General features: G+C 59.6%; 56 protein-coding genes (1 of these 56 running past the window's edge). 25 read left to right on the top strand and 31 right to left on the bottom strand.

Annotated features, from left to right (window positions below; all coding sequences use genetic code 11):
- The 7 genes from ACIPIZ_RS21995 to ACIPIZ_RS22025 form a co-directional block, all read left to right on the top strand.
- Window positions 1–130: c-type cytochrome (locus ACIPIZ_RS21995; RefSeq protein WP_401167462.1), on the top strand; the 130-nt coding region annotated here is incomplete at its 5' end.
- Between the two features lie 43 nt (window positions 131–173).
- Complete coding sequence (locus ACIPIZ_RS22000) at window positions 174–791, top strand: cytochrome c (RefSeq protein ID WP_064389729.1); 618 nt, start codon at window positions 174–176, stop codon at window positions 789–791.
- 210 nt (window positions 792–1,001) lie between these two features.
- Window positions 1,002–1,643 (top strand): thiol:disulfide interchange protein DsbA/DsbL, encoded by a 642-nt coding sequence (locus ACIPIZ_RS22005; protein WP_053125396.1) that lies wholly within the window; start codon window positions 1,002–1,004, stop codon window positions 1,641–1,643.
- 14 nt (window positions 1,644–1,657) lie between these two features.
- Window positions 1,658–2,536 carry an endonuclease/exonuclease/phosphatase family protein gene (locus ACIPIZ_RS22010; RefSeq protein ID WP_064389728.1) on the top strand — a complete coding sequence of 293 codons (879 nt, stop codon included), beginning with the start codon at window positions 1,658–1,660 and terminating at the stop codon, window positions 2,534–2,536.
- Window positions 2,533–4,614: a diguanylate cyclase gene (locus ACIPIZ_RS22015; RefSeq protein WP_401167406.1), complete on the top strand. Its 2,082-nt coding sequence runs from the start codon at window positions 2,533–2,535 to the stop codon at window positions 4,612–4,614. Before ACIPIZ_RS22010 ends, ACIPIZ_RS22015 begins: the two co-directional genes overlap by 4 nt.
- Window positions 4,615–4,715: 101 nt before the next feature.
- Window positions 4,716–5,498, top strand: a complete 783-nt coding sequence (locus tag ACIPIZ_RS22020; RefSeq protein WP_064389726.1) for an N-acetylmuramoyl-L-alanine amidase — start codon at window positions 4,716–4,718, stop codon at window positions 5,496–5,498.
- A gap of 76 nt (window positions 5,499–5,574) precedes the next feature.
- Window positions 5,575–7,188 carry an EAL domain-containing protein gene (locus ACIPIZ_RS22025; RefSeq protein ID WP_236428144.1) on the top strand — a complete coding sequence of 538 codons (1,614 nt, stop codon included), beginning with the start codon at window positions 5,575–5,577 and terminating at the stop codon, window positions 7,186–7,188.
- Here the strand turns inward: ACIPIZ_RS22025 and ACIPIZ_RS22030 are convergent.
- Window positions 7,185–8,975 (bottom strand): KinB sensor domain-containing domain, encoded by a 1,791-nt coding sequence (locus ACIPIZ_RS22030; RefSeq protein ID WP_064389724.1) that lies wholly within the window; start codon window positions 8,973–8,975, stop codon window positions 7,185–7,187. The genes ACIPIZ_RS22025 and ACIPIZ_RS22030 overlap by 4 nt on opposite strands.
- A gap of 10 nt (window positions 8,976–8,985) precedes the next feature.
- On the bottom strand, window positions 8,986–10,332 hold the full coding sequence (algB, locus tag ACIPIZ_RS22035) for a sigma-54-dependent response regulator transcription factor AlgB (RefSeq protein ID WP_064389723.1): 1,347 nt from the start codon (window positions 10,330–10,332) through the stop codon (window positions 8,986–8,988).
- Window positions 10,333–10,759: 427 nt separating this feature from the next.
- Between algB and ACIPIZ_RS22040 the strand changes: the two genes are divergently transcribed.
- From ACIPIZ_RS22040 to ACIPIZ_RS22060, 5 genes are all read left to right on the top strand, one after another.
- Complete coding sequence (locus ACIPIZ_RS22040; RefSeq protein WP_064389722.1) at window positions 10,760–11,044, top strand: hypothetical protein; 285 nt, start codon at window positions 10,760–10,762, stop codon at window positions 11,042–11,044.
- Between the two features lie 73 nt (window positions 11,045–11,117).
- Complete coding sequence (locus ACIPIZ_RS22045) at window positions 11,118–11,282, top strand: DUF1328 domain-containing protein (RefSeq protein ID WP_003177151.1); 165 nt, start codon at window positions 11,118–11,120, stop codon at window positions 11,280–11,282.
- Between the two features lie 2 nt (window positions 11,283–11,284).
- Window positions 11,285–11,749 carry an inhibitor of vertebrate lysozyme family protein gene (locus tag ACIPIZ_RS22050; RefSeq protein ID WP_401167412.1) on the top strand — a complete coding sequence of 155 codons (465 nt, stop codon included), beginning with the start codon at window positions 11,285–11,287 and terminating at the stop codon, window positions 11,747–11,749.
- A gap of 708 nt (window positions 11,750–12,457) precedes the next feature.
- Window positions 12,458–13,789 carry a glutamate/aspartate:proton symporter GltP gene (gene gltP / locus ACIPIZ_RS22055; protein ID WP_064389719.1) on the top strand — a complete coding sequence of 444 codons (1,332 nt, stop codon included), beginning with the start codon at window positions 12,458–12,460 and terminating at the stop codon, window positions 13,787–13,789.
- 200 nt (window positions 13,790–13,989) lie between these two features.
- A complete protein-coding gene (locus ACIPIZ_RS22060; protein WP_007911793.1) occupies window positions 13,990–15,219 on the top strand; it encodes a nucleoside recognition domain-containing protein in 1,230 nt (409 codons plus the stop codon).
- 121 nt (window positions 15,220–15,340) lie between these two features.
- Here ACIPIZ_RS22060 and ACIPIZ_RS22065 read toward each other — a convergent pair whose 3' ends face one another.
- The 12 genes from ACIPIZ_RS22065 to ACIPIZ_RS22120 form a co-directional block, all read right to left on the bottom strand.
- Window positions 15,341–15,967, bottom strand: coding sequence for an ABC-type transport auxiliary lipoprotein family protein (locus ACIPIZ_RS22065; protein ID WP_401167416.1), 627 nt, complete (start codon window positions 15,965–15,967; stop codon window positions 15,341–15,343).
- Window positions 15,964–16,902, bottom strand: a complete 939-nt coding sequence (locus ACIPIZ_RS22070) for an MlaD family protein (protein ID WP_064389717.1) — start codon at window positions 16,900–16,902, stop codon at window positions 15,964–15,966. Before ACIPIZ_RS22070 ends, ACIPIZ_RS22065 begins: the two co-directional genes overlap by 4 nt.
- A 1-nt stretch (window position 16,903) precedes the next feature.
- Complete coding sequence (locus tag ACIPIZ_RS22075; protein ID WP_236428152.1) at window positions 16,904–17,707, bottom strand: ABC transporter ATP-binding protein; 804 nt, start codon at window positions 17,705–17,707, stop codon at window positions 16,904–16,906.
- Window positions 17,704–18,852, bottom strand: a complete 1,149-nt coding sequence (locus tag ACIPIZ_RS22080; RefSeq protein WP_401167420.1) for an MlaE family lipid ABC transporter permease subunit — start codon at window positions 18,850–18,852, stop codon at window positions 17,704–17,706. The genes ACIPIZ_RS22075 and ACIPIZ_RS22080 overlap by 4 nt, the downstream gene beginning before the upstream one ends.
- 54 nt (window positions 18,853–18,906) lie before the next feature.
- Window positions 18,907–19,935, bottom strand: coding sequence for a DUF5924 family protein (locus ACIPIZ_RS22085; protein ID WP_064389715.1), 1,029 nt, complete (start codon window positions 19,933–19,935; stop codon window positions 18,907–18,909).
- A 191-nt stretch (window positions 19,936–20,126) separates the two neighbouring features.
- Window positions 20,127–21,518, bottom strand: coding sequence for a M16 family metallopeptidase (locus ACIPIZ_RS22090; RefSeq protein ID WP_401167423.1), 1,392 nt, complete (start codon window positions 21,516–21,518; stop codon window positions 20,127–20,129).
- A 169-nt stretch (window positions 21,519–21,687) separates the two neighbouring features.
- A complete protein-coding gene (locus tag ACIPIZ_RS22095; protein WP_064389713.1) occupies window positions 21,688–23,346 on the bottom strand; it encodes a Na/Pi cotransporter family protein in 1,659 nt (552 codons plus the stop codon).
- 302 nt (window positions 23,347–23,648) lie between these two features.
- Window positions 23,649–24,290: a hypothetical protein gene (locus ACIPIZ_RS22100; RefSeq protein ID WP_224790800.1), complete on the bottom strand. Its 642-nt coding sequence runs from the start codon at window positions 24,288–24,290 to the stop codon at window positions 23,649–23,651.
- Window positions 24,287–24,988: a hypothetical protein gene (locus ACIPIZ_RS22105; protein WP_401167426.1), complete on the bottom strand. Its 702-nt coding sequence runs from the start codon at window positions 24,986–24,988 to the stop codon at window positions 24,287–24,289. The genes ACIPIZ_RS22100 and ACIPIZ_RS22105 overlap by 4 nt, the downstream gene beginning before the upstream one ends.
- Window positions 24,966–25,592 carry a hypothetical protein gene (locus ACIPIZ_RS22110; RefSeq protein WP_224790802.1) on the bottom strand — a complete coding sequence of 209 codons (627 nt, stop codon included), beginning with the start codon at window positions 25,590–25,592 and terminating at the stop codon, window positions 24,966–24,968. Before ACIPIZ_RS22110 ends, ACIPIZ_RS22105 begins: the two co-directional genes overlap by 23 nt.
- Window positions 25,592–26,749, bottom strand: a complete 1,158-nt coding sequence (locus tag ACIPIZ_RS22115; protein ID WP_401167428.1) for a DUF2515 family protein — start codon at window positions 26,747–26,749, stop codon at window positions 25,592–25,594. The genes ACIPIZ_RS22110 and ACIPIZ_RS22115 overlap by 1 nt, the downstream gene beginning before the upstream one ends.
- 16 nt (window positions 26,750–26,765) lie before the next feature.
- Window positions 26,766–27,263, bottom strand: a complete 498-nt coding sequence (locus ACIPIZ_RS22120) for a PAAR domain-containing protein (RefSeq protein ID WP_253481106.1) — start codon at window positions 27,261–27,263, stop codon at window positions 26,766–26,768.
- 593 nt (window positions 27,264–27,856) lie between these two features.
- Here ACIPIZ_RS22120 and ACIPIZ_RS22125 point away from each other — a divergent pair.
- Window positions 27,857–28,216, top strand: coding sequence for a DUF6124 family protein (locus ACIPIZ_RS22125; protein ID WP_150647687.1), 360 nt, complete (start codon window positions 27,857–27,859; stop codon window positions 28,214–28,216).
- Window positions 28,217–28,349: 133 nt separating this feature from the next.
- Here ACIPIZ_RS22125 and ACIPIZ_RS22130 read toward each other — a convergent pair whose 3' ends face one another.
- Both ACIPIZ_RS22130 and ACIPIZ_RS22135 read right to left on the bottom strand, forming a co-directional pair.
- Window positions 28,350–29,117 (bottom strand): TerC family protein, encoded by a 768-nt coding sequence (locus ACIPIZ_RS22130; protein WP_034152222.1) that lies wholly within the window; start codon window positions 29,115–29,117, stop codon window positions 28,350–28,352.
- 85 nt (window positions 29,118–29,202) lie between these two features.
- Window positions 29,203–30,510, bottom strand: coding sequence for a CitMHS family transporter (locus tag ACIPIZ_RS22135; RefSeq protein ID WP_064389709.1), 1,308 nt, complete (start codon window positions 30,508–30,510; stop codon window positions 29,203–29,205).
- 322 nt (window positions 30,511–30,832) lie between these two features.
- Here ACIPIZ_RS22135 and ACIPIZ_RS22140 point away from each other — a divergent pair, with 322 nt between their 5' ends.
- Window positions 30,833–31,234: a GFA family protein gene (locus tag ACIPIZ_RS22140; RefSeq protein ID WP_401167432.1), complete on the top strand. Its 402-nt coding sequence runs from the start codon at window positions 30,833–30,835 to the stop codon at window positions 31,232–31,234.
- On the opposite strand, the gene ACIPIZ_RS22145 is transcribed toward ACIPIZ_RS22140, so the two are convergent.
- The gene (locus ACIPIZ_RS22145; protein ID WP_064389707.1) at window positions 31,235–31,561 is read right to left on the bottom strand and encodes a DOPA 4,5-dioxygenase family protein; all 327 of its coding nucleotides are present in this window, start codon (window positions 31,559–31,561) and stop codon (window positions 31,235–31,237) included.
- An 83-nt stretch (window positions 31,562–31,644) separates the two neighbouring features.
- On the opposite strand from ACIPIZ_RS22145, the gene ACIPIZ_RS22150 reads away from it, so the two are divergent.
- On the top strand, window positions 31,645–32,310 hold the full coding sequence (locus ACIPIZ_RS22150) for an NAD(P)-dependent oxidoreductase (RefSeq protein ID WP_122855370.1): 666 nt from the start codon (window positions 31,645–31,647) through the stop codon (window positions 32,308–32,310).
- Window positions 32,311–32,381: 71 nt separating this feature from the next.
- Here ACIPIZ_RS22150 and ACIPIZ_RS22155 read toward each other — a convergent pair whose 3' ends face one another.
- Window positions 32,382–33,332: a choline sulfate utilization transcriptional regulator gene (locus ACIPIZ_RS22155; RefSeq protein ID WP_064389705.1), complete on the bottom strand. Its 951-nt coding sequence runs from the start codon at window positions 33,330–33,332 to the stop codon at window positions 32,382–32,384.
- Window positions 33,333–33,446: 114 nt separating this feature from the next.
- On the opposite strand from ACIPIZ_RS22155, the gene betC reads away from it, so the two are divergent.
- From betC to ACIPIZ_RS22170, 3 genes are all read left to right on the top strand, one after another.
- Complete coding sequence (betC, locus tag ACIPIZ_RS22160) at window positions 33,447–34,961, top strand: choline-sulfatase (protein WP_401167437.1); 1,515 nt, start codon at window positions 33,447–33,449, stop codon at window positions 34,959–34,961.
- A gap of 16 nt (window positions 34,962–34,977) precedes the next feature.
- Entirely contained in the window at window positions 34,978–35,898 is a 921-nt protein-coding gene (gene choX / locus ACIPIZ_RS22165) for a choline ABC transporter substrate-binding protein (RefSeq protein WP_401167439.1), read from the top strand.
- Between the two features lie 269 nt (window positions 35,899–36,167).
- Window positions 36,168–37,736, top strand: a complete 1,569-nt coding sequence (locus ACIPIZ_RS22170; protein WP_401167441.1) for a SulP family inorganic anion transporter — start codon at window positions 36,168–36,170, stop codon at window positions 37,734–37,736.
- Window positions 37,737–37,851: 115 nt separating this feature from the next.
- Here ACIPIZ_RS22170 and aroE read toward each other — a convergent pair whose 3' ends face one another.
- Both aroE and hemF read right to left on the bottom strand, forming a co-directional pair.
- Window positions 37,852–38,673: a shikimate dehydrogenase gene (gene aroE, locus ACIPIZ_RS22175; RefSeq protein ID WP_401167443.1), complete on the bottom strand. Its 822-nt coding sequence runs from the start codon at window positions 38,671–38,673 to the stop codon at window positions 37,852–37,854.
- A 9-nt stretch (window positions 38,674–38,682) separates the two neighbouring features.
- Window positions 38,683–39,597: an oxygen-dependent coproporphyrinogen oxidase gene (hemF, locus tag ACIPIZ_RS22180; RefSeq protein WP_064389700.1), complete on the bottom strand. Its 915-nt coding sequence runs from the start codon at window positions 39,595–39,597 to the stop codon at window positions 38,683–38,685.
- A 149-nt stretch (window positions 39,598–39,746) separates the two neighbouring features.
- On the opposite strand from hemF, the gene ACIPIZ_RS22185 reads away from it, so the two are divergent.
- Window positions 39,747–40,724 (top strand): NADPH:quinone reductase, encoded by a 978-nt coding sequence (locus ACIPIZ_RS22185; RefSeq protein WP_253481114.1) that lies wholly within the window; start codon window positions 39,747–39,749, stop codon window positions 40,722–40,724.
- Between the two features lie 35 nt (window positions 40,725–40,759).
- Here the strand turns inward: ACIPIZ_RS22185 and ACIPIZ_RS22190 are convergent, their stop codons facing one another.
- The 8 genes from ACIPIZ_RS22190 to ACIPIZ_RS22225 form a co-directional block, all read right to left on the bottom strand.
- Entirely contained in the window at window positions 40,760–42,082 is a 1,323-nt protein-coding gene (locus tag ACIPIZ_RS22190; protein WP_401167447.1) for a phenylacetate--CoA ligase family protein, read from the bottom strand.
- Window positions 42,072–43,340, bottom strand: a complete 1,269-nt coding sequence (locus tag ACIPIZ_RS22195; RefSeq protein WP_105704760.1) for an aminotransferase class I/II-fold pyridoxal phosphate-dependent enzyme — start codon at window positions 43,338–43,340, stop codon at window positions 42,072–42,074. The genes ACIPIZ_RS22190 and ACIPIZ_RS22195 overlap by 11 nt, the downstream gene beginning before the upstream one ends.
- Window positions 43,337–44,431 carry a DUF3419 family protein gene (locus ACIPIZ_RS22200; RefSeq protein ID WP_163030170.1) on the bottom strand — a complete coding sequence of 365 codons (1,095 nt, stop codon included), beginning with the start codon at window positions 44,429–44,431 and terminating at the stop codon, window positions 43,337–43,339. The genes ACIPIZ_RS22195 and ACIPIZ_RS22200 overlap by 4 nt, the downstream gene beginning before the upstream one ends.
- Before the next feature lie 42 nt (window positions 44,432–44,473).
- Window positions 44,474–45,208 carry an iron-containing redox enzyme family protein gene (locus ACIPIZ_RS22205; protein WP_150647473.1) on the bottom strand — a complete coding sequence of 245 codons (735 nt, stop codon included), beginning with the start codon at window positions 45,206–45,208 and terminating at the stop codon, window positions 44,474–44,476.
- Complete coding sequence (locus ACIPIZ_RS22210; RefSeq protein WP_105704757.1) at window positions 45,186–45,854, bottom strand: hypothetical protein; 669 nt, start codon at window positions 45,852–45,854, stop codon at window positions 45,186–45,188. Before ACIPIZ_RS22210 ends, ACIPIZ_RS22205 begins: the two co-directional genes overlap by 23 nt.
- Window positions 45,855–46,127: 273 nt before the next feature.
- Window positions 46,128–46,685, bottom strand: a complete 558-nt coding sequence (locus tag ACIPIZ_RS22215) for an L-threonylcarbamoyladenylate synthase (protein WP_064389694.1) — start codon at window positions 46,683–46,685, stop codon at window positions 46,128–46,130.
- A 55-nt stretch (window positions 46,686–46,740) separates the two neighbouring features.
- A complete protein-coding gene (gene dprA / locus ACIPIZ_RS22220; protein WP_064389693.1) occupies window positions 46,741–47,841 on the bottom strand; it encodes a DNA-processing protein DprA in 1,101 nt (366 codons plus the stop codon).
- Between the two features lie 80 nt (window positions 47,842–47,921).
- Window positions 47,922–48,947 (bottom strand): LysM peptidoglycan-binding domain-containing protein, encoded by a 1,026-nt coding sequence (locus tag ACIPIZ_RS22225; protein WP_064389692.1) that lies wholly within the window; start codon window positions 48,945–48,947, stop codon window positions 47,922–47,924.
- Between the two features lie 160 nt (window positions 48,948–49,107).
- Here ACIPIZ_RS22225 and def point away from each other — a divergent pair, with 160 nt between their 5' ends.
- From def to ACIPIZ_RS22250, 5 genes are all read left to right on the top strand, one after another.
- On the top strand, window positions 49,108–49,614 hold the full coding sequence (gene def, locus ACIPIZ_RS22230; RefSeq protein WP_038359594.1) for a peptide deformylase: 507 nt from the start codon (window positions 49,108–49,110) through the stop codon (window positions 49,612–49,614).
- A gap of 58 nt (window positions 49,615–49,672) precedes the next feature.
- A complete protein-coding gene (gene fmt / locus ACIPIZ_RS22235) occupies window positions 49,673–50,632 on the top strand; it encodes a methionyl-tRNA formyltransferase (RefSeq protein WP_105704756.1) in 960 nt (319 codons plus the stop codon).
- Window positions 50,629–51,939 carry a 16S rRNA (cytosine(967)-C(5))-methyltransferase RsmB gene (rsmB, locus tag ACIPIZ_RS22240; RefSeq protein WP_105704755.1) on the top strand — a complete coding sequence of 437 codons (1,311 nt, stop codon included), beginning with the start codon at window positions 50,629–50,631 and terminating at the stop codon, window positions 51,937–51,939. The genes fmt and rsmB overlap by 4 nt, the downstream gene beginning before the upstream one ends.
- 22 nt (window positions 51,940–51,961) lie before the next feature.
- Window positions 51,962–53,338 (top strand): Trk system potassium transporter TrkA, encoded by a 1,377-nt coding sequence (gene trkA / locus ACIPIZ_RS22245; protein WP_007911861.1) that lies wholly within the window; start codon window positions 51,962–51,964, stop codon window positions 53,336–53,338.
- A gap of 149 nt (window positions 53,339–53,487) precedes the next feature.
- A complete protein-coding gene (locus ACIPIZ_RS22250; protein ID WP_122855359.1) occupies window positions 53,488–53,802 on the top strand; it encodes a tetratricopeptide repeat protein in 315 nt (104 codons plus the stop codon).
- Between the two features lies 1 nt (window position 53,803).
- Here ACIPIZ_RS22250 and ACIPIZ_RS22255 read toward each other — a convergent pair whose 3' ends face one another.
- The 3 genes from ACIPIZ_RS22255 to ACIPIZ_RS22265 form a co-directional block, all read right to left on the bottom strand.
- On the bottom strand, window positions 53,804–54,043 hold the full coding sequence (locus ACIPIZ_RS22255; protein WP_007911864.1) for a PilZ domain-containing protein: 240 nt from the start codon (window positions 54,041–54,043) through the stop codon (window positions 53,804–53,806).
- A gap of 107 nt (window positions 54,044–54,150) precedes the next feature.
- Window positions 54,151–55,038 carry a lysophospholipid acyltransferase gene (locus tag ACIPIZ_RS22260; RefSeq protein WP_064389687.1) on the bottom strand — a complete coding sequence of 296 codons (888 nt, stop codon included), beginning with the start codon at window positions 55,036–55,038 and terminating at the stop codon, window positions 54,151–54,153.
- 40 nt (window positions 55,039–55,078) lie between these two features.
- Complete coding sequence (locus ACIPIZ_RS22265) at window positions 55,079–55,636, bottom strand: DNA-3-methyladenine glycosylase I (RefSeq protein ID WP_064389686.1); 558 nt, start codon at window positions 55,634–55,636, stop codon at window positions 55,079–55,081.
- 81 nt (window positions 55,637–55,717) lie between these two features.
- On the opposite strand from ACIPIZ_RS22265, the gene glyQ reads away from it, so the two are divergent.
- A protein-coding gene (gene glyQ / locus ACIPIZ_RS22270; protein ID WP_401167457.1) for a glycine--tRNA ligase subunit alpha crosses the window boundary here: on the top strand, window positions 55,718–55,883 show its 5' end (the start). Its footprint extends 788 nt past the window's final position; only the first 166 of its 954 coding nucleotides appear in the window; it begins with the start codon at window positions 55,718–55,720; its stop codon lies beyond the right edge, outside the window.

Raw genomic sequence — 55,883 nt, forward strand, 5'->3', positions numbered from 1 at the left:
GTTGGCGAAAGGTATGGAGACGCTGGTGCAACACGTGACCCAGGGTTTCAAGGCGATGCCGCCGCGTGGTTTGTGCATGGACTGCAGTGCCGAGGATTACCAAGCCATCATCCTTTGGATGAGCGAGTAAACCCGGTCCATAACTTAACCCTTAGCCGTAGTTGGATTAGCTGATGAACAAATTGATCGTGAGTCTGCTGTTGACCGTGGGAATCTCAGGCTTCGCCCATGCTGCCGGTGATGCCGCAGCAGGCCAGGCAAAAGCCGCTGTTTGCGGAGCCTGCCATGGCCCGGACGGCAACAGCATGGCGCCAAATTTTCCGAAACTGGCCGGTCAAGGTGAACGCTACCTGACCAAGCAATTGCACGACATCAAGTCGGGCAAGCGCACTGTTCTGGAAATGACCGGCCTGCTGACCAACCTGAGCGATCAGGACCTGGCCGACATCGCTGCCTATTTCGCCAGCCAGCAAGGCAGCGTCGGCGCCGCCGATCCGAAGATCGTCGCTCGCGGTGAAGCCCTGTTCCGTGGCGGCAACCTGGAAAAAGGCCTGCCAGCCTGCACCGGCTGCCATTCGCCGAATGGCGCTGGCAACGCCGCCGCCGGCTTCCCGCACCTCGGTGGCCAACACGCTCAATACATCGCCAAGCAACTGACCGACTTCCGCAAGGAAGATCCGGCGGCCGGACGCAGCAACGACGGCGACGCGATGACCATGCGCACCATCGCCCGCAAGCTGAGCGACGAAGACATCGCCGCGGTCTCCAGCTACATTCAGGGCCTGCACTAAGGCCAGCGAAGGCCAGCGGATCGAGGTCTGCAGGGGGTGGACATCTCCTGCGATGTTAACGCTCGATTAATCCGTCACAGCAAGTATAAAAAGGGTGGCTTTGGCCGCCCTTTTTTGTGGCCGCTGCCGTTACACTACAGAACTCATGCCCGCCAGGATCTGTCTGAAAACAGGTCGCGCGAGGCGACCCAAATTGTCCAGGAGTAAAGCATGCGTAATCTGATCATCAGCGCCGCCCTCGTCGCTGCCAGCCTGTTCGGCGTGACCGCTCAAGCCGCCGAAGCCCCAGCCGCCCCTTACGTCGAGCTGGCCAACCCGGTACCGGTTGCAGAGCCTGGCAAGATCGAAGTGGTCGAGCTGTTCTGGTACGGCTGCCCGCACTGCTACGCCTTTGAACCGGTGATCAACCCGTGGGTTGAGAAGCTGCCATCCGACGTCAACTTCGTGCGTATCCCGGCGATGTTCGGCGGCCCGTGGGATGCTCACGGTCAAATGTTCCTGACCCTCGAAGCCATGGGTGTCGAGCACAAGGTTCACGCCGCGGTTTTCGAAGCAATCCAGAAACAACACAAGAAGCTGACCGACAAGAACGACATGGCTGACTTCCTCGCCACCCAGGGCGTGGACAAGGACAAGTTCCTTGCCACCTTCGACTCTTTCGCCATCAAAGGTCAGATCGTAAAAGCTCGCGAACTGGCCAAGAAGTATGAAATCACTGGCGTGCCAACCATGATCGTCAACGGCAAATACCGCTTCGACATCGGCTCTGCCGGTGGTGCCGAGCAAGCGCTGCAACTGGCCGACCAACTGGTCGCCAAAGAGCGAGCGGCAACCAAGGCTGCAGCCAACTAAGCGCCGCCACCGCCATGCGCCGCTGGAAGTCCGAACGCATCGTTGGCCTGCATGATCCGCAGGTCAACGAGCATCACCTGGAGTCCACGGGCCTGCCCGCAGACCAGCGACTGCGTCTGCTCAGTTTCAATATCCAGGTCGGCATCAGCACCGAGCGCTATCGGCATTACCTGACCCGTAGCTGGCAGCACCTGCTGCCGCACAACGGCCGCTCAGGCAATCTGCAAAAGATCGGCGACCTGCTCGGCGACTTCGATCTGGTCGCCCTGCAGGAAGCCGATGGCGGCAGCCTGCGTTCAGGCTACGTCAACCAGGTCGAACATCTGGCCCAACTCGGCGCCTTCCCCTACTGGTATCAACAACTCAATCGCAACCTCGGTCGACTGGCCCAGCACAGCAATGGCGTGCTCAGTCGCCTGAAACCGTCGGCGATTGAAGATCATCCGCTGCCCGGCCCGAAAGGTCGCGGCGCGATTCTGCTGCGTTTCGGCGAAGGTCCGGAAGCGCTGGTGGTAGTGATGATGCACCTGGCCCTCGGCGCGCGCACGCGCAGCCTGCAACTGGCCTATATTCGCGAGCTGATCGGTGGCTATAAACACCAAGTGTTGATGGGTGACATGAACACCCACGCCAGCGATCTGCTACAACACTCTCCGTTACGCGATCTCGGCTTGCTGGCTCCGCAGGTGGAAGCGACTTTCCCCAGCTGGCGCCCGCAGCGTTGCCTTGATCATATTCTGCTCAGCCCGACCCTGACCCTGGAAAGAGTTCAAGTGCTGGCACAACCCATTTCCGATCACCTGCCGGTCGCGGTAGAGATTCGTCTGCCGGGTTCGCTCACGGCCGATGCATTGCCCGCGATGAGTCCTGCCCCTCGCGGAACCCTTGAATGAGCGACGAAGCCCAGCGCTGGAAAGAGAAGTACCTCAAAAGCATCGAACAGCAGGACAAACTCGAACGCCGCTGGGCCGCCAGGCTCGACTTGCTTCGACGTGGTCTGGTGCGCAGCACGCTGGCTGCAGAGGGCACCGACAAGGTCGTTGATCAGTGCATGAAAGAGATGCGCGATGTGGTGCGCACCGACGACATGGACGCAGGCCTCGCCGCCCTGCTGCCGCGCCTGGAAAAAGCCGTGCTCGATTCCGAGCAGCGCCGTGAAACCCGCATTGATCAAGTCAGCACCGCGCTGACCTCGCTGGTCACCCAGTTGCAGGCGTTGCCACTGCCGCGTGAAGTCGCCCAGCCGCTGAAGAAATTCGCCAAACAACTGGATGGCCGCGTCGGTTCGGCGCGGGAAATGCCATTGCTGCTGAGTGAGCTCAGCGGCTTGCAAAGCAGGGCATTGAGTCAGCTGGAAACGCCAGCCGAACCGGGACGTCCGGGATTGTTGCAGCGTTTGTTTGGGGCTCGTGACAGTGAAGAAGCGCCAGCTCCGAGCGCAGAAACGCCCGCGCCGGCGCAAGTAACGCGTGAAGTGCCAGTGCCTGCCGCGTCAGAAACCGGGCCAGAACCAGTGCCAGTGCCCGTGCAAGCTGCCGCAGTTTCGGAGCCGGTCATCACCGCTCCCATAATCAAACCACCCGCACCCGCGATCGAGGCCCGCTCGCCGCTCTCGGAGCCGCTGCCAGAAGCTGAAGTGGTTGCATTTGAACCACCTCCCCTGGTCAGCGAAGAAGTGGCTGATACGGCTGTAGCGCCGTCCGTCGAGGCCAAAGCTGAAACCGTCATCGCGCCAAGTGCCGCCCCGACGCCGGCAATGGCCGTCAGCTTCAACCCGGACGAATTGATCCACCCCGGCGACCCGACACCGCTGATCCTCGACAGCCTGCCCCTGCCTGAACCAATGGCGCAGGCCCTCGCAGCTATCGATCCGGAGCATTCCGAGCAAGACATTCTCTTCGCCCTGCCGGACTCCCCAGAGCCGTCGTACAGCTCCGTGGCCAAACACATCGAAGACACCCTGATCGGTCTGCTCGACGACCTGACCCTGCCCGAGCGCCACCGCCCGCAAGCCGAAGCGATGCGTGAGCGCCTCAAGCACGGCTTGAACTGGTATGAACTGATCCCGATCCTCGACGATCTCGCGACGTTGATGCTGGCGATCACCGACAGCGGTCAGCATGAATTCGAAGCCTATTTGCAACAGCTCAACGAACGCCTCGAAGCGTTCCAGAGCAATCTGCAAGCCGCCAGTGAAGGTCACGCCGATAACAGCTCGGCAGCGCGGGCCATGGACACGCAGATCCGCGAGCAGGTCGACGGTTTGCAGACCAGCGTGCAGGAAGCTGCGGATCTGGAAGACCTCAAGCACGTGCTGGAGAACCATCTCGAAGGCCTGCTCGGCACCATGGATCAGCACCAGAAGCAGCGCGACGCCCGCGAGCAGGAAGTCGCCACGCGGCTCAAAAGCCTGTCCGAGCGCGTAGCGCATATGGAACAGGAAGCCCAAGGGTTCCGCGAACATCTTGAAGTTCAAAGACAGAAAGCCTTGATCGATCCGCTCACCGGCCTGCCCAATCGCGCCGCGTGGAGTGAACGCCTCGAGCACGAAATCCAGCAGTGGCAACAACACGGCAACACCCTGAGCCTGGCCATGCTCGACCTCGATCACTTCAAACGGATCAACGACAACTACGGCCATCTGGCCGGCGACAAGGTGCTGAAAATCATCGCTACCGTGCTGCGCAAGCGCCTGCGCGGCTCGGACTTCATCGCCCGTTTTGGCGGGGAGGAATTCGTTCTACTGATGCCAGCCACACCACCTGCAGTTGGCGCCAAACTGCTGGAGACCCTGCGCGCCGCGATCGAAGCGTGCCCGTTCCACTTTAAAGGCGAGCGAGTGACGATTACCCTTTCCATGGGATTAGCGACATTCCGAGCGGGAGAACATAGCGATCTGGTGCTGAAAAGAGCCGATCAGGCGCTATACCGGGCGAAAAACGCCGGACGCAACCGGGTCGAGCTGGGCTGAGCAAATTGTGCCATTTTGTTTAATTGCGCCCGCTGACCGTTGAGACGCAAGGCAGTACGTTACACTGTTGCATTATTGTCTTGCGTGTATTGCCCTCTGCCATGAAATTCTTTGCCCTTCTCGCTTCGCTGCTTGTCCTGGCCGGTTGCGCCAGCGGCCCGCGTTACGACACCAGCCACCCTTCGGCCAACCATGACAGTCGCATTCAGTTTGTGATCGTCCACTACACCTCGACGTCGCTGGAACGCTCGTTGCAACTGCTGACCCACGGCGAAGTCAGCAGCCACTACCTGATCGGCGACGACAAGGGCGGCACCATCTACAAGCTGATGGACGAAAACCAGCGCGCCTGGCACGCCGGTGAAAGCCAATGGCAGGGCCGCACCTGGCTCAACTCCAGTTCGATCGGTATCGAAATCGTCAATCCGGGCTTCAAGGACACGCCGACCGGGCGCCTGTGGTATCCGTACAGCGAAGCGCAAATTCAATCGCTGATCGTCCTGCTCAAGGACATCAGCAAGCGCAACGGCATCAGCCCGCGTCACATCATCGGTCACAGCGACATCGCCCCGCTGCGCAAACTCGATCCGGGCCCATTGTTCCCATGGAAGCGCCTCGCCGCTGAAGGCTTGGGCGTGTGGCCGAATGAAATGGCGGTCGCGCGCCAGCAAATGCTGTTCAACAGCGCCGAACTGCCGAGCATCAGCTGGTTCCAGGCGCAATTGGCGCATCTGGGCTACGACACCCCGCAGACCGGCGAACTCGACGTTGCGACACGCCACGTCCTCGCAGCCTTCCAGATGCACTTCCGCCCTTCGCGCTTCGACGGCACACCGGACGCGCAAACCGCAGCACTGCTGCTGGTCCTTAATCAGACAAAATAATGACGCCCGCCCGACGGTCAGGGCGAAATCGCAATCAGCAGCTATAACTCATTGGTAATTCTTCGGATATTCCATGATGGCTGCTACCCGAGAGACGCTGCGTAGCTGGTTCTTTCGCCCTTGGTTTTTGGCGATGATCGCGGCTGTCCTCAGTACCAGCCTGTTGATCGCCGGCGGTTTATTTGTCGCAATGCGTCAGGTCGAGCAACGTGAAAGCCAGGAAATGAATGCCCAAGGCGAACGATTCCTGGCCCGCCTCGAACAATTGTTCGGTCAACTGCGCGAAAGTCTCGACGACCTCGAAGCCCAACCTCTGCGCAGTTGTGACGACGAAATGATCGCTACCCTGCAGCAAGTCACCTTCAACTATCGCTTCGTTTATGAAGCCGCTTATATGGACGCCTCGCGGATCTGCTCCAACCGTCCGCGCCAGGAAGGTCTGTCCGTTGTTCGTGCGCCGGATATCAAAGGCCCGACCTACAGCTATTGGCTTAACACCACCACCGAACCCGATGAAAACCGTGCAGCACTGATGTTGGGGCGCGGTAATTTTCGCGTCGCTACCTCCAGGGGGCACCTGACCGATATGGTCGATCTGTCGCCCGGCAGCAGTCTGTTGGTGGTGCTGGACCATGGCACTCGAGCCATTCCGGTACTGGGCAAAGAACAGGTCTGGCCACCCACAGAGCAATGGCCGCCGAAAAGCCGCGACGCCTTGCAGGTGACGCACACGCGACTGATCTATCGCATGCCCACCGATAACCCCGAATATCAGTTGGTATTGATCACACCGCGTACCGGCATGCACATCCCCGCTGTCTGGTGGTGGATGATCCCGGTCTGCCTGGTGGCCGGCGCCATTGTCGGTTTTCTGGTGTTTCTGTTGGCGCGTCAGCGCCAATCGCTGGATGCCGAACTGCACGGCGCCATCCGCCGTGGCGAGTTGCAGGTGCTCTACCAACCGATCTTCGACCTCGACAGCCGTAACTGCGTCGGCGCCGAAGCCTTGCTGCGCTGGCGTCGCCCAGATGGCACGCTGACCAGCCCCGACCTGTTCATCCCGATGGCGGAGAACACCGGGCAGATCCGCCAGATGACCGATTTCGTCCTTCAGCGCCTGCTGGAGCAGTTGGGCCAGTTGCTTCGGGCCAACCCGCAACTGTATATCTCGGTGAATCTTGCAGCTTGCGACGTCATGGTGCCGCGCATCGGGCAAGTCATGGCGCGGCTACTGACGTTGCACCGGGTGGCCGCGCGGCAAATCGCCTTCGAAGTCACCGAACGTGGTCTGATTGATGTGGTGGTGGCGCGGGAAAACCTGCAAGCCCTGCGCGATGTCGGCCATCAGGTGCTGATCGATGACTTCGGCACCGGCTATTGCAGCCTCGCCTACCTGCAAACCCTGCCGGTGGATTGCCTGAAAATCGACAAGGCCTTTATTGATGCGCTCGGCCACGATGCGGCGAGCAGCGGCGTCGCCCCGCACATCATTCACATGGCGCAGGCGTTGGACTTGAAGGTGATTGCCGAAGGCATCGAGCTGGAGTCGCAAGCCGAATTGCTCAGCAGTGAAGGCGTCAAGTTCGGGCAAGGCTGGCTGTTCGCCCATGCCCTGAGCGCGGTGCAGTTCATTGAGCTGATCACCCGAGGGCGGCGCCTCACCGGGCGACGCATGGACGACGAAGCCTAAACTGTCAGCGCCATATAGAACTGCGTGCCCTGCCCCGGCCGCGAGTAAACGCCCATCCGCCCGCCGTGTAGCTGGACGATTTCCTTGCACAGCGCCAGGCCAAGACCGGCGCCGCCCTTCTTGCGTCCGACCTGCACGAACGGCTCGAAGATGCGCCCCTGCTGGCCGTAGGCAATACCTTCGCCATTGTCTTCAACACTGATGATCACCCGCTCGCCATGGCGTCGCGCCTGCAAACGTATCTGGCCGTCGCGGGCGGTGTGGCGCAGGGCGTTGTCGATCAGGTTGTCGAGGACGCGGTCGAGTTGGGCCTGATCGGCTTGCAACCGGGGCAATGGCCCCTGCACTTCGACATTCAGTGCGATGCCTTTGCCCAGCGCAAAATCTGCAAAGCGAAGTCGCGCCTGTTCCAGCAGATCTTCGATGGAACACGGCGCCAACGTCAGTTTCTGCAGACCGTTCTGATAACGCGAGAAGTTGAGCAGGTCATTGATCAACTGCATCAGGCGCTGCATTTCTTCGTTCACGGTGTCGAGCAGATCCGCCTCGCGCGACTCCGCTGGAAACTTCGCCCGTTCACGGAACAGGCCGAACGCCATATGCATGCCGGTGACCGGCGTGCGCAGCTCGTGAGAGGCGCGCAGGACGAACTCGCTGCGCACCCGCTCGAAAGCGCGCTGCTCGGTGACGTCGTGCAAGACCATCACCGCGCCGAGAATGTGGCCCTGGGTGTGACTGACCGGCGTCAGGCTGTAGGTCAGCAGGCGCGATTCGCCGTCGACCTCGATACTCAAATCCTCCGGCGCACGCTCCAGAGAGCCGCCGCGCAGCACCAGTTGCAACTGCGCGTCCAGTTCCGGGCGCCCCAGCGCCGTCCCCAGTCCTTGGCCGAGACGGTCATCTTCCCAGCCCAATTGGCGCTGAGCGACTGGGTTGAGGTGTTCCAGATGTCCTTGGCGGTCAATCATCAACAAGCCGTCATCGATACTGTCGAGTACCGCCTGCAAGCGTTGCTGACCGGCAAGCAATTCGTCGACGTTGGTTGCCTGATGCTCACGCAGCGCTTCGGCCATCAGCCCGAAACGCTTGGTCAACTGATTCATTTCCATTGCCGAAGAGATCGGCAGGGTCACTTCAAAATTGCCTTGGCCAATATTGTCCGCCGCTTGCGCCAGCGCTTCGATCGGCGCGCCAAATCGCCGGGCGATACCGTGAGCGGTGACAAATCCGATGATCAACACAGCCAGTCCCACCAGCCCGAGCAGGCCCGCGACGAGGAGCGCCCGGTCGCGGGCGGCGTGTTGTACCGCGTTGATGTTATCGAGGGCATGTTTGTGTTCAGCGATCAGGCCGTTGCGCAAGGTGTTGAAGCGCTCCCGGAAGTCGGCGCTGCTGCCCATTGAACTGGCCGGGTCATGCGACAAATCGAAGGCTTGCAGAAAGCGGAGGTAATCCGCTTTGGCCTGACTGAAACCGTACTGTCGACCATCGCCCTCCTGTTCTTGAGCGATGCCTTCGTCGAGCAATTGGAAGTAATGCTGTTTCGACGCTTCGAAAGCGACCGGGTCAGGTTTTTCCGCCAGCATGATGATCAATTGATCACCCAGCGTCTGTCGCAACTTGAGGCCCAGATCGAGGGTGACGAAGTTGCTGCGCACCAATGCCTCTTGAGTGCCGGCCATCTGCATCACACTGACCAGCCCGAGCAGCAGCCCGAGAAGGGCCACGGTGATCAGCGCGGAAATGCTCAAGAACAAGCGGGTCCGCAACTTCATCGCCAGTTTCATCGCCCGGCACTCACAGGTTGTACTGCTTGCGCTTGCGATACAGGGTCGAGGCGTCGATGCCCAGGGTTTTTGCCGCTTGATCCAGCGTGCCGGCAGTGGCGAGAACCGCGCCGATATGGGCTTTCTCCAATTCGTCGAGACTCAATGCCGCACCGACTCTTGGCGCATTGTTGGCCGGTTGCTCGGCCATGCCCAAGTGGGTGATCTCGACGCGTTCTTGCGGGCAGATGATGCTCGCCCGCTCAACCACGTTGCGCAACTCACGAATGTTGCCTGGCCAGCGGTAACCGAGCAGCGCCTCGCGAGCCTCGTCGCTGAAACCCCGCGCCGGACGTGCGTACTCTTTGACGAAACGGGCGAGGAAGCGGTCGGCCAGCGTGAGAATGTCCTCGGCGCGCTCGCGCAGGGGCGGCAGGTGAAGGGTGATCACGTTGAGGCGATAGAGCAAGTCTTCACGGAAGCGGCCGTCACGCACCATGTCTTCCAGATTGAGGTTGGTTGCAGCAAGGATGCGCACATCGGCGCGGCGGGTGACCGGATCCCCTACCCGCTCGTATTCCTTGTCCTGAATGAAACGCAGCAACTTGGGTTGCAATGTCAGGGGAAAATCGCCGATCTCGTCGAGAAACAGCGTACCGCCGTCGGCCTGATTGACTCGACCCAGCGTACTTTCGCTAGCGCCGGTGAACGCGCCACGGCTGTGACCGAACAGCTCGCTTTCCATCAATTCCGCCGTCAACGACGGGCAGTTGATGGTCACGCAGGATTTTTTCTCGCGCTTGCTCCAGCCGTGAATCGCTCGGGCCAGCTCACCTTTACCGGTGCCGGACTCGCCAAGGATAAGAATGTTGGCATCGGTGCTCGCGACCTGGCGGGCCGTCTCCAGTACGACTTTCATCGCCGGGCTGTGAGAGTCGAGACCGTCTTTCGGCTTGCGGATCTCGCCTTCAAGGGCTTCGAGGCGCGCCGACAGTTGGCGCACTTCAAGTTGTTTGGCGGTGGCCAGACGCAACTGATCCGGGCTGCACGGCTTGACCAGATAATCGGCGGCGCCGGCCTGAATCGCATCAACGGCCGTATCGACAGCCGAATGCGCGGTGACGATCACTACGCGCATCCATGGCGCCTGAATGCGCATTTGCGCCAGTACGTCGAGACCGTTGTCCTCGCCCAAGCGCAAATCCAGGAAGCACAGGTCAAAGACCTGACGCTGCAGCAGGGCGTCGGCCTGAGCCGCGCTGTTCGCTGTGGCGACCGTATAGCCCTCATCTTCGAGGCAATAACGGAACGTACGCAGGATGGCGGATTCGTCGTCCACCAGCAGAATGCGGCCTTGATGCTCAGTGGCAGATTCCATTTTTCCTACGCTCCATAGTGATTGGTCTTGGGTTAGTCCCGGAAAAATCGGGCAAGTTGCATGGTTGATTCTGAACGATGCCAGCCATAGGAGGGTAGCTCTCTCCTGCCGTTACGGCCAATACATTGATTTTGTTGATTATTTAAACAGTCACCGGTTTGCAGGGCATTACCTGCGTCCTTTTCTGACATCTGCGCCCTGCTCTCAATTCCATAAGAATGAATTCTCCTACGAAAAAATCGTGCATTGCGCACGATGCCAGATGAGCCATCGTGCAGGATGCGTCGCGAACGCTTTTCCTCACACTTGTAACATATTGATTTTATTGGTTTTTTTTCAAACAAAAAACTGGCATGCAGGCTGCAATATCTCTTACAGCCCGGGCAGACATGAACTGCCCCAACCGAATAAGAGTGAGGAACCCAGGATGACTCGCCCACGTGCCGCCCAAGTGCGTATCTCGCCACTGCATATCCAGCAAGGTCTGTTTGGCGTATTGGCGCTGTTGATCACCCTGATCGCCTGTCAGCAATACCTGAGCTGGGAAAACAGCCAGAAGGTTGAGCCGCTGATTTCGATCCAGCACAACACGCAAACGCACTTCAGTGCCGTCAGCAGCAGTCAGGCCGAGAGCGCCTCGATGCGCATGATGGATGTCGATCAAGCGCAGCCACTGGATCAAATGCCACGCGAAGAGCGTTGGGTTTTCTGACCAATTGAATGAATTCGGGCGCTACGCGCCGGGACACGCAACACCCCTAAATAGAGAAGTAAGGAGAATCACCATGTTGAGCTGGGCAATTACATTCTTGATCATTGCCATCATCGCTGCAGTACTGGGCTTCGGTGGTATCGCGGGCACCGCCACGGGTATCGCCAAGATTCTCTTTGTCGTGTTCCTGGTGATGTTCATCGCTTCCTTCTTCTTTGGCCGTCGCGGCCGAGGTTAACGATGACTGTTTTAAAGACACTGGCAGCCGCCCTGCTTCTGGGCGGTAGTGCCATGGCGATGGCGGCCAACGATGGCCAGGCGCGGGTCAACGAACTGTTGAGTTCCGACCCGCAGTATCGGCAAACCTGGGAAGGCGTGGTGAAGAAGGAAGAGCGCCTGCCGGAATGGGTGATGAACCTGTCCGGCACGCCTGACCAACAGATGAATGCCGTGACTGAAGATGGCGACCAGTATCTGGTTGGCCCGCTCTGCGAATCTGCAGACAAGTGCCTGAACCACCGCTTGATCGTCGCCTTCAGTTTCGACAAGAAAGACGCATACGCCATGCTCGTCGATGTCCCCGAAGGACTGCCGGCCGACAAGTCGCCCACGCGACATGCCACCTACCGCTTCCTCGGCAAACCCGACCAGGGCATGCAGGATCTTCTGATGGAAACCCTCAAGAAAGATCCGCACTGGTACTGATCTGAACATGAAGGCAGCAGCCCTGCTGCCTTCCATTGCGCCCACCTGAGGAAGGTCGGCGCATGACCAAGGGGCCGGGACGTTCTGACCGTTGCAGGGTCGGAGTGACCTACGGGTACAGGGAGTGCCTGCGCAAGGGCCGGGTCAGGGCAATTAAAAAGCTGCGCCGCAGGTTCGCCGATCCAGCATCGATCGACGGACTTGCGCTGAGCTTTCAATCGAGCAAAACATTGATCCAGAGCGTCCAGCTCATCCTTTTTATCGCTGACACTGCGCGCAAAAACATTACGCGGTGTTTCATGGCGACCGTATATCGACAAAGAGTCCACTTAAACAGTGGGACTTCTAGTCTTCCTACGTAGGCTTTTTCCTAACGTTTTTGATGAATTTTCCTTGCTCAAAAAACAACCAACCTCCGCTGTGATGGCCGGTTCACGGCACTTATGCCGGCCGAAATGTCACAATCGAACCGGTTGGGACGCCAGTTTCAATTAAAAAAGCTCATGCCGATTCGGCATAGGGTAGGCGTTTACGGCATTAGACGTCGCAACCTTGCATCGGAATAGTTGCGCCTTTTTTCGCCTGCCGAAGAGCCGTAAACACGCACTTCGGGGCACCTTATACGGAGGCAGATGCACAGACTTTTCCGCTAAAAAGCGTTCCAGTTCCTGCATGTGCCTGAGTCAAACGCAAGTAAGGGTAAAGATAATGAAGAAGGCAAAAATTAGCCTCGCCTGGCAGATCCTCATCGGTCTGGTTCTGGGTATTGCAATCGGTGCGTTGCTCAACCACTTCAGTGCCGAGAAGGCCTGGTGGATCAGCAACGTCCTGCAACCAGCAGGCGATATCTTTATCCGTCTGATCAAGATGATCGTGATCCCGATCGTCATCTCGTCCCTGATCGTCGGCATCGCCGGCGTCGGCGACGCGAAGAAGCTTGGGCGCATCGGCCTGAAGACGATCATCTATTTCGAAATCGTCACCACCATCGCCATCGTTGTCGGCCTATTGCTGGCCAACCTGTTCCATCCGGGTGCCGGCATCGACATGAGCACCCTCGGCACAGTGGACATCTCCAAGTACCAGGCCACTGCCGCCGAAGTACAGCATGAACACGCGTTCATCGAGACCATCCTCAACCTGATCCCGTCGAACATCTTCGCGGCCATGGCCCGCGGCGAAATGCTGCCGATCATCTTCTTCTCCGTGCTGTTCGGTCTCGGTCTGTCGAGCCTGCAGTCGGATCTGCGCGAGCCGCTGGTGAAGATGTTCCAGGGCGTCTCGGAAAGCATGTTCAAAGTCACCCACATGATCATGAACTATGCGCCAATCGGCGTGTTCGCACTGATCGCGGTGACCGTGGCCAACTTCGGTTTCGCTTCCCTGCTGCCGCTGGCCAAACTGGTGATCCTGGTTTACTTCGCCATCGCCTTCTTCGCCTTCGTAGTGCTGGGCCTGATCGCCAAGATGTTCGGTTTCTCGGTGTTCAAGCTGATGCGCATCTTCAAGGATGAGCTGGTGCTGGCCTACTCCACCGCTTCTTCGGAAACCGTGCTGCCGCGCGTGATCGAGAAGATGGAAGCCTACGGCGCACCGAAAGCGATCTGCAGCTTCGTGGTGCCGACCGGTTACTCGTTCAACCTCGACGGTTCGACCCTGTATCAGTCGATCGCGGCAATCTTCATTGCCCAGCTGTACGGCATCGACCTGTCGATCAGCCAACAACTGCTGCTGGTGCTGACCCTGATGGTCACCTCCAAAGGCATTGCCGGTGTCCCGGGCGTGTCCTTCGTGGTGCTCCTGGCCACCCTGGGCAGCGTCGGAATCCCGCTGGAAGGTCTGGCCTTCATCGCCGGTGTCGACCGCGTCATGGACATGGCCCGTACCGCACTGAACGTGATCGGTAACGCCCTGGCTGTACTGGTTATCTCGCGCTGGGAAGGCATGTACGACGATGCCAAGGGCGAGCGCTACTGGAACTCCCTGCCGCACTGGCGCAGCAAGGAAAAACTGCCAGCCGGCGAAATCTCCAAGAACTGACACAAATCCCTGTAGGAGCTGCCGCAGGCTGCGATCTGTTGATCTTGCTTTTAAAAAACAAAATCAAAAGATCGCAGCCTTCGGCAGCTCCTACATGAGATTGGGGCCACGAGCCTGTAGACGAACCCCGGAGAAATCCGGGGTTTGTCGTTTCTGGCGACCCCGCTATCATTCGCGGCATTCTTCGGGGGATTTGACTGATGCTTAATGGCCTGTGGCTTGGCTTCTTTATCGTCGCAGCCGTGTCGGCGCTGGCGCAGTGGCTGATCGGCGGCAACGCCGGGATCTTCGCGGCGATGGTGGAAAGCATTTTCGCCATGGCCAAGCTTTCGGTCGAAGTCATGGTGCTGCTGTTCGGCACCCTCACCCTGTGGCTGGGCTTTCTGCGCATTGCCGAAAAAGCCGGGATCGTAGAGTGGTTGGCGAAAGTCCTCGGCCCGCTGTTTCTGCGGCTGATGCCGGAAGTCCCGGCCGGTCACCCTGCCCTCGGCCTGATCACGTTGAACTTCGCTGCCAACGGTCTGGGCCTCGACAACGCGGCCACGCCCATCGGCCTGAAAGCCATGAAGGCGCTGCAGGAGCTCAATCCCAGTGCCACCATCGCCAGTAACGCGCAAATCCTCTTCCTGGTGCTCAACGCCTCCTCCCTGACCCTGCTGCCGGTGACGATCTTCATGTACCGCGCCCAGCAAGGCGCGCCGGACCCGACACTGGTGTTTCTGCCGATCCTGCTGGCGACCAGTTGCTCGACGATTGTCGGCTTCCTCTCGGTGGCGTTCATGCAGCGTCTGCGGATCTGGGATCCGGTGGTGTTGGCGTATCTGATTCCCGGCGCACTGATTCTCGGCGGCTTCATGGCGCTGCTGGGCACCCTTTCGGCGACGGCTTTGGCGGGACTGTCGTCGATCCTCGGCAATCTCACGCTGTTCGGGTTGATCATGCTGTTCTTGCTGATCGGCGCGTTAAAGAAAGTGAAGGTCTACGAGGCGTTCGTTGAAGGCGCCAAAGAAGGCTTCGATGTCGCAAAGAATCTGCTGCCGTATCTGGTGGCGATGCTCTGCGCGGTGGGCGTGTTGCGCGCCTCCGGTGCGCTGGACTTCGGGCTCGACGGCATTCGTCATCTGGTCGAGTGGGCCGGTTGGGACACGCGGTTTGTCGATGCGTTGCCGACGGCGATGGTCAAACCGTTCTCCGGCAGCGCAGCGCGGGCGATGTTGATCGAGACGATGAAGACCTCAGGGGTCGACAGCTTCCCGGCGCTGGTCGCGGCGACTATTCAGGGCAGTACCGAGACCACGTTCTATGTGTTGGCGGTGTATTTCGGCGCGGTGGGGATTCAGCGGGCGCGGCATGCGGTGGGGTGTGCGTTGTTGGCGGAGTTTGCCGGAGTCGTGGGCGCGATCTTCGTCTGCTACTGGTTCTTCGGCTAACCACAATTCCAAACTGTAGGAGTGAGCCTGCTCGCGATAGCGGTGTATCAGTCACCGTTGATGGCTATTGATACACCGCTATCGCGAGCAGGCTCACTCCTACAGGGGTTGTGTGTTGGGCTTAGGGTTTTGGCGGGGCCAGTTTCTGGCCCTGGTCGACGGCCCAGGCGACGACTTTCGCGGTCAGTCGATCACTGGCCTGGCCGAACCCGGCCACCACCGCCGGCACCTGCACATCACTCAGCGGCTGGCGCTCTTCAAACCGGCGACTGGCCAGAATGCGCTGGTCATAACCGCGCACCAGCAACGCATCAACCCGCACCACGACGCTGGCCTGCGTGCCTTGATATTCAGTCTGAAACGCCTGCAAATTCCCGCCCAATTCCAGATCGGCCGCAAAGTTGCTGTCATCAGTACTGAGCAACGTAACCCGGCCATCACGCGCAAAGCCGTCGAGCAAGCGATTGCGCACCAGCACCGGCGCCGGATCACTCCAGCGCGAGCCCTTGTAGCTGCTGATCACATCGCCCTGCGGAATCACCGCAATCGTCGGCCGGTTCAACGCTTCACTGGCCTGCAACTTGTTCAGTCGCAGCGACCAATGCTGCGTTGCTGCCGAACTGGCCGCGGCGGGCGCCTGTGCGGCCGGCAAGCGATACACGTCCGACGGCTCGGCCTGGGGCAGAATCGAACACGCGCTGATCAGCGAAATGCCAGCAGCGAAAAGGGCGAGGCGAGTCAGCTTCATGGCGTGAATTCCTTGTTCTTGTCGCGGCCCAGCAGGTAGCCGCTGGGGTTGGCCTCAAGGCGTTGCGAGATGGCGCGCAGCGAGGTCAGCGTCTCGCGCAATTCGCGGATCGCCGGTGCCAGGCCGTTGAGGCCCTGCATGCCATTGTCGAGGGAGTTTTCGTTTTTGTTGAGCAGGGTGCTGATCGTCGCGGTGCTTTGCTCCAGCGACTTCATCGCCTGCTCGGCGCTGCCCAGTGCTTGCTTGCCTTGATCGTTGATCAGGCCGTTGGCGTTGCGCATCAGCAGCGAAGTTTGTTCGAGCATGCTGCCGGCCTGCTTGCCGACCGTCGCCAATTGCTGCATGGCCTGTTTGATGTCGCCGCGTTGATCGTTGATGGTGCCGGTGGTTTGCTCCAGATGCGCGAGGGTTTTGCTCACACGTTCGACGTTTTCCGGGGAGAACATCTGATTGGCGTTATGCAGCAGCGCGCTGATGCCGGTCATCAAATCGTTGCTGTCATTGAGCAGGCGCGAGATAGGCGAGGGCGAAGCGACGATCAGCGGCAGCTTGCCGTCATGACCACTCAGTTTCGGGCTCTGCGGCGTGCCACCGCTGAGCTGGATGATCGACGTGCCAGTGATCCCGGCCAGCGCCAGTTTCGCCTGGGTGTCTTCCTTCACCGGCGTGTCGCCAGCCAGACGAATCCGCGCCAGCACCCGCCGTGGGTCTTTCGGATCAAGGCGCAGGCTGATCACATCGCCGACCTTGATCCCGCTGTACTGCACCGAACTGCCCTTGGACAGACCGCTGACGGCCTCGTTGAAGACGACTTCGTAATCCTTGAACTCGGTGTCGACGCTGGACTTGGCCAGGAACAGACCGAAGAGCAGGGCGCCTGCCACCACAATCACGGTGAACAGGCCGATCAATACATGATGCGCTCGGGTTTCCATGTCAGACCTCGTTGAGCAATTTGGCGGCGTCCAGCGCCGAGCGGCCGCGCGGGCCGTGGAAGTATTCGTGAATCCACGCGTCGTCGGTTTCCGAAACGACGTCGATGGGTCCTGCGACCAGCACCTTCTTCTGCGCCAGCACCGCCACACGGTCGGTGATGGTGTAGAGCGTGTCGAGGTCGTGGGTCACCAGAAACACACTGAGGCCGAGGGCATCGCGCAGGGTCAGGATCAATTGATCGAACTGCGCCGCGCCAATCGGATCGAGGCCGGCGGTGGGTTCGTCAAGGAACAGAATGTCCGGATCCAGCGCCAGGGCCCGGGCCAGCGCGGCGCGCTTGATCATGCCGCCGGACAGCGACGCCGGGTATTTGTCCGCCGCTGACAACGGCAGCCCGGCCAGCGCCAGCTTCACCGCGGCCAAGTGTTCGGCGTCGTTGCGGCTGAGGCCGGCGTGTTCGATGAGGGGCAGGGCGACGTTCTCGGTCACCGTCAGCGACGAGAACAGTGCGCCTTTCTGGAACAACACGCCAAAGCGGCGTTCGACCATCGAACGCTCATGCTCGGACAGGCTCGGCAGGTTCTTGCCGAATACTTTGACCATACCTTCGCTGGGCCGGCGCAAACCGACAATGCTGCGCAGCAGCACCGATTTGCCGCTGCCGGAACCACCGACCACGGCGAGAATTTCGCCTTTGTACAAATCCAGATCGAGGTTCTCGTGCACGCTCTGGCTGCCGAAGCGATTGCACAGGCCACGAACCTCGATCACCGCCTCCGAGGGCGCGCGGGGTAGACGACTCACCAGCCCATCTCCATGAAGAACAGCGCGGCCACCGCATCGAGCACGATCACCACGAAAATCGACTGCACCACGGCCGACGTGGTGTGGGCGCCGACCGACTCCGCACTGCCGCTGACCTTGAAGCCTTCCAGGCAACCAATCGCGGCAATGATGAAGGCGAAGATCGGCGCCTTCACCAAGCCGACCAGAAAGTGCTGCACGCCGATGTCCGACTGCAACAGCGTCAGGAACATCGCCGGCGAGATATCCAGCGACACCGCGCAAACCACGCCGCCACCAATGATCCCGCAGAGCATCGCCAGAAACGTCAGCATCGGCAGCGCCACCAGCATCGCCAGCACACGCGGCACCACCAGCAACTCCATCGGGTCGAGGCCGAGGGTGCGGATCGCGTCGATTTCTTCGTTGGCCTTCATCGAACCGATCTGCGCGGTGAAGGCACTGGCGGTGCGCCCGGCCATCAGGATCGCCGTGAGCAGCACGCCGAATTCGCGCAGGAACGAGAAGCCCACCAGGTCCACGGTAAAAATCGTCGCGCCGAAACTGGCCAGCACCGTCGCGCCGAGAAACGCCACCACCGCGCCCACCAGAAAGGTCAGTAACGCCACGATGGGGGCGGCGTCTAGGCCGGTCTGTTCGATGTGCGCGATCATCGGCGTGATGCGCCAGCGCTTGGGCCGGAACAGGTTGCGAGCGATGGTTTCCAGAATCAGGCCGACGAAGCCGAGCAACTGCAGGGTGTCTTGCCAGATGGTATCGACGGCGCGACCGATGCGCGTGAGCAACTGCACGCTGACGCTGATTTCCGGCTCCTTGATCGGCACGCAGAAATCGCTCATCGAGCAGTACACGGTTTGCAGCAGCGCACGGTCGGCGGTGGAAATCGTGCAATCAGGATGCTCGGCAGATTTACCGAGACGTTCGGAGCCGAGCAGTTCGACCAGCAACGACGCGCCAGCAGTGTCGAGGGCGCCGAGGCTGTTGAGGTCAATTTGAGTATTGGTGTCGTACTGGCCGCGAAGCTTCTCGCTCAGGGTCTTGAGCTCGGCGTAATGGGCAAGCGTCCAGTCCCCCGTGACCCGCAGACGAGCAGGGGTTATCGACGTGTCCAGTTGGGCATTACCGCTGATCGAGCTGCTGGTCATAAGCTCCGTGCTTTTCGGCTGATTACGCTGGGATAGGTAATAGCACGAACCGGACTACTTTTCTTTGATCGCTGTGCTGTCGGTGATTTCGAAGCGCAGCACGCCGATCACCTGGCCATCCTCGGTCAGCACTCGTACCTGCCATTTACCCGCCGGGTTGCCGGGGAAATTCTGCTTGTGCGTCCACGCGCGGTAGCCTTCCTTGCGCCCGCCGTGGATATCGAGCGGAATGCGGTCGACCTCTTTGCCGTTGAACTGCCAGACGTGATAAATCCGCTCATCGAGGCCGCGTGGCGCGTTGATCGCGGTGTAGGCGTAGAGGCCATCGCCACGAATCTGCTCGGCGCTGACCGTGTCGAGACTGGCGCCGGGCGTGCGATCCTGCATTTGCGTGCTGATTGCAACGTCGGTCATCCACAACGTCGCCGGTGGCACCCACGAACGCAGCGCCCAGCCGACGCCACCAATGCCGACGGTGATGCACAGAATCGCCAGCGCGTTGCGCAGCGTGCGGATCGGGAAGATCGACGCCAGACTCGGGAACGACAACAGCACGGCAATGCCCAGCGCCCACTTGAAGCTCTGCGCGGTGGTCAGGTGCATGATCACCGGCAACGCGGTGAGCAGGGCGGCGAACAGGGTCAGCGTGTGCAACGCGAGAAACGCCCAGCGCCGGGGCGCCAGCCATTTGTAATAGAGCGGATCGACGATGGAAATCAGTGCCGCGACGCTGAGCAGGCCGGTGAAGAACAACTGACCGCTGTTCCACGTCGTGGTGATGAAGAAGAACGGCAGAACGAAAAACAGGCTTTCCTGATGGATCATCTGCGTCGCGTAACGCAGCAGCGGCTGGGGAATCTCGCGTTTGAACACGCGGGTGAAGAGACCGGTGAGGGTGTTTTCCAGCATCAGCCAGATCCAGCTGAGCAGCATGATCACCGTGATCCAGCTCGCCAGCCCTTGCTGACGGTCGACCATGATGAAACTGCCGACCCCGGAGATGAAACCGCCGAGCGCAATGACCCCGGGATAGCGCTTCATCAGTTCGAGAATGCGCTGGATCAGGAGCTGTATTTTCGGCATTTGGGCGGTTCACAACTGGATAGGAAAAAACCTCGACAGAGTAGCGCCCGCCGGGCGATGTGGCGAGGCTGCCGGTCACTTAAAACCAACGCATTCCCTTGTAGGAGTGAGCCTGCTCGCGATAGCGGTGTATCAGCCGAAGAAATGGTGACTGAAGGACCGCTATCGCGAGCAGGCTCACTCCTACAGGGTTAGTGTTCGGCCGGCCGGCGGCGGTGGTGCAAACGCCAGCCGATCAGGATCAGCAACACCAGACCCAACCCACCCGCACTCAACCACAACACCTGATCATCACTGATCAACGGCTTCTCGATCCGCAGATACCCCGGCTGCAACAGCAACTCGCGCATAGCCTTGTTCGCTGCTTCCAGGGTCACTCCTTGCAGCTCGCGCGCGGGGTTGGCAAAACGGCCGTCCTGGTAATCACCGAGGGCGCTCCAGTAATAATCCGCCAGCGCGCTGTTGCCCTGGACCGCCCAGGCCTGATGGGCGATGGAAGCCTGTTTGATCCGCGCAAAGGTGTCCGGATCGAGGCCGTTTTTCAGCAGAGCGGCCTTGAGGTCTTCCAGCACCTGGATCGCCTCGTCGACGTCATCGCGATCCAGATCGGCGTTCAGACTCATGAAGCCGACGCCGCCAAATACCTCACGCTCAGCCCACGGCCCGTAGGACAAACCGTGATTGAGGCGAATCTGTCGATACAGCGCCCAGTCGAGGTAATCCTTGAGGATGTCGAAGGTCTGGTCGTATTGATCATCGATCACCGGTTCCGGCACCAGCCAGTGCAGTTTGGCGCTGTCGCCGATGAAACCACGGGTGAGGGTGCGTTCATGGGCGGCGCTGGTGCGGATGTCCGGCAGTGGCCGATGTTCGCTCGGGTCGACCGCTTCGAGGGCGCCCCAGGTGCGTTCCAGATAGGCCGGCAGCAGTTTGTCGAGCTCACCGACGACGATCAGGGTCATGTTGTTCGGCGCGTACCAGGCCTTGCGCACCTTCTCCAGTTGCTCCTGGGTCAGGTGGCCGACCTCGGCGCGTTGCGGGCATTTCAGGCCAAGTTCGACGGCCAGTTGATTGCTCGCGGTGTGGCCGAGATCCTGGCGGTCAAGAAAGCGCTGCAGACGCGTGTAATGGCCGCCGTCCTCACGCTCGACTACACGTTTGGCGGCGTTGATCGCGTTGTCGTCGATGCGGGTTTGCGTAAGCAGATCGAGCAGCAGGTCGAGGACCTTGCGCTGGTTTTTCGCCGGGGCTTCGATGACGAAGGTGGTATCGGCGTTACTGGTAAAGGCATTCCAGTCGCCGCCCAACGCTTGCATGCGTTCCTCTAAACCGCCTTCGCCAGTGGCGTCGATGCCGCTGAACAGCAGATGTTCGAGCAGGTGCGGCAGCTCTTTGTCATCGCAATCGAAATCGTCGAGGCCAACGCCGACCACCAAGCGGATCGCCACATGCCCACGCTCGGTGCCGGGTTTGAGCAGCAACTGCAAACCGTTGGGCAGCGCATAGCCTTCGACCTGAAAGCGATCCAGGGCAAAGGCGGGCAGGGAACCGAGCAACAGACAGGCGAACAACAGGCAACGCATAACAGGCTTCCATACGGCTGATTTGGAGATCCGTGTCGTCAGTCAGGGCCCCATCGCGAGCAGGCTCACTCCTACATTTGGAATGCGTCCCCCTGTAGGAGTGAGCCTGCTCGCGATAGCGGCCTGAAGGCTGAATCAAAGTAACTGACTAAACCCAGCCGTAAAACGTTCAAGGCGAATGCGTAATGTCGGCAATATCGTCCGCCGGCAGCGCGCCGGTGTCCGCCGTTTCCAGCACCACATAGGCACTACCGCAAAACAGCGAATTGAGCCGCTTCATGTCGGCAATCAACTCCAGATGCAGCGAACTGGTCTCGATACTCTGCACGATCTTGCGTTGCAAACGGCTGACATGCGCATGGGCCAGACGCCGCTCCTGTGCGCGAAAACGGCGTTTCTCACGCAGCAACTGCCGAGCGCTTTCCCGGTCGCCGCTCAGGAATACGGATAGACCTAAACGCAGATTGGAAATCAATTGCTGCTGCAGTCCGGCCAGATCCTCCAGGCCTTCCTCGGAAAACGAGCGGCGCTGCGAGGTTTTCTGCTGCTGGATCTTGCGCAGCATGCGTTCGATCAGGTCTGCGGCCAATTTGAGGTTGATCGCCAGCTCGATGATCTCGGCCCAGCGCCGACTGTCCTGCTCGCCGAGATCCTCGCGGGGCATCTGCGCAAGATACAGTTTGATCGCGCTGTACAGCGCTTCGACATCGTCGGTCAGCCGACGTATTTCCTGAGTGACGGCGGTCTGCTTGCCGCGCAACACATCGAGGGTGGCGTCGAGCATGTTTTCCAGCAGATCGCCCATGCGCAGGGTTTCCCGCGCGGCGTTGGCCAGTGCCAGACTCGGCGTGACCAGCGCGGTGGCGTCGAGATGCCGTGGCTTGGCGGTGCCATTGGCCTCCGGGCGTTCCGGCAGCAGCCACGCACACAGCCGCGCCATCGGCCCAACGCTTGGCAGCAGGATCAAGCAGCGTGCGGTGTTGTAGAGCAGGTGGAAGCCGATGACCATTTCCTGCGGGCTGAAATCGAGGCTGTCGATCCAGTGCACCAGCGGGTCGAGCACCGGGATGATCAACAGCAGGCCAATCAGTTTGTACAACAGACTGCCCAGCGCCACTTGCCGGCCAGCGGCGTTCTGCATGCTGGTGCTCATGAACGCGAGAATGCCGCTGCCGATGTTGGCGCCGATCACCAGACCGATCGCCACCGGCAGGCTGATCACACTGGCGCCGGCGAGGGTCGCGGTGAGCAGCACGGCGGCGAGGCTGGAGTAGGAAATCATCGCGAACAACGCGCCGACCAGGGCATCGAGAAGGATGTCGCCGGTCAGCGAGGCGAAAATCACCTTAACGCCTTGGGCGTGGGTGATCGGCGCAGCGGCCTCGACGATCAATTGCAGCGCGAGAATGATCAGCCCGAGCCCGATCGACACCCGGCCCATTTGCCCGAGCCGCGTCTGTTTGCGCGACAGGAAGAAAATCACCCCGAGAAAGATCAGCAGCGGCGACAGCCATGACAGGTCAAACGTCAGCACCCGCGCCATCAGCGCGGTACCGACGTCGGCGCCGAGCATGGTCGCCAGCGCCGGGGTCAGCGCCATCAGACCCTGACCCACGAAGGAGGTGACGAGCATGGCCGTGGCATTGCTGCTCTGCACCATGGCGGTAACGACAATGCCGGCAACGAACGCGAGCCAGCGCTTGGACATGTTCTGGCCAATCACATGGCGCAGGTTGGTGCCATACACCCGCAGGATGCCGGTTCGAACGATGTGCGTGCCCCAGATCAGCAAGGCCACGGCGGAAAGCAGATTGAGCAGGGTGAGCATGCAAACCCCCTGTAATAGCAGCGCCCCAGAGGGGCAAGTGGACGGTACCGCGCGGTTTCTACGTTTTTGATACTTAAGCTGTAGTTGGCTAACGGTCTGGGCGCCAGCATTGCACAGCTAAAGAGTGGATTGAAACAAAAGTGTCATGAAAAGCACTTCATCCACCCCCTTCCACAATCACCACAAATCCCTGTGGGAGCTGGCTTGCCAGCGATGAGGGCGGCACTACCGACATTGATGTTGCCTGACACGCCGCCATCGCTGGCAAGCCAGCTCCCACAGGGTTTGCGGGTGTGGCTGAATCAATCGCTGAAATGATCTTTACTGAGCCCGATGTCGATCAGATACTTGGCCGTTTCCACATTCCGCTCATCACAACGCGCATAGCACTTGATGTGCATCAACAGGCTGTATTTGTGCGGAACCAGCAGAATGACCCCATCCGCCTGATCAAAAAGCTTCGCTTGTAGCTGTCGCTTTTCATCATCGCTTTGCACTTTGATCCAATCATTTCCCTCAACGGGTTCAGGAATCCATTTGGCGTCCCTGAACCTCGCTTGCAGCTCACTCAAAAGTTTCACCGTCTGGTCGAAGGGAAGTGTTTCAACCATTGGAGACGTTGTTATGCCGTCTACTTTCTCTTTGGTGTAGCCCACCGCCCCGTAGATGGTTTTGGGCAAAGTGAAGCCATGTTCAGGGTCATCAAAAGTGATCACGACCGGGCTGCCAATCCAGGTCGAGTCGACCTTGGGCGGGTCACTTGGGTACACGGCTGTTTTCCGCTCAACAGGAAAACTGGAGTCTTTGACGACTTCGGCATAGGGCTTGCCGATGCGAACGACCAGAAAATCCAGCGGATAGTGGAAAGACGTCAGGCATACATACAGCATGAAAAACGCTGCTCTGCGCCAGTATCGACTGCGCCACTTGTACCGATTACTCATGCTCCGCTTCGATCCCGACCCACACTGATATCAATCAGATATTTCGCAGTCGTCGGATCTTGCTTGTCACAGCTTGCGTAGCACTTGATCAAGAGCAGCAAGCTGTACTTTCCCGGTACGTACAAATCAATGCCAACAGCTTGATCAAAGAGTTTCGCCCGTAGCCGCTCACGTTCCGGAATGGAGTCAAGATTGAACCAGTCGTTTTTTTCCAAAGGCTCAAGCTTCCATCCTCGCGATTTGAGGTTGCTCTGAGTAACAACTAATCGATCCAGAGCTTCTGCGAACGGCAAAGTTTCTATCATCGGCGAGGTCGTCAGTGTCGAGACTCTCTGGCTTGCATACGTCACAGCGCCGAATACAGTCGGGGGAAGTTTGAAGCCATTAACAGGATCATCAAACTCAATGATGGTCGGGCTGCTAATCCATGTAGAGCCTGGGCGCGCGGGATCCTTCGGGTCATTAGGATCGCCAGGATAGATCGCCGTTTTATCTTCGACCGGGAAAGTTGAATCCTTAATGACCCGTTCGTAGGGTTTGCCGATATGAACGGATAGGGTCTTGGCACCCAATGGCCACGCCATAACTCCAGCCAGCAAAATCGTAGCGGCGCCCATCGACACCCAATGCTTACCTGCCAAGGTCGTTGATTTCCTCCGAGACGGTTTAAAACGATCAATCACTGAAATGATCTTCACCAAAACCTACATCAATCAAATATTTCGCCGTCTCCGGATTCCGCTCATCGCACCGTGCATAGCACTTGATGTGGAGGAACAGGCTGTACTTGTGTGGGATCAACAGAATGACACCGTCCATTTGATCAAAAAGCTTGGTCTGAAGACGCACCTTGTCCTCTTGGGTTTCAGTCTTGAGCCAATCATTCCCTTCAACAGCTTCTGGCGACCAACCTGCCTTTTTGAACATCTGCTGCAGCTCTCCCAGCAGATTCACTGCTTGCTCGAACGGCACCGTCTCCAGCATTGGTGACGTAGAAAGGGTGATCGCTTTGAAGTCAGACCAGCCAATCGCACCGAATTTTGTGACGGGCAACGTGAACCCATGTTGCTCATCATCGAAAGTGATGATCACTGGGCTACTGATCCAAGTCGAACTTGGGTGAGGTGGGTCACTGGGATAGATGGCAGTTTTATCTGTTACAGGAAATGATGAGTCGCGTACGACATCGCCATATGTTTTTCCAATGTGGAAAGAAATTTGTAGCGGACCTCTTCCGAAATAGAGGGTCAGCGCAATAGCTCCCAAAACAAAGGCAGCGGCGTAGAAACTGCGCTTACGCATCACCTTACTCCCCCGCCAGCTGCAATCTCACGGATGGATTGCTCAAGTTTTGCACGAGAGGACGGCTGTTTAAGCAGTTCGTTAAATTGAGTAGCAGCGCGCAGTACAAACTCCATTCGCTGATCCTTATTGGCAAGGTTAGCCAGCGGATTGCTGCCAAAAGCGACTTTTCGACTATCGGGCGCTTTACATTGACTAGCGAGAGTAAGCTGGATTTCTTCGGCAGCCCCCGGCAACAATCCGGTCACAACAGAAATAACGTCACCCCCATGTGTCCCTCGCATCAACAGGGCAAAGTGGGTTTCGTCGTACATCGCTGGCTGAAGAATGTCGACTTGTTCATGAAGCGCCATTTGTTCAACGCTACCGGAAATATTTCCCTGATCAATGGCTTTGAAGGTTGCGTAAATCTCAGGATTATCAGCGCCAAACTCTACTTTTTCAGCAATCGGCCACATCACATCTTTCGCGATTTCGCGCCGGCTCTTCAGACACTTCTCCATTTCCTTGTAACCCCGCACCATAAAAAACCGGTGCAACGGATAAACGTCTAGAAACAGCGATGTATTACCCAGCGCCAACATCTCATACACATAATCCAGCTGCTGCTGAACCACTGAGCGTGGGTTGTCGCCGATAGTGATGTCCTCGGTCGGCATCGGGTTTGCCGCTCGGGCTTTTTCCAGTTCCTGTTCAACCTCAGGATTGGTTTTGCTGAACTTGAATCCGAAACCTTCGAACAAGGTTTCCGATGGGGCGGTTCGCAGCTTTTCCAACGCTGCTTTCTGCGCAGCAATGGCGGTTTGCAGTTTGGTGGCGTGGATCAAGCCACACCCCACCTGCTTCGAAGCAAACGCCGCCAGCCCCGCCCACTGAAAGCGGTTATCCGCCAGCCACAGCTGCGCGTACGCGGCGTTGATTTTGCGGTTGCGGGCCTGGGGGTCGGCGATGAGGACGCCGCCGGGGGCGACCCAGTCTTCGGCTTCTTTCTGGAAGCGGCGCCACAGGCAGTTGCAGGTCAGCAGCGGGACTTCGACGCGGGTTTTCGGGTTGGGGCCGGCGGTGTTGGTTTCGCGTTTGCAGGTGGGCAGCTCGCAGGTGCTGTCCCAGAGTTTTTTCATGTCCAGGTCGTCTGGAGCGATGCATTGTCCGGTCATGGTTCTTCCTTGAAAGTCAGGCTGTCCAGCGCACGATGGCCAGGTCCGGCTGGCGCGTGGCGACGCTTTGGGTCATGCCTTTTTCGTTGGTCTGGCCTTTGACGATGCGGCCTTCGGCGGTTTCGATTTCGTAGCCTTGTGCAGCGATAGGTTCGCCATTACCGGCGCTGACGGCTTTGAATTCGATCAGCGGCTGGCCAATGATCGGCAGCGGCGGGATAAACGGCGCGGGCGTGTGCGAGCTGCCGATGATGACGTCACCGGAGCCGCCGACCACAACGCCGCCATGGCTGGCCGTGCTGTCGATGGTCATGGCGTTCTTGCCGTTGATGAACACCGTGGCGGAGAACGCGCCATTGAGGGCTTGGCCGCAGGTGCAGGTGTCGCCGAGGCGGGCGGCGGCGAGGCCGTTGATGAAGACGTCGCCAGAGCCGCTGGCAATCGGGTTGGTGCCGTGACCGGGAATGGGGCAGGTGGTCGGATCGGTGACGCGCGCGGCGGGTTTTCCAGACATGAACACTCCTTGTTTGTCGTTTGAGGCGAGCGGGGAAGCTAACGAGCGGAGCGGGGGGCGTCAACCTTTGAATCCCGTTTCAAAGGGTTGCGATGTGCCACTGTGGGGGGCTGAAAACCCTGTGGGAGCTGGCTTGCCAGCGATGACGGCGGCACTGCCGACATTGATGCTGCCTGACACGCCGCTATCGCTGGCAAGCCAGCTCCCACAGGTTTTGTGGTGATGTGGTGGAGGGTGTTAAACGCGGATTTTGCGGGGTGTTTAAGCACACGCGGTGTTACGTCAGAAAGGCTACAAAACCTTGCGCCGTTGCCTACGGCTACGCCAGAATCCGCCGGCTTGTGCGCTTCGGGGCTGGTCTCTATCGTTTGCTGGCCACTGCTCATCAGTGGTCGGGATTAGTAGCCCGGGTTGCTAGTTATTGTGCGCAAGCACCGTTGCGTCAGGCTATGCCTGATCCTGATGGTGGTTGTGCGCAGGGCATCTTCGGGTGCGCCGGAAAAGCTAGCTCCCCGGTCTACTAACCTGCGTACAGCCGCCTCCCTTCTTTTAGTAGAGAACGGCAGTGGCTTCATTTTATGGAGCAGCTGAATATGAAAAAGATAACGCCAGATCCACCGGTCACCGATCTTCCTCACCCCGACCTCGAAGCGCAAAGACTCAAACAAGCCGCCGACCGCGCCCTCGATTTCTATCTCTGTCCCGGCCTCAAACAAGACCCCGCCGCACCACGCAGACCCAGCAACATTTTCCTCATCGATCCCGCCGTGGATAACGAAACCCTGTTGGTGCACGCCTGCGAATCACTAGCGTCGGCGAGCATCATGGCCAGTGATCTGGCCGGGTTTATCGACGGACCGCAGCGCAGTTCGTTATTGGGGATTGCGCAGGTGATCATGTTGAGTGAGTTGGCGGTGAATCGGGTGCTCGACAACCTCGTTCCCCCTGCCTGAACCCAGAAACAAATGTAGGAGTGAGCCTGCTCGCGATAGGGCCGTCAGCTTCAACATTGATGTTGACTGACAGACCGCTATCGCGAGCAGGCTCACTCCTACAAGGGATGTTGCGTAATTCAGGACTACCGGATTATTGGCCCGGGATGTCCTTGCGCAGTTTCACCGGGTCTTGCTGCTGTTTCTTTTTGGCCATCGCGCCGCGCAGTTTGATGTTGATCGCCTCAACCGCCAGCGAGAACGCCATGGCGAAGTAGACGTAGCCTTTCGGTACATGCACGTCGAACGACTCGGCAATCAGCACGGTACCGACCACCAGCAGGAACGACAGCGCGAGCATCTTCAGCGACGGGTGCTTGTCGATGAACTCGCTGATCTTGCCCGAGGCCAGCATCATCACCAGCACGGCCACGACAATCGCCGCGACCATCACCGGCACGTGGGAAACCATGCCGACAGCGGTGATCACCGAATCCAGCGAGAAGACGATGTCGATGATCGCGATCTGAATGATGGTGTAGAGGAAGTTGCCGCCCTTACCGCCAGGCGTGTCGTCGCTTTCGTCTTCGCCTTCCAGCGCGTGGTACATCTCTTGCGAGCTCTTCCACAGCAGGAACAGACCACCGAAGAACAGGATCAGGTCGCGACCGGAAATGCCTTGGCCGAACACTTCGAACAGGTCGGCGGTGAGGCGCATGACCCAGGTGATCGACAGCAGCAACAGGATGCGGGTGATCATGGCCAGGCCAAGACCGAAGATCCGGGTGCGCTGCTGCATGTGTTTGGGCATGCGGCTGACCAGGATCGAAATCATGATGATGTTATCGATGCCGAGGACGATTTCCAGGGCGGTCAGGGTGAAGAAGGCAACCCAGATTTCGGGGTTGGTCAGCCATTCCATGTGTATTCCTTTGAGCGATTGTTAAACCGAAAAAGGTCCGGGCTTCAAACCGCGAAGCCAGGACCCGAAACGGTGAGTCTTGGGCTTATAGAGTGCTGAACACCGGGAAAGTCCCCAACAGCAGTGCAGCAATCAGAATGCAGATGCACACCAGGATCGCCCATTTCAGGGTGAAACGCTGGTGGTCACCGAAATCAATACCGGCCAGGGCCACCAACAGATAGGTCGATGGCACCAACGGGCTCAGCAAGTGGACGGGCTGACCGACGATCGAGGCACGGGCCATTTCCACTGCGGTGATCCCATAGTGGCTGGCGGCTTCGGCCAACACCGGCAACACGCCATAGTAGAACGCGTCGTTGGACATGAAGAAGGTGAACGGCATGCTCACCAGCGCCGTGATCACGGCCAGGTACGGGCCGAGGAAATCCGGAATCACCGCCAACAGGCTTTTCGACATCGCATCGACCATGCCGGTGCCCGACAGGATACCGGTGAAAATACCCGCCGCAAAGATCAGCCCGACCACTGCCAGCACGCTGCCGGCGTGAGCCGCGACGCGATCCTTCTGCATCTGCAGGCAAGGGTAGTTGACGATCATGGCGATACTGAACGCGACCATGAACAGCACCGGCAACGGCAGCAGGCCGGCGATCAGGGTGCACATCAGGCCGAAGGTCAGGGCGCCGTTGAACCAGATCAACTTCGGACGGCGGGCATCCGGGAATTGCGAGACGCTGATTTCGCTGTGATCGATATCATCGCCAACCAGATGCAGCTCACCGAGGCGCGCACGCTCACGTTTGCCGTAGAAGTAGGCAATCAGCAGAATCGCCACGACACCGGCAGCCATGGCCGGAATCATCGGTACGAAAATGTCCGACGGGTCGACATGCAGCGCACTCGCGGCACGGGCGGTCGGGCCGCCCCACGGGGTCATGTTCATCACGCCGCCGGCGAGAATGATCAGGCCGGCCATGATCCGCGGGCTCATGCCGATGCGGCTGTACAACGGCAGCATCGCCGCTACGCAGATCATGTAGGTGGTCGCGCCGTCACCGTCGAGGGAAACCACGAGCGCCAGGACGGCGGTGCCGACCGACACCTTCAGCGGGTCGCCCTTGACCAGTTTGAGGATCTTGCGCACGGCCGGGTCGAACAGGCCGGAGTCGATCATCAACGCGAAGTAGAGAATGGCAAACATCAGCATCACGCCGGTCGGCGCCAGTTTGGTGATGCCTTCGAGCATCATCGGGCCGATCTTCGGGGCGAAACCACCGAACAGGGCGAAGACGATCGGGATGATGATCAGAGCGATCAGCGCGGACAGGCGCTTGGTCATGATCAGGAACATGAACGTGATGACCATGGCGAAGCCAAGGAAAGTCAGCATGGGAATACTCCAGGCGTAGCGCGGCTAGTTGAGTGAGCGGATCGGGCGGGATCAGCGCAGAACGGGAAGCACAAGGCGTACGGGCGGAGTCAGAGCGAGGAGGCGGGCTACAGAGGACATCAGAATCACCATTGTTGTTGTTAATTGGGCCATTCGTGCGAGGCATCACACGCATTGGCCAACCGGTCTGTTGCCGGAAGTGAGGCGATCCTAATCGCGGAAGCTTTCAGCTACCTTTCGCTGCAGAAAGCTTTGAATGAACGGTCAACCGGCCGTCGGATGCGAACTAGAGTCAATGATTACGGGCGGGAGGACTTTGAACATGAGCCAATTGCACAGCGGTGGCTGCCATTGCGGACACATTCGTTATCAGTTCAACGGGCCGTTGCACGACATCGCCCACTGCCATTGCTCGATTTGCCGCAAGGTCAGCGGCGGGATTGTCACGACGTGGATCACCGTTCCCGCAGCGAACTTTCAATGGTTGGCCGGGACGCCGTCGCGTTATGACTCGTCGCAGAGTTGCGCGCGGTTCTTCTGTCCGAACTGCGGCGCGCAACTGGCACTGATCACGTTGCTCAGCCCCGAAAGTATCGACGTGACCATCGCCACCCTTGATCACCCTGAGCTGGCAACCGCCGAACGGCATATCTGGACGGACAGCCAGTTGCCATGGCTGCACCTGGACGCGCATCTGCCGGGCGAAGCCGAAGAAACGCTCTGATCAAAAAACAGACAAGTTCAGCGGCCGCATCGCGCCCATCCAGATCGCATGTTCGGTGTGGTCGAGCAAATCATCACCGGTGTCCGGATGCAGAAACACCACCAGGCCTTGACGATTGAGCGCCAGCCACGGCAGCACATCGCCGATCAGCTCAGGGCCGAAGGCCAATTGGCAGCTCCAGTCCGGGTGCGGGCCGACCGGGCGTTCGTGGACGCGGCCCATTTTCAAGGGGAACAACTGCGCGGCTTGTTCACACAACGCGCGCGCCTGATCGATGGAGTTGGCGTCGAAATAGACGTGGGCGTGGTAGCCCTTGATCGCTTGCATCTGAAACCCTCGGAAATCGGTTCGAACCCTCGGCGTTGCCCGTATGTCACACGCCATACAAGGGATAACAAAAGAGATCAGTCATGAAAAATGCCGAAACCCCGGCGGTAAAAGTGGTGCTCTATGGTGCCATGAGTAGCCTGGGCGGTGCGTTGATGGCTGAGTTGCTGCGCCGCCAGCATGAAGTCATCGCCATTCTCGACGATTTGACCGCACTCGCGCCGCGTCCGGGTCTGCGCACTAAAAGTGGTGATCTGTTCGATGTCGAGCGGGTCAATCAAAGCGTAGCGGGAAGCTCGGCGGTGATTTGCCTGCTGGACGCGCCGGGGTTGCCGTTCAGCAGCGATCACGTCGAACGCTCCATCGTGCTCGGCCCGGTTGAACAGGTGCTGGCGGTCGATGCGCTGGTCGATGGTCTGCAATTGGCCAATGTGACGCGGTTGTTTCTGGTGGGCGATTTTGCCGTACTCGACGAGCCGGATCTGGATGACCGCTTGCAACGTCACGCCGCTGAGGAAATCCGCGAAGCACTGCAAAGCAGTCCGCTGCAGTGGACGCTGGTCAATGCGCCGCATGGCGTGGCCGGGCTGACAATTGAGCATTTCAGCCAGGTCGGCGGCAACCTGGAGCCGGGGCTGGCCGAACCGCTGGAGCGATTGAATCGCGTGGCGGTGGGGATTGCCGATGAGCTGCGGTTGAATCTGCATGTGGGCCAGCATGTGAATTTTGTCGCGGCTTCAGATTCGTAAAAGATCGCAGCCTGCGGCGGCTCCTACATGAGATCGGTGTAGGAGCTGCCGCAGGCTGCGACTTTTGATCCTCAAACCGCAATCGAAGGCAGCGCCAGCCCACTCAAGGACTCCGCGCTGCTCGCCTGTTCCGCCATCAACCAATCGACAAACTGCTGAATCAACGCACCGCGGCGTTTGCGTTGCGGCAGCACTACGTAATAACCGAGGCGCGACAGGGTCGTTTCGGCTATGGGTCGACACAGCAAACCCTGACTCAGCAAGTTATCCACAAGGTGCCGCCAGCCGATCGCCACGCCTTGACCGCCAATCGCTGCTTGAATCAACAGCGTGTAGTTATCGAAACGCAACTGCCCCGGCGCCGGCGGTGTGGTGATGCCCAATTCGCGGAACAGACCGCTCCAGTCGAACCAGTTGCTGCTGTTTTCTCCGCGCAAATGCAGCAGCGGCAAATCCAGCAGCGCGTGAGCGGGCAGGGGCGCCGGACGTTCCTTGAGCAATTGCGGGCTGCACACCGGGAACACTTCTTCGCTGAACAGCCAATGGCTTTCACCCTGTTTAAAACGTCCATCGCCAAACAGGATCGCCACGTCGATATCCGTGCGCAGCATATTGTGATTTCGCTCACTGGTGACAAGGCTGACATCGACGTGGGGGTTGGCCTCATGGAAGCGATGCAAGCGCGGCATCAGCCAATACGCGGCGAAGGCAAAGTCGGTGGCGACTTGCAGCACCTCGTGTTGCTGTTGAGCGCTGATCGCGCTCAATCCTGCGTCGATATTCTGCAAACCAAGGGCTACCTGCTCGAACAGGATCGCGCCGACTTCGGTCAGTTCAATGCCGCGATAGATGCGATCAAACAGGCGCGTGCCCAGTTGTTCTTCCAAACGTTTGATCTGTTGACTGATAGCCGGCTGGGTGGTGCCGAGTTCAACCGACGCGGCGGTAAAACTGCGATGTCGCGCCGCCGCCTCGAAAGCACGTAACAGGTCGAGGGACAGATCACCCAAGGCTTCATACATAAGCGGTGCTTATCCTAGTCATTGCCCGGCGCGGGCTTTACCCGATACAGCATGGACTCCATGCTCGATCGCAGCAATGTCGCATAAATATTCACTATGGAATGCCGCGATCACATGAAGCGCAAGAATATTCTTTTCATCATGGCCGATCAGATGGCCGCGCCAATGTTGCCGTTTTACGGCCCTTCGCCGATCAAACTACCGAATCTTTCCCGCCTCGCCGCCCAAGGTGTGGTGTTCGATGCCGCTTATTGCAACAGCCCTTTGTGCGCGCCGTCGCGTTTCACCTTGGTCAGCGGCCAGTTGCCGAGCAAGATCGGCGCCTATGACAACGCCGCCGATTTCCCTGCCGATGTGCCGACCTACGCCCATTACCTGCGCCGTCTCGGCTACCGCACCGCACTGTCGGGCAAGATGCATTTCTGCGGCCCCGATCAGTTGCACGGCTACGAAGAACGCCTGACCAGCGACATCTATCCGGCCGATTACGGCTGGGCAGTGAACTGGGATGAGCCGGACGTAAGGCCGAGCTGGTATCACAACATGTCGTCGGTATTGCAGGCCGGGCCATGCGTGCGCACCAACCAACTCGATTTCGACGAAGAGGTGGTGTTCAAGGCCCAGCAATACTTGTTCGATCACATCCGCGAGGATGGCGATCAGCCGTTCTGCCTGACCGTGTCGATGACTCACCCGCACGACCCGTACACCATTCCCAAAGCATTCTGGGATTTGTACGACGATGCCGATATCCCGTTGCCTACAACCCCGGATCAACACGAACTCGACCCGCATTCGCAGCGACTGCTCAAGGTTTATGACCTGTGGGATAAGCCGCTGCCTGTGGATAAGATTCGCGATGCGCGTCGGGCGTACTTCGGGGCGTGCAGCTATATCGACGCCAACGTCGGCAAACTTCTGCAAACCCTCGAAGAAACCGGGCTGATCGAGGACACCATCATTGTGTTCTCCGGGGACCACGGCGACATGCTTGGCGAGAAAGGCCTCTGGTACAAAATGCACTGGTACGAAATGGCCGCCCGCGTGCCGCTGTTGATCAGTGCGCCGGGCCAGTTCGAGGCAGGCCGGGTCAGCGCTGCCGTGTCGACTGCAGACCTGCTGCCGACTTTCGTTGAACTGGCGGGCGGCACGCTGGAACCGGGTCTGCCGCTGGATGGCCGCTCCTTGGTCTCGCACTTGCAAGGGCAGGGCGGTCATGACGAAGTGTTTGGCGAATACATGGCCGAAGGCACCGTCAGCCCGTTGATGATGATCCGTCGCGGCGCCTACAAATTTATCTACAGTGAAAGCGACCCTTGCCTACTCTTCGATGTAAGCAACGACCCGCGCGAACTGGAAGAACTCAGTCAATCGCCGCAACATCGCCAACTGTTCGACGATTTTCTCGCCGAAGCGCGGGCCAAGTGGGACATTCCGGCGATCCACCGGGAAGTGCTGGCCAGCCAGCGCCGCCGCCGATTTGTTGCCGACGCGTTAACCATCGGCAAGCTGAAGAGCTGGGATCACCAGCCGCTGGTGGACGCCAGTCAGCAATACATGCGCAACCACATCGACCTCGATGATCTGGAACACAAAGCACGTTATCCACAACCCTGCCAAAACCAATAATGTTAAGGGGAAGTCCATGCGTAAGTTATCCACAGTAGTGACGGTTGGCCTGCTCGCCCTGAGCAGCGCCTCGGCATTCGCCGAGCAGAGCTGCGACACGGTGAAAATGGCCGATCCGGGTTGGAGCGACATTGCCGCGACCAACGCGATCACCGAGTTTCTGCTGGACGGCATGGGCTACAAGGCCAAAGTCGACACCCTCGCGGTGCCGATCACCTTTGGCGGGTTGAAGGACGGCCAAGTGGATGTGTTCCTCGGCAACTGGATGCCGGCGCAGCAGGGCTTCTACGACAAGTTCGTCGCCACCGGTGACGTCACGCAATTGGCGAAGAACCTCGACGGCACCGAATTCACCCTCGCCGTGCCGGACTACGTGTGGGACGCGGGCGTGCATAACTTTGCCGACCTGAACAAATACGCGGACAAGTTCGAGCGCAAAATTTACGGCATCGGTTCGGGCGCGCCGGCGAATATCTCGCTGCAGGAAATCATCAAGAAGAATGACTTCGACATGGGTCAGTGGAAGCTCATCGAATCCAGTGAACAGGCGATGCTGGCGGAAGTGTCGCGAGCGGTGAAGAAGCAGAAATTCGTCACCTTCCTCGGCTGGACCCCGCACCCGATGAACGTGCAGTTGAAAATGCATTACCTCAAGGGTGGCGAGAAGTACTTTGGCGACACCGGCAGCGTGTTTACGTTGACGCGCAAGGGCTACGCCGAGGCGTGTCCGAATGTGGGTAAATTGCTGACCAATCTGTCGTTCACTCAGGAAATGGAGAACAGCATCATGGCTGAGGTGGTGAACAAGAAGATCACTAATGCCGCGGCGGCGAAGGCGTGGATCAAGGCGAATCCGGCGGTGTTGGACAAGTGGCTGGACGGGGTGAAGACGGTAGACGGGAAGGATGCGTTGGCGGCGGTTAAGGCGAAGCTTTGATTGTGGGGTGGCTGGATGAGTGATCGGCTTGAGATTTTTGCCCCCTCACCCCAGCCCTCTCCCCCAAGGGGGCGAGGGGAAAGGGAGCCGATCGTTGTTGGATTCTAAACTTACGCTCAACTCCGAAATTGCAGGTCGGTGCATCTCCACCAAACACCTCGGTCAGTCCCCTCTCCCTCCGGGCGGTCCGACGTTTCGGGAGGGCTAGGGTGAGGGCCCTTTCCCTGTCACCCTGATAACCTTGAACAAAACCCCAACCGCGAGGACCCATGGCCTTCCCCAGCCGCCACTCTCTCTTCCCCTTCCTCACCTGGCTACCGCGACAGACCCGCGCCAGCGTCGGACGGGATCTGATCGTCGGCCTCAGCGGTGCGATTCTCGCGTTACCCCAGTCGATTGCCTACGCACTGATCGCCGGCCTGCCACCTGAATACGGTCTCTACGCCGCGATCATCCCGGTGTTGATCGCCTGTCTGTGGGGCTCATCGTGGCATTTGATCTGTGGCCCGACCGCAGCGATTTCGATTGTGCTGTACGCCAGCGTCAGCCCTTTAGCGCTGCCGGCGTCGCAGGACTACATCACCCTGATCCTGCTGCTGACTTTCCTGGCCGGAGTTTTCCAGTGGTTGCTCGGTTTGCTGCGCTTCGGCGCGCTGGTGAATTTCGTCTCGCACTCGGTGGTGCTGGGGTTCACCCTCGGCGCGGCGGTGGTGATTGCCATCGGGCAATTGCCGAACCTGCTGGGGCTGGAACTGCCGGCGCAGGCTACGGCGCTAGCGAGTCTGATGGATCTGCTGCAACACTTCCGGTCTGTGGATAAACCGTCGCTGCTGCTCGGTGTGGCGACAGTGGTCGTCGGTGTGGTGTTGAAACAATTGCTGCCGCGCTGGCCGACGCTATTGATAACCCTCGTATTGGCCAGCCTGCTGGTATGGCTGTGGCCGGCGATGTTCGGCCACGTGCATTTGGTCAGCGCATTCGTTGGGCGGTTGCCACCGTTCAGTGCGTTGCCGCTGGATCTGGATTTGATTCTGCGGTTGCTACCGAGCGCCGTGGCGGTGGGCATGCTTGGGCTGGTCACCAGCCTGTCGATTGCCCGCTCGATTTCGGCGCGGTCGCAACAGTTGCTTGATGCCAATCAGGAAGTCCGCGCGCAGGGTCTATCGAATATTGTCGGCGCGTTCTTTTCCGGGTCGTTGTCGGCGGGATCGTTTACCCGTTCGGGCTTGAGCTACGAGGCGGGCGCCTGCTCGCCGCTGGCCGGGATCTTTTCGGCGATCTGGGTGGCGTTGTTTGCGATTTTCGGCGCGGGGCTGATTTCGCATATTCCGATTCCCGCCATGGCCGGAAGCATTCTGTTGATCGCCTGGGGCTTGGTCGATCATCGCGGGATTCGTGCGTTGCTGCGGGTCAGCCGTGCGGAATTCGTGGTGATGGCGCTGACGTGCCTCGCGACCTTGCTGCTGGAACTGCAAACGGCGATTTATGCCGGCGTGCTGGCCTCACTGTTTTTCTACCTCAAGCGCACTTCGCAACCGCGTGTGCAGCATTGGCGCGACGGTGAGGACGATGTTTTACGCGTCGGCGGCTCGATCTTTTTCGGCGCCAGCCACTACCTGCAAGTGCGCCTGCAACGCATGCACGGCGAGCGGGTGGTGATCGAGGCGCAGCAGATCAACTTCATCGACTATTCGGGGGTGGAGATGCTGCATCAGGAGGCGCGGCGGTTGTTGAGTCAGAATCGCAGTTTGACGCTGCGCGGGGCGCGGCCGCAGGTGGTGGAAGAGTTGCGCAAGCTGGAAGGGCCGGAGAAATGTCCGATCCGGTTTGAGGATTGATCCAACAATAACAGCATACCCCTGTAGGAGTGAGCCTGCTCGCGATAGCGGAGTGTCAGATACACATGTTTCAACTGATACTCCGCTATCGCGAGCAGGCTCACTCCTACAAGGATTACTGGGCCAGTTGGCGGCGGAGTTCGGCCAGCACTGGCGCCGTGTCGGGTCGGACGCCCCGCCACAGGAAGAACGCCTCGGCGGCCTGCTCCGCCAACATCCCCAACCCATCCATCACCAACACCGCACCCTGCTCGCTGGCCCAGCGGCAAAACGCCGTCGGCTCTTTGCCGTACATCATGTCGTAGCACAGGGTCTTGCCCGGCTCGATCAAGCTAGGCGCAATCGGCGGTACATCACCGGTGAGGCTCGCCGAAGTGGCATTGATGATCACGTCCACCGGCTCGCGCAACCAGTCGAAACCACTGGCCGACACCGGCCCCAGATCGCAGAACAACTCGGCCAGCAGCTCAGCCTTGTCCACCGTGCGATTGGCAATGATCACCGACGCCGGCTTCTCCGCCAGCAACGGCTCCAGCGCCCCACGCACTGCACCGCCAGCACCCAGCAACAGGATGCGTTTGCCGGTCAGGCTGAACCCGGCATTCACCGTCAGATCACGCACCAGTCCGGCGCCGTCGGTGTTGTCGCCGAGCAGCGAGCCGTCGGCCAGTTTGCTCAGGGTGTTCACCGCGCCGGCCCGTTGCGCGCGAGCCGTCAGGCTGTTGGCCAGACGGTAAGCATCTTCCTTGAACGGCACGGTGACGTTGGCGCCGCGACCTTCCTGGAAAAACGCCGTGGCGCAGGCGGAGAAGTCGTCGAGCGGCGCCAGCAGCGTGCTGTAGTCGAGACTCTGGCCGGTCTGTTCAGCGAACAGCTTGTGAATCATCGGCGATTTGCTGTGGCCGATCGGGTTACCGAAAACGACGTAACGATCCATCAGCAATCCTCAGGCCTCGGCCAGCCAGTCGCGATCTTGCAGGAAATATTCGGTCAGGCGCGCTTCTTCGCTGCCCGGCTCAGCCTTCCAGTCGTAGCCCCAGCGCACTTGCGGCGGCAGCGACATCAGAATCGATTCGGTACGCCCGCCCGATTGCAGACCGAACAGCGTGCCGCGGTCGTAGACCAGGTTGAATTCGACGTAGCGGCCACGGCGAAATTCCTGGAATTCACGCTGTTGAGCGCTGAACGCATCGTTTTTGCGTCGTTGCACGATCGGCAGATAAGCGTCGATGTAAGCGTCACCGATGGCGCGCATGAAAGCGAAGCTGGTATCGAAGTCCCACTCGTTCAGGTCATCGAAAAACAGACCGCCGATGCCGCGCGGTTCGTGGCGATGCTTGATGTGGAAGTAGGTGTCGCACCAGGCTTTGTAGCGCGGGTAGACGTCCGCGCCGAACGGCGCGCAGGCCTGTTCGGCGACGCGGTGCCAGTGGATGCAGTCTGCTTCGTTGCCGTAATACGGGGTCAGGTCGAAGCCGCCGCCGAACCACCAGACCGGCTCTTCACCTTCCTTCTCGGCGATGAAAAAGCGCACGTTGGCGTGGGACGTCGGCACATGCGGGTTGTGTGGGTGAATCACCAGCGACACGCCGAGGGCTTCAAAACCGCGACCGGCCAATTCCGGGCGATGGGCGCTCGCGGACGGTGGCAGACCGCTGCCGAAGACGTGGGAGAAGTTGACGCCGCCCTTTTCGATCAGCGTGCCGTTCTCGATCACGCGGGTGCGACCGCCACCGCCAGCGGGCCGGGTCCAGGCGTCTTCGACGAAGCGCGTGCCGCCGTCTTCGAGTTCGAGTGCGGCGCAGATGCGGTCTTGCAGGTCGAGCAGATAGGCCTTTACGGCGTCGGTGCGGGTCGTCATGGCTTCACCTTGAATCGGGCGGCGCCCCGCGGGCGGGCGACGCAAATGGGCGCGTAGCATACCACCGCAGACTAACGCGCCGCAGTTGACGAAGATCAAGCATGGGAGTTGGATAGGGGGCTCACGAAAGACCCAAGGAGAGCAGGCAGATGGCAAAGCGTATCCAGTTCCGCGCCCACGGCGGCCCCGAAGTGCTCGAATATGTTGACTACGAACCCGCTACCCCCGGCCCGAATCAGGTGCGTGTGGCCAACAAGGCCATCGGCCTGAACTTCATTGATACCTATTACCGCAGCGGCCTTTACGCGCCGCCAGCCTTGCCGTCCGGCCTGGGTGCTGAAGGTGCGGGCATCGTCGATGCCGTGGGCAGCGACGTCACCCGGTTCAAAGTCGGTGATCGCGTCGCCTTTGGCAGCGGCCCATTGGGCGCTTACAGCGAGTTGCACGTTTTGCCCCAAGACAATCTGGTGCACCTGCCCGACGAAATCAGTTTCGAAACGGCTGCCGGGGTCATGCTCAAAGGCCTGACCGTGCAATATCTGCTGCGCCAGACCTATGAGCTCAAGGGTGGCGAAACCATTCTGTTCCATGCCGCTGCCGGGGGTGTCGGTTCACTGGCCTGCCAATGGGCCAAGGCACTGGGCGTGAAGCTGATTGGCACCGTAAGTTCCAAAGAGAAAGCCGAACTGGCCAAGGCCAACGGGGCGTGGGCGACGATCGATTACAGCCACGAAAACGTTGCGCAGCGCGTGCTGGAATTGACCGATGGCAAGAAAGTCCCGGTGGTCTATGACGGTGTTGGCAAGGACACTTGGCTGACTTCCCTCGACAGCGTTTCGCCGCGCGGCCTGGTGGTGAGCTTCGGCAATGCCTCGGGTGCGGTGGACGGCGTGAACCTGGGTATTCTGGCCGCCAAGGGTTCGCTCTACGTGACCCGGCCGACCCTGGCGACTTATGCCAACAATGCCGAGAATCTGCAGCGGATGGCCGATGAATTGTTCGAGATGATCATCAGCGGCAAGTTGAAGGTGGACATCAGCCAGCGTTACCCACTGGCTGATGCGGCGAAGGCGCAAACCGAATTGTCGGCACGGCGCACCACCGGCTCCACCGTCCTGCTGCCCTGACACGTAGCCAGCCAACGAAGCCCCCGGACGAGTCGTCATGACTCGCCCGAGGCGCCTCGCAACTCAACGAAGAACGGCGTTTTGCCGGCCACGGTGGTTTCAAAGTCACCCCGAGCCAGACGCCGCACCTGCAAGCCCAGCACACCTGGCAGTCCGAGCAATGCGCTCGCTTGCGCCTCGTTGCGCAAAGCCCCTTCGATAATGCGTTCTGCACCGGCCGGCAATCGCTCCTGCGCGATGAGCAGCCACATGTGCGCGCCGTCGGCCTGTCGATCGATTTGCACCTGCACATCCGATGCATGCAGTTCGGGCAACGCCTCTGCGAGCACGCTCAGAACCTGTTTCTGAGTGATGAGCGCACCGCCCAGCTTGATCGAGCTCTCGACTCGCCCCTCCAGCTCCAGTATTGGCAGAGCGCTGCCACAGGCACAGTTCGATTGCCTGCCCAGGAGTCGGCCACGGTCGCCAATGCGGTACCGCAGCAACGGCACCTGATCGGGCAGCAAAGGGGTCAGCAGAAACTCGCCGGTTTCACCGTCGGCCAGCGCTCGCAGGCTGACGGGATCAACCACTTCAAGCAGCATCGCATCCGCGTGCAGATGGTAGAAACCATGTTCGAGGTGCGCACACTGGAAGCCGATCGGCCCGGTCTCCGTCGAGCTATAGCCCAACGACCGTATGCTCAAGGCCGGCCAGTCCCGGGCCAGTTGTTCACGCAGGGGCTGACGGCAGGGTTCGCCAATGTAGTAGAGCCATCTCAGACTGCTCAACTGCGCCTTATCGACATCGGCATGATTGAACAGTGCCGCCGCAAAAGAGGGGGTGCAGATCAGTGCATCGGCCGCTTGTGACTGAATCAACCCGGCTATGCGCTGAACGCCCATCAGTGCGCCTGCAGGCAGCAGGCGCGCGCCGATGTGCTGGACGATGGCCGCCGCGTATTGAAAGGCACCCTGCATTTCACCGGGCGTGAGGCAATTAATGACGACACGGGGATGCTCATCGGTCGCAGCGAACATCCGCGCCCCAAGGGGCACGATGCTTTCGTTGAATGCCCAGGAATGGGTAATGTGCTTGCGGTTACCGGTGCTGCCACCCGAGGTCAGGGTCAGCCCGCCACCCGGCGCACGGTGTGACGCTGCGCCGAGTTGGGTAAACAGCAAGCCACCCTGTTCGTCCTCCACAGCCAGGATCGGAAGCCGATGCAGATCCTCTGCGGTCTGTACGTGCCGAATCTGCGGATACAACGTGCAGAACCATGGCAGGGATCGCGCATGGGCCAACTTTCTCGTGAAGGCTTCTGTCGCTGCCGCGTGAATGGCGTTCGAACTGGCCTGCCTCATAGGATCACTGCGCATGCCGCGGCTCTCCCTGACGAATGCCCAGTTCGGCGAACCCGTCGTTGACGACACTGGCCAGATGTTCCAACTGGGCGTGGCTGTGATTCGCACTGATGGCCAGCCGCAGTATGGCTTCACCCTTGGCTACCACCGGAAACAAGGCAGTGGTGACCGCGATGGCGTGCCGACGCAGGTGCAACGCCAGGTTGATGGCGTCACGCTCGGCGCCGACCCGGACAAAACGTATGGGTGAAGCAATCTGGTGATTGCCCAGCACCGGCCCGAGCAGGTCATCAATTACCGCCACGTTTCGCCATAGCGAGGCCTGCAACCGGCCTAGTTGTGCAGAAAGATGAATATTGGCCGAGGCGACGGCCGCGCCGACACCGCCCATGGACAGTGGCCCACCGAAGGTATAAGTCGAGGCATGGCGCCGAATCAGCTCGGCATCCGCCGCGGTCAGCACAGTAATCGCACCGCCGGTTGCACCGAAGGCCTTGGACAACGACGACAGCAGGATCAAACGAGCGCGCAACGGCTCAGTGGCAGCAACAAGGGCATAGCCGCCTCCGGCCTCGCCATGGATCGACGTGCCGTGAGCGTCATCCGCATAGAGGTAACCCTCAAAGCGCTCAGCCAGTTGCAGCAATCGATTAACGGGATAAAGCCCGCGCATCGAGCCAATGCTGTCAGTCAGGATGATGGGCGTATTGCCTGCAGCGACAGCGATGGAGCAGGCGTCTTCGACTTGCTGAAGATCACTGCAATCGCAGCGCTGGACCGGGCCGAACTGCCACAGGATGCCTTGCAGCACTTGCATCGAGGCATGGGCGGCGCGGTCAACGATCCAGCCTGGGCCGCGCCGCAAGGGATACGATGGCAACTCGCCGGAGCCCAGCAGTGGCAGACAACCCAGATGAGCGCTGCCCACCGAGTTGAACGTCACCGTATGCCCCTGGAATATGCGGTTCAACTGCTCATCGAGTTCACGCATCGGCGGCAGCAGCGCTCGGGTCCGGGCGGCCGCGAACTGCACACCGAAAGACTCGACGGCTTGCACTGCGCCTTGAATCAGACGGGGATCGCTCTCCAGGCCCAGATAGGAGCATGAAAGAAACTCGGTCAACTGTTCGCCATTGCCCAACTCTATGACCTTGCCCTCGCGCTTCACCAGCTGCAGGCCATTGAGCCCGGCATCGAACAGTTGCTGCTGATCGTCACGCGCCTGACGAACGCGGTTCTTGACCCAATTGACGGTCGGATGAGGTGTATTCATCGAGATACCTGCACAGATGAGGTATGGCGGTACACCTGTACTCGCCAGAGTTGGGTTTTTTCGCGTGCGATGGCGTCCTGATACTGCATGGTAACGTCGCAGAAGCCTTTGCTATCGGGCCTGACCACATGCAAATGGCCGCGAATGACCGTCAGCGCATGCGTGCTCAAGGCAGGCTGGATTCGCTGCAGGACACGGCTGCTGTCGGCTGGGGGCAAGAATGAAGTCACGTCGGAAAGCGAGACAAAATCGACATCCCTGCACCTGGCAACGCAGTCGAAAATATCCCCCTGCACCACGCTCAACTCGCACACCTGAAGTGCCTTGCGAGCCTGTCGGAAAACCTGCGGATCACACTCAAGCGGCAAGCCTTGCGGATATCGCAGTTCACCGAAAAACAGCATTTGCAGGAAAAAGCTTTCGCGCACGACCTGCGTGGTAAACAAGGTATGGAAAATACCCAGATACACCTCGCGGGAACTGACACCCAGGTTGTTGCGAGGAAATGCCCCGCGGTACAGCAGCGAATTCAGCACCGCTGCATTTCCCAACAAGGCGACCACAGCCTTCCAGCGTTTGAGAGGGAAATGGCTTGAGTAATACGCCGCTTGCTCGCCCAGGTCGTCGCACTGGAAAATCGCTCGGCCGGCCTTACCGGTGAACAGTCCGTTGATCTTTGCCAATCGCTGCAGGGTCTGCTCGAAGGCCCCCATGTAAACCGGTGCCTGCCAATGACGGGAATGAAACAGGTCCGCCAGCCAGTGACGATCCGCCGAGGGCAGGTCCAGTTGCTGAAAAATGGACTGGCGCCTTATCGCCGAAGTCCCCGATCGGTAACCCATGAAGTCCATGAATGAATCGTGATCGGTCTGCGCCAGCAAGGCAAAACGCAAGCGGGTAAAGGCCAGTTGTGGCGCACTGATATCCACGCAAGTCATGCGGGCCGGACTGCGGGCCAGCAACGGCAGAACGCGACCACCACAACCGGCAACGCCCGCCACGTGCCGGGCATGCTCGGGCAGAATCGAGTACTCGAGCGCCGTGTCTTCATCCCCCAGCGCGTAGTTCAATCGCTTGAAGTATTCAGCCATCACAACCTCCACGTACCCATCCCGGGAACGCACTTGAGGGCATCATGATTTATCCAGGGCATGAAGGAATTCATACCGCGGCGCGCGGCCGTTTTGCCAGGCCTCATACTGCTTGTAAACCGCCTCAAGCATGTTGCCGGTCAGGCGCAGACTGGTTTCCATCACGGTGGCAATGGCATCCCAGTCAGCCTGGTGCTTGCAGGTGCGTTGCAGGATCAATTTGATCTCGTTGAAATGCTCGACATCGATATCTGAGTGAGCAATGAAGAACGTCAGCTGTGCTGGCTTCAGAGCCAGTGTTTCACTCAGTTTGTCGATCAGCGGAGTAATGAAGTGATAGGCGTTTTCCGCCCAGTAACTGTATCCAAGCCGCTGTAACGGATTACCGGTAAAAGAAATCCAGTACAAATACGCAATCAGTACCTCAGTTTCAGGAAGTGCCGACGGTATATCAAAGCTTTCATTTTTCAAACCCAGACTCATAACATCATGCAGAGCCATTTTTTCATGACCGACTTCTTGCGCCGCATGTTCAAAACAGAACTTTGCATATACCGGATTATCAGCATGTCGCACGCCGACAAGGCCCTGGTTTCGTGCATTGTGCGCGGTGTAATGAAACGTCTCGATCATATAGATCGCATATAACGCTTTGGAGACACTGGCTTCGCGGATGGCCTTGACCAACCGGGAATTATCCAGAATATCGGCCCAAGCCTTTTCAATTCGCTGATCAAGCACAATCAACTGTTGTTCAAAACTGACGGACGCATTCATTGTGAGTCTCCGGGTAATTGGCGTTAATGGGGCAGGGCTGTTGAAGCGCGGTAAGGATTTGCCGCCATTCGGCAGACAACAGCCAGTAATCACCACGAGCGCGTTGTTCGATATGCACTGAGCTTGAGGTGAGCGGCGTCAGGCCGAAACGCTGGAACAGACGTCGTTGAGGTGGTCTGCACAAAGCGGTAACGCCTTGATACCCGCGATCGATCGCCCATTCGGTGGCGGCAGCCAGCAGCGCATTGATCGGTACCGGCCGGTGTTGCTGCGAATGGGTAATCAGGCGACTGAACTCGACATGACGCGCCAGCGCCACGGTCGGCGAGACATACTGATGGGCCAGCGATGCCCATTCGAACGGCGAGGGGGTCACTCTTAATACCGCCGTCAGTTGATCGCGCTGGTACAACAGAAAATGCGTGCTGCGCGATGAAATCGCCAGCTTCGTTTCAAGTGCCCTGGCTCTGGAAGTCAGCATGTAATGCTTTAACCGCAGACGAAACTGGCGGCCGATGAATCGTTCAAACTCGCTGATGTCTGCTCCCGTATCGAGAATAGCGATTCGATAATCAGCATGTTGCTTGTTCAGCGTTTCCTGAAGCCCCTGCAGATAGTCCTTGAGTTGTAAATTCGTAGTGTCCATTCCTTCTCCGCAGACGTTAACTTATCGAAGTTTCCTGAGCGCATTGAAATAATGGATGCTTTTGGAAATATCGCCACTGCGCGACTTCTGATAATGACGTGGGAAAAGTTACTGAAACTTCTTGTTTATAGATTTTATCTGACACACGAAGAACCAATATAAACAACATATTGTTTAACTTGCGCGACAGATCCAGGGATAAATCGCAGGCGGACGAAAAACTCCTCGTCTATGCAGTCGAGGAGTTCGCAAGCCCATCAGGTAGAAATCGGGTCAGTCGGGACGAATGACCTTACCGGTTGCAAGATCACGTATGACGCTAGGGTTTTTCCGTCCGCCGAGGCTACCGCCCAGCACCAGATCAACCTGCCCACGGAAATATTGCTCAACCCGTAAACGCGTACGCGCCGCCGGGCGTCCCTGTGGGTTGGCCGAGGTTGAAATCAACGGCCCGACCATCGAACACAAGTCGCGCACCTGCGGGTGATCACTGACGCGCAGCGCTACGGTGTCGTGCATGCCGGTGACCCATTCCGGCAACAAGCCCTGATGCGGCACCAGCCAGGTGTTCGGCCCCGGCCAGGTGCTGGCCATGCGGTCGATCCACTCTTGCGGGAAGTCCTCGAACAGGAAGTCGAACTGGCGAATGTTGTCGGCGACCAGAATCAGGCCTTTGACCACCGAACGATTCTTGATCGCCAGCAGCCGATCCACCGCTTCTTCATTCCACGGGTCGCAACCCAGCCCCCAGACGGCTTCGGTTGGATAGGCAATCACCGCCCCGGCGCGAATCTCTCGTGCGGCTTGTTGCACACGCCAACTGTTGACCATGAAAAAACTCTCCGCAAACAGGTTTCGCGCAGTTTACCGATCTTCCTTGTAAAACCTAGCTCGTCCTGGCCAACCAGCGACCGTTTTCGCACACGGCGCGACCATCCATTTCCAGTTCGGTGAGCGCCGCCAGCACTTTGGGTAGCCCCCAGCCGCTGCTGCCGGCCAAGGCTTCGCTGGTGTGCGGCGCGGCGTGGAGCAGGGCGAGCAAGGGGTGATCGGCTTTTGGTGTGTCTGTGGACAACGGTAAATGCTGCCAGCCACGCAACGCTTCGAGGATGTGCTCGATGGTTTCCACCAACACCGCGCCGTCACGGATCAACTGGTGGCAGCCTCGCGCGCCGGGGTGATGGATGGAGCCTGGAATCGCATACACCTCGCGTCCCTGTTCCGCCGCCAGGCGCGCGGTAATCAATGAACCACTGGCGACGCTGGCCTCGACTACCAGCACGCCGAGGGACAAACCGCTGATGATCCGGTTACGCCGTGGGAAGTTGCTCGGCGTCGGCCCGGCGTCCAGCGGAAACTCTGAAACCACCGCGCTGCCCGAGGCGATCATCGCGTCTGCCAAGCGCCGATTACGCTGTGGATAAAAGTTTTCCAGCCCGGTGCCCAGCACACCGATGGTCAACCCGCCGACATCCAACGCGGCTTGATGCGCGGCGGCATCAATGCCCAGCGCCAAACCACTGTTAATCACAAAACCCGCTCCGGCGAGGCTGCGGGAAAACGCGGTCGCCGTGTCCATTCCCGGACGCGAGGCGCGGCGGCTACCGACCATCGCCAGTTGCGGATTTTCCAGAATCAGCGGATCGCCAGCGACAAACAGCAACGGCGGCGGATCGGGAATCTGCGCCAGCAGCGCCGGGTAATCCGCCTGATCCCACATCAACAAATGATGCCCCGGGCGCTCTAGCCAGCGCATTGCGTGGCTGGCACCGTCACGCACGTCAGGGCAACGCCGCGCGTCGGCACTCGACGCCGGCATGCCCAGGGATCGCCAGGCGCTGGCCGGGGCGCTGATGGCTTTCGACGCCGAGCCAAAGGCTTCGAGCAATTTGCTAAAACGCTTGGGGCCGATTTCCGGCAAGCGGTGCAGGCGCAGGCGCGCTTCCAGTTCCGCAGGGGAAACTGGTGTGCAGGCAGACATCATCATGGATCATCCTTGATCGTTATAAGCCCCGAACCATTCGGAACAAGCTGTGGATAACTCTGTTGGTAACTTGTGAAGCCTGCTTACGGATTTCGCACCTTGTCGAGCACCGCCAGCGAGCGCGATGCGTTGAGCACGAGGCCGTAACTGAGCTTGTCGTAGGTGCGGAATACCATCAGCAAACCGGCGCGTTCATCGGGAATTTTCAGCGGCTGGCCAGTGATACGGTCGCGCACGGTTTCGCCGGTTTTCATCACCACCAGCACGTTGCCTTCAGCCAGACCGTCGCGCTTGCCCTTGTTCAGGGTGACCACATCCATCACGCCGATCTGGGTGACGCCACGCGGCACGTCGATGATTACGCCGTTGATCTTGCTGGTCGGTGCGCTGGGCATGAAGGTCGAGTTGATCGAACGCTCTTCGCCGCTGAACAAGCGGTCACCGAGGCGCACTTCCTGGGTGGTACGTTGCAGCGCCAGGGTGGCGACGTCACCCTCGGTGGCGACAATTTCACCGCCTCCAATGTCGTCGGCGTTGATCCCGAGAAACTCCTTGGTCTCAGGATCGGTGTAGACCTTGCCCTGACGGAAGATCCCGTAGACCGGTTGATTCGGGTCGAAATGGCCGCGGGCGAAAATGCGGTCGCCGGTGCCGCTGAGCACACGTTCGGCATCGCCAGCGACAATGTATGGCGCCTTGTCGAAGTCTTCAGCCTTGTCGACGATGCGGTTGCTCAGCAGAAAACTGTTGATGGATTTCAGCGGAATGCTCGGAATCGCCTCGGCCATAGGGCTGGTGCGGATTCGTGGCGAGAGCTTGATGGTCCCACGCGACTCGCCGCGATTCAGGGTCAGACGCGGCTGGCCGTCGACATAACTGAGCGTCAGCGTGTCGCCGGGATAGATCAGGTTGGGGTTTTCGATTTGCGGATTGGCCCGCCACAGCTGTGGCCACTGCCAGGGCTCGCGCAGGTATTTGCCGGATATGTCCCAGAGTGTGTCCCCCGAAACCACCGTGTATTGCTGTGGAAAACCTTCCCTGAGTTGCACTTGCCCTTGCGCCACGCCAGCCGAAGCCAACAGCAGCAGGGCGAGTAGTGTTTTCCTCATGCAGTGAATCCCTTTATCATGTGCATTCGCGTGAACCGTCAGAGCCCCCGTGGCTCGCTTGTGCAAAATGCACAAGCTACGCTTCACAACGGTAGCCTGCATCTTCGGACCTGCCAGGCCATCGCCCGACTTTACTCAACGTGTGCAGCAATCAAAGCCTATGGCCATTTTAAACATCCTCGAATTCCCGGACCCGCGTCTGCGCACTATCGCCAAGCCTGTGGCTGTAGTGGACGACGAAGTGCGTCAGTTGGTCGATGACATGTTTGAAACAATGTATGAAGCGCCGGGCATCGGCCTTGCCGCGACCCAGGTCAACGTGCACAAACGTATCGTCGTGATGGACCTTTCCGAAGACCGCACCGAACCCCGGGTGTTCATCAACCCCGAGTTCGAATCGCTGACCGAAGAAATGGACCAATACCAGGAAGGCTGCCTGTCGGTACCGGGTTTCTACGAAAACGTCGACCGCCCGCAGAAGGTCAAAATCAAGGCGCTGGACCGCGACGGCAAGCCCTATGAGCTGATCGCCGAAGGCCTGCTCGCGGTGTGCATCCAGCACGAATGCGACCACCTCAACGGCAAATTGTTCGTCGATTACCTGTCCACGCTCAAACGCGACCGGATCAAGAAGAAACTGGAAAAGCAGCACCGCCAGAACGCTTGATGCCCCTCCTTCAAAGGCTTGCTGCGGCAAGCCTTTTTCTTTTTATGAGACGCCCTTCATGACTGAGCCACTGCGCATCGTTTTTGCCGGCACCCCGGAATTCGCTGCCGAACACCTCAAGGCCCTGCTGAACAGCCCCTACGAGATCGTTGCGGTTTACACCCAACCGGATCGTCCGGCCGGTCGCGGGCAAAAACTGATGCCGAGCCCGGTCAAACAGCTCGCGCTGGAAAATAATATCCAGGTGTTGCAGCCGCCGACTTTGCGCAACGCCGACGCTCAAGCCGAGTTGGCCGCACTGAAACCGGATTTGCTGGTGGTGGTTGCCTACGGCCTGATCCTGCCGCAAGTGGTGCTGGATATTCCGCGCCTGGGTTGCATCAACAGTCACGCATCCTTGCTGCCACGCTGGCGCGGTGCGGCGCCGATCCAGCGCGCCGTGGAACATGGTGATGCCGAAAGCGGTGTGACCGTGATGCGCATGGAAGCCGGCCTCGACACCGGGCCGATGCTGCTCAAGGTCGTCACGCCGATCACCGGTGAAGACACTGGCGGCACGCTGCACGACCGCCTCGCCGAAATGGGCCCGCCAGCCGTGGTGCAGGCGATTGCCGGTCTGGCCGCAGGCACGCTGGAAGGCGAAGTGCAGAACGATGAGCTCGCCACTTATGCGCACAAGCTGAACAAAGACGAAGCACGCATCGACTGGAGCCGTCCAGCGGTTGAGCTGGAGCGACTGGTACGCGCCTTCAATCCATGGCCGATCACCCACAGCACCCTTAACGGTGAAGCACTGAAAGTGCTGGCGGCGACACTCGCCGACGGTAAAGGCGCACCGGGTGAAATCCTCAGCGCCAGCAAGGACGGTTTGGTCGTCGCCTGCGGTGAGCAGGCGCTGTGCCTGACCCGCCTGCAATTGCCCGGCGGCAAGGCGCTGAACTTCAGCGACCTGTTCAACAGCCGTCGCGAGAAATTCGCCGTCGGCACCGTGCTCGGCGCAGCGGTGGACGCGCAATGAATCCGCGTCTGGCCGCCGCCAAGGCACTCGCCGCCGTGCTCAGCGGCAAAGCCTCACTGAACAGCTCTCTGCCGACACAACTGGACAAGGTCGAGGATCGCGATCGCGGTTTCACCCAGGATCTGGCGTTCGGCACCGCGCGCTGGCAGCCACGCCTGTCGGCGCTGGCGGAAAAACTCCTGCAGAAGCCGTTCAAAACGGCCGACGCCGATGTCGAGGCGCTGCTGCTGGTCGGTCTCTACCAATTGCTCTACACCCGCGTGCCGGCCCACGCCGCCATCGGCGAAACCGTCGGTTGCGCCGACAAGCTGAAAAAGCCGTGGGCCAAAGGCCTGCTCAATGCCGTGTTGCGCAATGCCCAGCGCGAAAGCGAAACGATTTTCGCCGAGCTGGAACGTGACCCGGTGGTGCGCACCGCTCACCCGCGCTGGCTGCAAAAATCCCTGAAGGCGTTCTGGCCGGAGCAGTGGGAAGCCATCTGCGAAGCAAACAACGCGCATCCGCCGATGATCCTGCGGGTCAACCGTCGCCATCACAACCGCGACGCCTACCTCGGTCTGCTGACTGAAGCCGGCATTGCTGCAACGCCATGCGTGTACAGCCGCGACGGCATCATCCTCGAAACCGCTGCCGACGTGCGCAGCCTGCCGGGTTTCGCTGAAGGCTGGATCAGCGTGCAGGACGAAGCGGCGCAACTGGCTGCCGACCTGCTCGATCTGGCGCCAGGCCAACGCGTGCTCGACGCCTGCTGCGCGCCGGGTGGCAAGACCTGTCACATCCTCGAAGCCGAACCGGCACTGGCCGGCGTAGTCGCGGTGGATCTGGAAGCCAAGCGTCTGGTGCGGGTCAAAGAGAACCTTGAGCGCTTGGGTCTGGATGCCGAACTGATCGCCGCCGACGGTCGCGACACCGAGAAATGGTGGGACGGCAAACCCTTCCAGCGCATCCTGCTCGACGCACCGTGCTCGGCCACCGGTGTGATTCGCCGTCATCCAGACATCAAGCTGACCCGTCAGCCGGACGACATCGTCGCCCTCGCGCAACTGCAAGGCGAACTGCTCGACGCCATGTGGAAAACCCTCGAGGTCGGCGGCATCCTGCTGTACGCCACCTGCTCGACCCTGCCGACCGAGAACACCGAAGTCATCGCCGCGTTCCTTGAGCGCACCCCCAGTGCCCGCGAGCTGGATCTGGCCACCAGCGCCGGGATCAAACAGCCCCATGGTCGCCAATTGCTGGCCCAGCAGGGCGGGCATGACGGGTTCTACTACGCCAAGCTGATCAAGATCGCTGCCGCGCGCGGCTAAACGGATTCAACGGAGTGACTGGATGAAAATCATCATCCTCGGTGCGGGACAGGTCGGCGGTTCGCTGGCCGAGCATTTGGCCAGTGAAGCCAACGACATTACGGTGGTCGACACCGACGGCGAACGCCTGCGCGACCTCGGCGACCGCCTCGATATTCGTACCGTGCAGGGCCGTGGCTCGCTGCCCTCGGTGTTGCGTCAGGCCGGTGCCGACGACGCCGACATGCTGGTCGCGGTGACCAACAGCGACGAAACCAACATGGTCGCCTGCCAGGTCGCCCACACACTGTTCCACACCCCGACCAAGATCGCCCGGGTGCGCGAAGCGTCCTACCTCAATCGCGAGGAACAGCTGTTCCAGAACGAAGCGATTCCGGTCGATGTGCTGATCAGCCCCGAGCAAGTGGTGACCAATTACATCAAACGCCTGATTCAGCATCCCGGTGCGTTGCAGGTGATCGACTTCGCTGAAGGCGCGGCGCAACTGGTGGCGGTGCGCGCTTATTACGGCGGGCCGTTGGTGGGTCAGCAACTGCGCCAATTGCGCGAACACATGCCGAATGTCGAAACCCGCGTGGCAGCGATTTTCCGCCGTGACCGGCCGATCCTGCCGCAGGGCGACACAGTGATCGAAGCCGATGACGAAGTCTTTTTCATCGCTGCCCGTGAGAATATTCGCGCGGTGATGAGCGAAATGCGCCGTCTCGACGAAACCTACAAGCGCATCGTCATCGCTGGCGGCGGGCAGATCGGTGAACGTCTGGCCGAGGCCATCGAAAGCCGTTATCAGGTGAAGATCATCGAGATGAGCCCGGCGCGCTGCCGCTATCTCTCCGACACCCTCGACAGCACCGTGGTGTTGCAGGGCAGCGCTTCCGACCGTGATTTGCTGCTGGAAGAGAACATCGCCGACGCCGACATCTTCCTTGCGCTGACCAACGACGACGAAGCCAACATCATGTCATCGCTGCTGGCGAAACGGCTGGGGGCGAAGAAGGTCATGACCATCATCAACAACCCGGCGTATGTCGACCTGATTCAGGGCGGCGACATCGACATCGCCATCAGCCCGCAACTGGCGACCATCGGCACGCTGCTGGCTCACGTCCGTCGTGGCGATATCGTCAGCGTGCACTCACTGCGTCGCGGTGCGGCGGAAGCCATCGAGGCGATTGCCCACGGTGATGCGAAGTCGAGCAAGGTCATCGGCAAGCCTATCGAAAAGATCGGCCTGCCGCCGGGCACCACGATTGGCGCGGTGATCCGCAATGAACAAGTGATCATCGCCCACGACGACACGGTGATCGAGGCGGGCGACCATGTAATTCTGTTCCTTGTGGATAAAAAGCATATTCGCGATGTGGAGAAGCTGTTTCATGTCGGGTTGAGCTTCTTCTGATCCGGATTTTTGGGTGATCAGACTGGCGCCATCGCGAGCAGGCTCACTCCTACATTTGGAATGCGTTCCCCTGTAGGAGTGAGCCTGCTCGCGATGGGGATATCCCTAAGCAAGACTCATCCTGACACACCTCCTTCAAGGAATCTCCCATGCTCGAATCCCTGGAAAAAATGCTCGCCAAGGGTGTGGATAACTCTCTGCTGCGCTTCGGCCTGGGCAAGGGCTATCTGGATCTCGGCGAAAACGCCAAGGCTGCCGAGCATTTCCAGCGCTGTGTCGGTTTTGATCCGAAGTATTCGGCCGCTTGGAAACTGTTGGGCAAGGCGCATCTGGCGCTGGGCGATCACGCCGCCGCGCGGCAAGCCTGGGAACACGGTCTGGAAGCGGCCCGCGCCCATGGCGACAAGCAGGCCGAAAAGGAAATGACGGTGTTTCTAAAGAAACTGGATCGTCAGGCGCAGTGAATCAAAGGTAACGAAGACCAATACCGTCGGCATCCACTGTCACCACTTCCATGCGCACCCGCGGCGCGCCCGTGGGTAACCCCTGCACCTGGCCGTAAACCACTGCACCTTTGGGCAAAGAAGCCAAAACCGGATGCTGCACAAACACCCCGGTAGGCGACAGGTTGCGCGTCTGCCCGAGGCATTCGCCAAAGCTGTCGTGGGTGATCTTGATGCGGAAGGATTTGCGGTGTTCGGACATCTTGTTGCGCCCTTTGATGAACGGTTCTGTGGATAACCTCAAGCAGGATCAAAAGATCGCAGCCTTCGGCAGCTCCTACAAGTTATCCACAGAGTGTGCCAACTTCGTTAATACCAGCGCTCTTCGCCCGGCGGACGCTTTTTGAAGCGCTTCATGCTCCACATGTACTGGCTCGGATACGCCGCCACATAACGCTCGACCACTTTGCTCATCGCTGCGCAGGATTCGGCAGTATCGGTGCTGTACATGGCTTCGGGCGCCGCTTCGAGGATCACTTTGTAGCCAGAACCGTCGGGCAGGCGCAGCGCATGCAGGAACACGCCGACGGCTTTGCCACCAGCGAGCATGTTCGGCACGAATTTGCTGGTCAGCGCTTGAGTCGCGAAGAACGGCACGAAGATCCCGGCGGATTCGGCCGGTTCCGGGTCAGCGGGAATGCCCACTGCACCACCTTTGCGCACTTCCTTGATGACGCTAAGGATGCCTTCCTTGGTAGAAGCGGCGACCTTGTTGCCGAGTTGCACGCGCTGTTTGCGCAGCAATTCATCCACCGCCTTGAGCTTGGGCGGACGGTAGAAAATGATTGGTTTGCACTGGCTGCAATAGAAGTGATTGAGCACTTCCCAGTTACCCAGGTGGCTGGTGATGCCGACCACGCCTTTGCCCGAGGCCAATGCATCCTTGAGGATGTCGAGGCCCTCGACTTCGCGCACCAGATCGATCGAACGCTGCGCCGGCCAGATCCACGCGCAGGCGCTTTCGGTCAGCGACTTGCCGATGTCTTTCAGGCTCTGCCCGACCAGACGTTCACGTTCGGCAGGGTCCATCTGTGGAAAACATTTGGCGAGGTTGATCCGCACCACGTCGCGGGAGCGGTTGGGGGTTTTCCACATGATCCAGCCGATCGCCGAACCCACGGCTTGCACGGCCCGCCATGGCAGCAGGGCAAACAGCCGCAGAGCGCCTACCAGCAAGGCGCCTTTAAACTTTTCCACAGGTCACTCCTGATCTTGTGCGGTGCGCGAGGCGGCCATTCTAACCGCCGTTGACGAGCTGCGCGTAGCGGTCGCAGTCCTGAGTGTGGTCCATGACCATGCCCGAAGCCTGCATCAATGCGTAGCAAATGGTCGGGCCGACGAACGTGAACCCGGCCTTTTTCAGGCCTTTGCTCATCGCCAGCGCTTCGGGGGTGATCGCCGGGACTTCGCTGCGATCCTTGAAATGATTGATGATCGGTTGGTCGTTAACAAACGACCATAAGAACCCCACCGGATCCTCCAGCGCCAGCCAGGCCTGGGCATTACGGCGGGCGGCATTGAGTTTGAGGCGGTTGCGGATGATCCCCGGATCAAGCATCAACTCGTCGATTTCAGCGTCGCTCATCTGCGCCACACGCTGCACGTCGAAGCCGAACAACACCTCGCGATAACGCTCGCGTTTGCGCAACACGGTGATCCACGACAGCCCGGCCTGGAACCCTTCGAGCAAAAGCAACTCGAACAAACCCTGCGCATCGCGTAGCGGCGTGCCCCACTCCTGGTCGTGATAAGCCATGTACAGCGGATCTTCGGTACACCAAAAGCAGCGTGGCATAAGGCTCCAGGGGGCGTGCGCAGCAATGAATCGGGTATACTCCCGCTCTTTAAATCGCAGCCCAAGAAACAGGTGAATTTCGTGAGCGAGTCTAGGACAGCGTTGCGTACGTTCCTCGACTTGATCGTCGCGCTGCAGCTATACTGTTCGTTGAATGGTTTCGTGGTACTTCAGCCCTACGATATGGATGTAGGCGCCGGCACTTTCCACACCGCGACCTTCCTGCGCGCCATCGGCCCGGAATCCT

Origin of the sequence: Pseudomonas sp. NPDC087690, assembly GCF_044743175.1 — a bacterium.
Lineage (GTDB): Bacteria > Pseudomonadota > Gammaproteobacteria > Pseudomonadales > Pseudomonadaceae > Aquipseudomonas.

Excerpts from the sequence above, each read along its gene's own strand:
- ACIPIZ_RS22000 (WP_064389729.1), top strand. The coding sequence starts at position 174 with ATGAACAAATTGATCGTGAGTCTGCTGTTGACCGTGGGAATCTCAGGC.
- ACIPIZ_RS22005 (WP_053125396.1), top strand. The coding sequence starts at position 1,002 with ATGCGTAATCTGATCATCAGCGCCGCCCTCGTCGCTGCCAGCCTGTTC.
- ACIPIZ_RS22010 (WP_064389728.1), top strand. The coding sequence starts at position 1,658 with ATGCGCCGCTGGAAGTCCGAACGCATCGTTGGCCTGCATGATCCGCAG.
- ACIPIZ_RS22015 (WP_401167406.1), top strand. The coding sequence starts at position 2,533 with ATGAGCGACGAAGCCCAGCGCTGGAAAGAGAAGTACCTCAAAAGCATC.
- ACIPIZ_RS22020 (WP_064389726.1), top strand. The coding sequence starts at position 4,716 with ATGAAATTCTTTGCCCTTCTCGCTTCGCTGCTTGTCCTGGCCGGTTGC.
- ACIPIZ_RS22025 (WP_236428144.1), top strand. The coding sequence starts at position 5,575 with ATGGCTGCTACCCGAGAGACGCTGCGTAGCTGGTTCTTTCGCCCTTGG.
- ACIPIZ_RS22030 (WP_064389724.1), bottom strand. The coding sequence starts at position 8,975 with ATGAAACTGGCGATGAAGTTGCGGACCCGCTTGTTCTTGAGCATTTCC.
- algB (WP_064389723.1), bottom strand. The coding sequence starts at position 10,332 with ATGGAATCTGCCACTGAGCATCAAGGCCGCATTCTGCTGGTGGACGAC.
- ACIPIZ_RS22040 (WP_064389722.1), top strand. The coding sequence starts at position 10,760 with ATGACTCGCCCACGTGCCGCCCAAGTGCGTATCTCGCCACTGCATATC.
- ACIPIZ_RS22045 (WP_003177151.1), top strand. The coding sequence starts at position 11,118 with ATGTTGAGCTGGGCAATTACATTCTTGATCATTGCCATCATCGCTGCA.
- ACIPIZ_RS22050 (WP_401167412.1), top strand. The coding sequence starts at position 11,285 with ATGACTGTTTTAAAGACACTGGCAGCCGCCCTGCTTCTGGGCGGTAGT.
- gltP (WP_064389719.1), top strand. The coding sequence starts at position 12,458 with ATGAAGAAGGCAAAAATTAGCCTCGCCTGGCAGATCCTCATCGGTCTG.
- ACIPIZ_RS22060 (WP_007911793.1), top strand. The coding sequence starts at position 13,990 with ATGCTTAATGGCCTGTGGCTTGGCTTCTTTATCGTCGCAGCCGTGTCG.
- ACIPIZ_RS22065 (WP_401167416.1), bottom strand. The coding sequence starts at position 15,967 with ATGAAGCTGACTCGCCTCGCCCTTTTCGCTGCTGGCATTTCGCTGATC.
- ACIPIZ_RS22070 (WP_064389717.1), bottom strand. The coding sequence starts at position 16,902 with ATGGAAACCCGAGCGCATCATGTATTGATCGGCCTGTTCACCGTGATT.
- ACIPIZ_RS22080 (WP_401167420.1), bottom strand. The coding sequence starts at position 18,852 with ATGACCAGCAGCTCGATCAGCGGTAATGCCCAACTGGACACGTCGATA.
- ACIPIZ_RS22085 (WP_064389715.1), bottom strand. The coding sequence starts at position 19,935 with ATGCCGAAAATACAGCTCCTGATCCAGCGCATTCTCGAACTGATGAAG.
- ACIPIZ_RS22090 (WP_401167423.1), bottom strand. The coding sequence starts at position 21,518 with ATGCGTTGCCTGTTGTTCGCCTGTCTGTTGCTCGGTTCCCTGCCCGCC.
- ACIPIZ_RS22095 (WP_064389713.1), bottom strand. The coding sequence starts at position 23,346 with ATGCTCACCCTGCTCAATCTGCTTTCCGCCGTGGCCTTGCTGATCTGG.
- ACIPIZ_RS22100 (WP_224790800.1), bottom strand. The coding sequence starts at position 24,290 with ATGAGTAATCGGTACAAGTGGCGCAGTCGATACTGGCGCAGAGCAGCG.
- ACIPIZ_RS22110 (WP_224790802.1), bottom strand. The coding sequence starts at position 25,592 with ATGCGTAAGCGCAGTTTCTACGCCGCTGCCTTTGTTTTGGGAGCTATT.
- ACIPIZ_RS22115 (WP_401167428.1), bottom strand. The coding sequence starts at position 26,749 with ATGACCGGACAATGCATCGCTCCAGACGACCTGGACATGAAAAAACTC.
- ACIPIZ_RS22120 (WP_253481106.1), bottom strand. The coding sequence starts at position 27,263 with ATGTCTGGAAAACCCGCCGCGCGCGTCACCGATCCGACCACCTGCCCC.
- ACIPIZ_RS22125 (WP_150647687.1), top strand. The coding sequence starts at position 27,857 with ATGAAAAAGATAACGCCAGATCCACCGGTCACCGATCTTCCTCACCCC.
- ACIPIZ_RS22130 (WP_034152222.1), bottom strand. The coding sequence starts at position 29,117 with ATGGAATGGCTGACCAACCCCGAAATCTGGGTTGCCTTCTTCACCCTG.
- ACIPIZ_RS22135 (WP_064389709.1), bottom strand. The coding sequence starts at position 30,510 with ATGCTGACTTTCCTTGGCTTCGCCATGGTCATCACGTTCATGTTCCTG.
- ACIPIZ_RS22140 (WP_401167432.1), top strand. The coding sequence starts at position 30,833 with ATGAGCCAATTGCACAGCGGTGGCTGCCATTGCGGACACATTCGTTAT.
- ACIPIZ_RS22145 (WP_064389707.1), bottom strand. The coding sequence starts at position 31,561 with ATGCAAGCGATCAAGGGCTACCACGCCCACGTCTATTTCGACGCCAAC.
- ACIPIZ_RS22150 (WP_122855370.1), top strand. The coding sequence starts at position 31,645 with ATGAAAAATGCCGAAACCCCGGCGGTAAAAGTGGTGCTCTATGGTGCC.
- ACIPIZ_RS22155 (WP_064389705.1), bottom strand. The coding sequence starts at position 33,332 with ATGTATGAAGCCTTGGGTGATCTGTCCCTCGACCTGTTACGTGCTTTC.
- betC (WP_401167437.1), top strand. The coding sequence starts at position 33,447 with ATGAAGCGCAAGAATATTCTTTTCATCATGGCCGATCAGATGGCCGCG.
- choX (WP_401167439.1), top strand. The coding sequence starts at position 34,978 with ATGCGTAAGTTATCCACAGTAGTGACGGTTGGCCTGCTCGCCCTGAGC.
- ACIPIZ_RS22170 (WP_401167441.1), top strand. The coding sequence starts at position 36,168 with ATGGCCTTCCCCAGCCGCCACTCTCTCTTCCCCTTCCTCACCTGGCTA.
- aroE (WP_401167443.1), bottom strand. The coding sequence starts at position 38,673 with ATGGATCGTTACGTCGTTTTCGGTAACCCGATCGGCCACAGCAAATCG.
- hemF (WP_064389700.1), bottom strand. The coding sequence starts at position 39,597 with ATGACGACCCGCACCGACGCCGTAAAGGCCTATCTGCTCGACCTGCAA.
- ACIPIZ_RS22185 (WP_253481114.1), top strand. The coding sequence starts at position 39,747 with ATGGCAAAGCGTATCCAGTTCCGCGCCCACGGCGGCCCCGAAGTGCTC.
- ACIPIZ_RS22190 (WP_401167447.1), bottom strand. The coding sequence starts at position 42,082 with ATGCGCAGTGATCCTATGAGGCAGGCCAGTTCGAACGCCATTCACGCG.
- ACIPIZ_RS22195 (WP_105704760.1), bottom strand. The coding sequence starts at position 43,340 with ATGAATACACCTCATCCGACCGTCAATTGGGTCAAGAACCGCGTTCGT.
- ACIPIZ_RS22200 (WP_163030170.1), bottom strand. The coding sequence starts at position 44,431 with ATGGCTGAATACTTCAAGCGATTGAACTACGCGCTGGGGGATGAAGAC.
- ACIPIZ_RS22205 (WP_150647473.1), bottom strand. The coding sequence starts at position 45,208 with ATGAATGCGTCCGTCAGTTTTGAACAACAGTTGATTGTGCTTGATCAG.
- ACIPIZ_RS22210 (WP_105704757.1), bottom strand. The coding sequence starts at position 45,854 with ATGGACACTACGAATTTACAACTCAAGGACTATCTGCAGGGGCTTCAG.
- ACIPIZ_RS22215 (WP_064389694.1), bottom strand. The coding sequence starts at position 46,685 with ATGGTCAACAGTTGGCGTGTGCAACAAGCCGCACGAGAGATTCGCGCC.
- dprA (WP_064389693.1), bottom strand. The coding sequence starts at position 47,841 with ATGATGATGTCTGCCTGCACACCAGTTTCCCCTGCGGAACTGGAAGCG.
- ACIPIZ_RS22225 (WP_064389692.1), bottom strand. The coding sequence starts at position 48,947 with ATGAGGAAAACACTACTCGCCCTGCTGCTGTTGGCTTCGGCTGGCGTG.
- def (WP_038359594.1), top strand. The coding sequence starts at position 49,108 with ATGGCCATTTTAAACATCCTCGAATTCCCGGACCCGCGTCTGCGCACT.
- fmt (WP_105704756.1), top strand. The coding sequence starts at position 49,673 with ATGACTGAGCCACTGCGCATCGTTTTTGCCGGCACCCCGGAATTCGCT.
- rsmB (WP_105704755.1), top strand. The coding sequence starts at position 50,629 with ATGAATCCGCGTCTGGCCGCCGCCAAGGCACTCGCCGCCGTGCTCAGC.
- trkA (WP_007911861.1), top strand. The coding sequence starts at position 51,962 with ATGAAAATCATCATCCTCGGTGCGGGACAGGTCGGCGGTTCGCTGGCC.
- ACIPIZ_RS22250 (WP_122855359.1), top strand. The coding sequence starts at position 53,488 with ATGCTCGAATCCCTGGAAAAAATGCTCGCCAAGGGTGTGGATAACTCT.
- ACIPIZ_RS22255 (WP_007911864.1), bottom strand. The coding sequence starts at position 54,043 with ATGTCCGAACACCGCAAATCCTTCCGCATCAAGATCACCCACGACAGC.
- ACIPIZ_RS22265 (WP_064389686.1), bottom strand. The coding sequence starts at position 55,636 with ATGCCACGCTGCTTTTGGTGTACCGAAGATCCGCTGTACATGGCTTAT.